The sequence below is a fragment of the Chitinophaga silvatica genome, assembly GCF_003419895.1.
GTDB classification, from domain to species: Bacteria; Bacteroidota; Bacteroidia; order Chitinophagales; family Chitinophagaceae; genus Chitinophaga; species Chitinophaga silvatica.
The window spans coordinates 1-57,671 of record NZ_QPMM01000015.1; the positions used below are offsets into that span (position 1 = coordinate 1).

Sequence of the window (57,671 nt, forward strand, 5' to 3'; positions counted from 1 at the left end):
ATATATTACTATCTTTGAAAACAGATGTCGAATTTGATCAGTTGATTATCTGTTTACACAATTTATTTTATAGTCTCATAAAAGTATTGAAAGGAGGAATGTTTCTGTTGTGAAGCATTCCTCCTTTTAGTTAATGCTATTTCAGTTTGCGGATCAAATCTTCCGACATGTCTTCTGAATAAACTCCAAATCCATACATCAAAACTCCTTTTTCTCCGTTTATAGTTTCAATACCATATACAACTGCTTCATCTCCCGGATCAGTCTCTCCTTCAAATCTGTAGGTTTCCTTTACTTCAAAATCTTCTGGCCGGACTTTGGTGTTATTTTTTGATTGTATTGAATCGAAGAGCAGGTTAAAGTCTTCAGTATATCCCCGTTTCCGAAGGTCATTTATTGCTTCTGTAACTGTCTCGTAAACTTTCATATGGAGAAGTGTTTGTTTTACTAAGATAATAAAATGCGTAATTCTTTTGAGGAGCTTCCTGTTCAATTTCTCTTAATGATAACCAACCAGTAATGCTCTTTTTGTTACGAATATTTATGACCATAGATTATCCTCTGTTAATAAAGATTCACCTCCGTTTTTTAAGAGTTGTTTTTTCTCATAGTAGTTGGGCTTTAAGTGAAGATAAGTTACAAAAAAAAGGTGCCTCTACGAAGTAGAGACACCTTTTTGCGTTATAAAATAGATCCGATTATCTGATTACGGTTACTTCTCCTTTCAGTACATTGGTTGGTCCACCTGGTACTTTCTTGTAAGTCAGCCACCATACATAAGCGCCAACGTCTACCGGAGTTCCCTTGTATTTACCATCCCATCCTTTCTTATTATCGGAAGTGATGAAGATCATTTCACCCCAACGGTTGAAGATGCGTAATTCGTAGTCGTACATCTGGCCTCTAACCACTGGTCTGAATACATCGTTGCGTCCATCGCCATTTGGAGAGAAGGCATTAGGTACTACTGGTTTAGGTTCACATTCTATAAAGGCAACTGTGATGGCATCGGTAGCAGAACCACAATCGTTGAACACTGTTACGGTGTAAGTACCGCCATTAGTTACAGTGAGGCTAGGAGAGGTTGATCCATTATCCCAGCGTACTGCACTAATTCCGCCACCTTCAGCGCGTAAGAGCAGTGTTTCACCTTTACAAAGCGTAGTATCATTTCCTAAATTGATCTTCGGCAATCCGGTTACATTTACATTTATACTATCCATGTAAACACGCTGACAATATTTATCCATAACTGCCAGTTTGTATTTACCTGGAGTAGTGATGGTTTTGATCGGATTAGGATCTCCATCATTCCAGAGATAGGATAAGGCATCCGGATTAGTAGCATCTATAGTTACGCTACCGCCAGGGCAGATATTTCTATCCGGACCTAAATCTAGTGCCAGTATCGGTTTCATACGAACATTTACGGTGTCTCTAACCACACAATTATCTCTGCTTACTGCAACCCAATAGTTTCCTGGTTTATTTACCACAATTGAATTGCTGTTTTCGCCGGTCTGCCACTGAATACGGCCTCCATTTGAATTAACTGTCAGCATGATAGATTGATCAGGACAAATTGAAGTATCACGGCTTAAGCTGATATCTGGTGGTGGATTCACACTCACTTTCACAGTATCGATAGTGATACATCCGGCTTTCATTACCTTAACCCAGAACTCTTCCTGTGTTCCAACCAGAATTGATGATGCTGTAGAACCTGTGCTCCAGAGATAAGAAGCTCCATTTACATAGGCATCCAGCTTAACGGTCTGGCCACGGCAAATTGTTGTATCAGGGATAGTTACCAACGGAGTAGGAATCAATCCAACATGAATGGTGTCGGTAGTTTCACATTGTCCGTTGCTTACATTTACCCAGTAAGTTCCTGCTTTATTGATCTTGATACGCTGAGTAGTTTCACCGGTAGACCATTTGATGCTGTATGCAAAGTTTGCAGCACCTGCATCAAGTACCAGGCTATTGCCACCGCAGATAGTAGTATCTCTACCCAGGTTTACTTCTGGTTTTGGTATGTAAGTCAGGTTATAGGTTACAGTATCTGAAGAGCAACCAGTTCTGCCATCGGTAATAATGAAGGAAGCAGAAGTAGCACCATTCAAATTGAACACATTATTGCTTTGAGTGATTGGTAAACCGCTCACCACATTGGAAGGAGTTACGCTAACCAGTGTGAAGGTTGGCATATAAACATTACCAATTCTGCGTAGCGCAATTCTACCATTGTCAGAGCAATTAGAAGGTAAGGTTGCTTCCAGTTGTGGTTTTTCACAAGGTTTAACAACTACTCGTTGAATTACCTCATTGGCCTTATTACCGCATGCATCCGTGATATTCCATCTTCTGATTATAGTGTATCCTTTACAGATATCCGCTACATAAGGATCTTCTGTGTAGATGGCACGTTTAGGGAACGATGCATCACAATTATCAGTTGCAGTAAGTACCGGTGGTGTTGGTACTTTATCCTGACAATAGAGTTCTATATCAGCAGGAGCGGCCATGATTACCGGACGGGTAGTATCTTTTACAGTTACTATCTGAGTCATAGTGGTAGTGTTACCACAGGCATCTTTGGCAATCCATGTGCGGATGATACGGTAATTGCTGGCACAGGCACCTGGAATCGGTTCTGTAGTGATTCTGCGGCTTAAAGTTAAGCCGTTACCTATGCTGCTGCAATTATCAGTTACCTGAATATCAGTAGCCGGAGGCGGAATGTTATCACAACTTACTGTAGTATCTGCAGGAGGTTTCACTGTAAATACTGGTTTAGTAGTGTCCTGAACTGTAATCACCTGCTTCATACTTGATATATTACCACAGTCGTCAGTTACAGTCCATGTGCGGATTTCCTGATAGTTACCGGCACAGTTGCCAGGAGTTTTAATTGTTTGTGATTTAGTAATCACCTGAACATTGGCAGAACAGTTGTCAGTAGCTGTAATTGCAGGCCATGCCGGAACTTTATCACAATCTACTACTGTGTCTTTAGGAGCAGGCATGCTAAATACTGGTTTCGTTGTATCCTGAACGGTTACACGTTGTAAGTATGTAGCCTGGTTATTACAATCATCTGAAGCAATCCAAGTTCTGGTGAATTTGTAACCGTTAGCACAACCTGGAGTTGGAGTTTTAGGTCCATCCTGGAAGGTGATTTTAATGTTTACAGTAGGTGTACAGTTATCAGTTGCTGTAATAGCTGCCTTGTCAAGTCCTGCTATCTTATCACAATCAATAGTTGTGTCGGCTGCAGGTTTTACAACGAATACCGGAGCTGTTCTGTCTACTACTGTTACATTTTGTCTGATTGTGGTAGTGTTACCACAACCATCTGCTGCTACCCATGTTCTGGTGAAGGTGTATCCATTTACACAACCAGGTGTAGGTATTTTAGGCGACTCAGAATAAGTAACCTTAATCTGATCAGCAGGTGTACAGTTGTCAGAAACCTGGTACTTAACATCAGCAGGAGTTGGTACTCTATCACAATCTACCGTTGTATCGGCGGCTGGTTTCAGTGTGAATACCGGAGCTGTTCTGTCTACAACCGTTACTCGTTGTGTCATGGTAGTGCTGTTTCCACAACCATCGTACGCAATCCATGTTCTGGTGAAAGTATAGGCATTGGCACAACCCGGAGTTGGTAGCTTGGCTGATTCACTGTAATCTACTTTGATATCCGGAGTAGGAGTACAATTATCTGTTACTGAGTATCCGATATCATTCTTCGTTGGTACTTTATCGCAATCTACAGTTGTATCGGCAGCAGGTTTCCAGGTGAATACCGGTGCTGTTCTGTCAACTACAGTTACATTTTGTTTAATCACCGTGCTGTTACCACAACCATCATATGCTGTCCATGTTCTGGTGAAGGTATAGGCATTGTTACAACCCGGAGTTGGTATTTTAGGTGATTCGCTGTAATCCACTTTAATATTCTGAGAAGGAGTACAGTTATCAGTTACACTATAATGTATATCATCCTTAGAAGGAACCTTATCACAATCTACCGTTGTATCGGCAGCTGGTTTCCAGGTAAATACCGGAGCAGTTCTGTCTATCACCGTTACATTTTGAGTGATTGTAGCGTCGTTACCACAGCCATCAGTAGCAACCCATGTTCTTACAAAGGTGTAAGCATTATTACAACCCGGAGTTTGGAATTTAGGAGATTCGCTATAAGTAACTTTAATGTTGGCAGATGGAGTACAATTATCCGTAACTGTATATTTCAGGGTAGATGGATCCGGTACTTTATCGCAATCTACTGTTGTATCAGCAGCTGGCTTGAAAGTAAATACCGGAGCTGTTCTGTCTACCACGGTTACATTTTGTTTGATAGTAGTACTGTTACCGCAACCATCACTGGCAACCCATGTTCTTACAAAAGTGTAAGCATTGGTACAACCGGCAGTAGGTACTTTAGGCGACTCACTGTAAATCACTTTAATGTTACCGGTAGGAGTACAGTTATCAGTTACTGCAAATTTCACATCTGAAGGAGCCGGCACCTTATCGCAATCTACTGTTGTATCAGCGGCTGGTTTCAGCGTGAATTCCGGAGCTGTTCTGTCAACTACTGTTACATTTTGTTTGATAGTAGTACTGTTACCACAACCATCGGTAGCTACCCATGTTCTCACGAATGTGTAAGAGTTCGCACAAGCAGCATTTTGAACTTTCGGCGACTCACTATAAGTCACTTTAATGTTAGCGGTTGGAGTACAATTGTCAGTAACTGTATATTTCACATCGGCAGGAGCAGGCACCTTATCACAATCCACTGTCGTATCTGCCGCTGGTTTCAGTGTAAATACCGGAGCTGTTCTGTCTACTACGGTTACGTTTTGCTTCATGGTAGCAGTATTACCACAACCATCACTTGCAACCCAGATACGGGTGAAAGTATAAGCATTGGCACAACCCGGAGTAGGTACTTTAGGTGTTTCACTGTAATCTACTTTGATCTTATCAGAAGGAGTACAGTTGTCTGTTACAGAGTAGGTAATATCCTCTTTCGCTGGTACTTTATCACAATCAACAGTTGTATCTGCCTGTGGTTTCCAGGTAAACACCGGAGCTGTTCTGTCTACTACTGTTACATTTTGTTTAATGGTAGTTTGATTACCGCATCCATCTTCCGCAACCCAAATTCTGGTGAAAGTATAAGCATTTGCACAACCAGCGGTAGGCATTTTGCTGGTTTCACTATAAGTAACCTTAATATCGGCAGATGGAGTACAATTATCAGTTACAGTGTATTTCAGCGTAGATGGATCTGGTACTTTATCACAATCAACAGTTGTATCAGCTGCTGGTTTGGAGGTGAATACCGGAGCAGTTCTATCTACTACATTCACTTTCTGACTGGTAGATGTTGAATTACCGCAACCATCCGTAGCTGTCCATGTACGGGTGAAGCTATAAGCATTTGCACAACCCGGTGTTGGCACTGTCTGACTATCTGTAATTTTTACAATAATGCTACTAACAGGAGAGCAGTTGTCTGTTACAGCATATTTTACATCTCCAGGTTTAGGTACTGCGCTACATTCAACTGTTGTATCGGCCGCTGGTTTCCATGTAAATACCGGAGCTGTTCTGTCTACCACTGTCACATTTTGCTTGATAGTGGTGCTGTTACCACAACCATCTGATGCAACCCATGTACGGGTAAATGTATAACCGTTAGCACAACCCGGAGTAGGTACTTTAGGAGATTCACTGTATATCACCTTAATGTTATTAGCAGGGGTACAGTTATCTGTAACCTGGTATTTAACATCACTTGCCGCCGGAACCTTGTCACAGTCTACAGTTGTATCAGCAGCTGGTTTAAGAGTAAACACCGGAGCAGTTCTGTCTACAACGGTAACTTTCTGACTGGTGCTGCTGCTATTACCGCATTCGTCGGTAGCTGTCCATGTACGGATGAATATATAGGCGTTTGCACAATTTGGATCAAAAGTTTTATTACCGTCGGTAATTACAACTTTGATTTTGCTTAACGGACTACAATTATCCGAAACTGAATAAGGAACGTCTGCCGGTTTTGGTACTGCATTACATTCTACTGTAGTGTCGGCGGCTGGCTTCCAGGTAAATACTGGTGCTGTTCTGTCTACTACAGTAACGTTTTGAGTGATAGATGTTTTGTTACCACAAGCATCCATTGCTAACCAGGTACGGGTAAAGGTGTAGTTATTATCACAGGTACCGGTTTGGATTCTTGGTGTTTCACTATACACAACTTTGATGTCTGATGCCGGAGTACAATTATCTGTAACGGTATACTTAACATCTTCAGGTTTCGGTACTTTATCACAATCTACGGTCGTATCAGCCGCTGGTTTGAATGTAAATACCGGAGCTGTTCTGTCTACAACTGTAACTTTCTGACTGGTTGAAGCTGAGTTACCACAACCATCAGTAGCGGTCCATGTACGGGTAAAGGTATAACCATTAGCACAGCCAGGTGTTGGAACAGATGGGCCATCGGTAATAACTACCTTAATATCAGTAGCTGGAGAACAGTTGTCTGTTACCGCAAACTTCACATCATTCTTGTTTGGAACCTTATCACAATCCACTGTCGTATCAGCCGCTGGTTTGAATGTAAACACAGGAGCTGTATTATCTATTACGGTGACTTTCTGACTGGTGCTGCTGCTATTGCCGCAATCATCTGTCGCTGTCCAGGTACGAGTGAAGGTATAACCATTTGTACAACCCGGAGTAGCGGTATGAGGACCATCAACAATAACTACTTTAATATTACCTACTGGAGAACAGTTATCAGTAACAGCGTACTTAACATCTGTTTTAGCCGGAACCTTATCGCAACTTACTGTTGTGTCAGCAGCAGGTTTCCATGTAAATACCGGAGCAGTTCTGTCTACTACAGTAACTTTCTGACTGGTAGAGGTTGAGTTACCACAACCATCAGTAGCGGTCCATGTACGGGTAAAGGTATAACCATTGGCACAACCTGGTGTAGGTGTAGATGCACCATCAGTAATAACTACCTTAATATCACTAACCGGAGAGCAGTTGTCAGTTACTGCAAATTTCACATCATTTTTGTTTGGAACCTTATCACAATCTACCGTTGTATCAGCGGCAGGTTTCCATGTAAATACCGGTGCGGTATTATCGATCACGGTGACTTTCTGACTGGTAGAAGCTGAATTACCACAACCGTCAGTAGCGGTCCATGTACGGGTGAAGGTATAGCCATTGCTACAACCTGGAGTAGGGGTAGATGTACCATCTGTAATCACTACTTTAATATCACTAGCCGGAGAACAGTTGTCTGTTACTGCAAATTTCACATCCCCTTTCGCAGGTACTTTATCACAACTTACAGTGGTATCAGCCGCTGGTTTCCAGGTGAATACCGGAGCAGTGTTATCGATCACGGTGACTTTCTGACTGGTCGAAGCTGAATTACCGCAACCATCAGTAGCGGTCCATGTACGGGTGAAGGTATAACCATTGGTACATCCAGGAGTAGGAGTAGAAGGACCGTCAGTAACAACGACCTTAATATCACTGGCCGGAGAACAGTTGTCTGTTACTGCAAACTTCACATCCCCTTTCGCAGGTACTTTATCACAACTTACAGTTGTATCAGCCGCTGGCTTCCAGGTAAATACCGGTGCAGTATTATCAATTACTGTTACCTTCTGGCTGGTAGAAGCTGAATTACCGCAACCATCAGTAGCTGTCCATGTACGGGTGAAGGTATAACCATTGGTACAACCTGGGGTAGCTACAGGATTACTGTCAGTAATCGTTACTTTAATATCACTGGCCGGAGAACAGTTGTCTGTTACCGCAAATTTCACATCAGTTTTCGCAGGTACTTTATCACAGCTCACAGTTGTATCAGCCGCTGGTTTCCAGGTGAATACCGGTGCGGTGTTATCGATCACGGTTACTTTCTGGCTGGTAGAAGTAGAGTTACCACAACCATCGGTAGCGGTCCATGTACGAGTGAAGGTATAACCATTGGTACAACCTGGAGTTGGTGTTGATGCACCATCAGTAATCACTACTTTAATATCACTGGCTGGAGAACAGTTGTCTGTTACTGCATATTTCACATCGGTTTTCGCAGGTACTTTATCACAACTTACAGTCGTATCAGCCGCTGGCTTCCATGTAAATACCGGTGCAGTGTTATCGATCACGGTGACTTTCTGACTGGTAGAGGTAGAATTACCACAACCATCAGTAGCGGTCCATGTACGGGTGAAGGTATAACCATTGCTACAACCTGGAGTTGGTGTTGATGTACCATCAGTAATCACCACTTTAATATCACTGGTTGGAGAACAGTTGTCTGTTACTGCATATTTCACATCCCCTTTAGCCGGAACTTTATCACAGCTCACAGTGGTATCAGCCGCTGGTTTCCAGGTGAATACCGGAGCAGTGTTATCAATTACTGTAACTTTCTGAGTAGTGGTAGCAGAGTTACCACATCCGTCAGTAGCGGTCCATGTACGGGTGAAGGTATAACCATTAGCACAACCCGGAGTAGCTACCGGATTACTATCAGTAATTACTATTTTAATATCACTGGCCGGAGAACAGTTGTCTGTTACTGCAAATTTCACATCATTCTGATTCGGCACCTTTTCACAACTTACAGTTGTATCAGCCGCTGGTTTCCAGGTAAATACCGGTGCAGAGTTATCGATCACCGTTACTTTCTGAGAAGTAGAAGCAGCGTTACCGCAACCGTCGGTAGCGGTCCATGTACGGGTGAAGGTATAACCATTGCTACAACCCGGAGTAGGTGTTTTTGCACCATCTGTAATCACTACTTTAATATCCGCAGCTGGTGAACAGTTGTCTGTAACAGCATACTTTACATCTGCCTGAGCAGGTACTTTATCACAGCTTACAGTTGTGTCAGCCGCCGGCTTCCAGGTGAATACCGGAGCTTTATCATCAATCACTGTTACTTTCTGAGAAGTAGAAGCAGAGTTACCACATCCGTCGGTAGCGGTCCATGTACGGGTGAAAGTATAACCATTGGTACAACCCGGAGTAGGTGTTTTTGCACCATCAGTAATCACCACTTTAATATCCGCAGCCGGTGAACAGTTGTCTGTAACAGCATACTTTACATCTGCCTGAGCAGGTACTTTATCACAACTTACAGTTGTGTCAGCTGCCGGCTTCCATGTGAATACCGGAGCAGCATTATCGATCACTGTTACATTCTGAGAAGTAGAAGCAGAGTTACCGCAACCGTCCGTAGCGGTCCATGTACGGGTGAAAGTATAACCATTGGTACAACCCGGAGTAGGTGTTTTTGTACCGTCTGTAATCACCACTTTAATATCCGCAGCCGGTGAACAGTTGTCTGTAACAGCATACTTCACATCTGCCTGAGCAGGTACTTTATCACAGCTTACAGTTGTATCAGCCGCCGGCTTCCATGTGAATACCGGAGCTTTATCATCAATTACAGTTACTTTCTGGCTGGTAGAAGCAGAATTACCACAACCATCCGTAGCGGTCCATGTACGGGTGAAAGTATAACCATTGGTACAACCCGGAGTAGGTGTTTTCGAACCATCAGTAATCACCACTTTAATATCCGCAGCCGGTGAACAGTTGTCTGTAACAGCATACTTCACATCTGCCTGTGCAGGTACTTTATCACAGCTTACAGTTGTGTCAGCTGCCGGTTTCCATGTGAATACCGGAGCTTTATCATCAATCACTGTAACTTTCTGACTGGTAGAGGCAGAATTACCACAACCATCCGTAGCGGTCCATGTACGGGTGAAAGTATAACCATTGGTACAACCCGGAGTAGGGGTTTTTGTACCATCTGTAATCACCACTTTAATATCCGCAGCCGGTGAACAGTTGTCTGTAACAGCATACTTTACATCTGCCTGAGCAGGTACTTTATCACAACTTACCGTTGTGTCAGCCGCTGGTTTCCATGTAAATACCGGAGCAGTATTATCGATCACGGTTACTTTCTGACTGGTAGAGGCTGAATTACCACAACCATCAGTTGCAGTCCATGTACGGGTGAAAGTATAACCATTGGTACAACCCGGAGTAGGGTTTTTTGTACCATCTGTAATCACCACTTTAATATCCGTAGCTGGCGAACAGTTGTCTGTAACAGCATATTTCACATCTGCCTGAGCTGGCACTTTATCACAACTTACGGTTGTATCAGCCGCTGGTTTCCATGTGAATACCGGTGCTGTATTATCGATCACTGTTACTTTCTGGCTGGTAGAAGCAGAGTTGCCACAACCATCAGTAGCGGTCCATGTACGGGTGAAAGTATAACCGTTGCTACATCCAGGAGTAGGAGTAGATGGTCCGTCAGTAATCACCACTTTAATATCAGCCGCTGGAGAACAATTATCAGTTACTGAATATTTAACAGCTGCCTGAGCAGGCACTTTATCACAACTTACAGTTGTATCAGCTGCTGGCTTCCAGGTGAATACCGGAGCAGCATTATCGATCACGGTTACTTTCTGGCTGGTAGAAGCAGAGTTGCCGCAACCATCAGTAGCGGTCCATGTACGGGTGAAAGTATAACCGTTGCTACAACCAGGAGTAGGTGTAGATGTTCCATCTGTAATCACTACTTTAATATCGCTGGCCGGAGAACAGTTGTCTGTTACAGCATACTTCACATCACCTTTCGCAGGTACTTTATCACAAGTGACAGTCGTATCGGCTGCTGGCTTCCATGTGAATACCGGAGCAGTTCTGTCAACCACTGTAACATTCTGACTGGTGTTTGCAGTATTACCGCAGGCATCAGTAGCGATCCATGTACGGGTAAATGTATAGCCGTTTGGACAGTTCGCTGTTGGAGTAGGAGCTCCGTCAATAATCTTTATAGTGATTTTATCACGAGGAGAACAGTTGTCTTTAACCTCAAATGGTACATCAGTAGTTTTAGGCACAGCACTACATTCTACAGTCGTATCGGCTGCTGGTTTCCATGTAAATACCGGAGCAGTTTTATCTACAACTGTGTAATGTTGACTGGTAGTGCTGCTATTACCACATGCATCAGTTGCAGTCCATGTACGGGTGAAAGTATAACCATTAGGGCAGGTAGGAGAAACTGTGGATGCTCCGTCATTTATCACTACTGTAATGGCACCTGACGGAGAACAGTTGTCTGTTACCGTATAAGGAACATCAGTTTTGGCTGGTACTTTATCACATTCTACAGTGGTATCGGCCGCTGGTTTCCAGGTAAACACCGGAGCAGTTCTATCTACTACAGTGATATTCTGACTGATAGTAGTTGAATTGCCGCAACCATCTGAAGCGGTCCATGTACGGGTGAAGGTATAACCATTCGCACAACCCGGAGTAGGAGTATGTGGGCCATCAACTTCATTGATGGTAATACTACCGGTTGTTGTACAATTATCAGTTACTGCCACCTTCACATCACCTTTCTTAGGTACAGCACTACATTCTACAGTAGTATCCTTAGCTGGTTTCCAGGTGAACACCGGAGCTGTTCTGTCTACTACTGTTACATTTTGTGAGATAGTTGCACTGTTACCGCAAGCATCTTTAGCTACCCATGTACGGGTGAATGTATAAGCATTAGCGCAACCTGCAGTTGGCACTTTTGGTGTTTCGCTGTAGGTAACTTTAATATCACTTTCCGGAGTACAGTTATCGGTTACTCTGTATTTAACATCAGCTTGAGTAGGTACTTTATCACAATCTACTGTTGTATCGGCAGCTGGTATCAATACAAATACCGGTTTGGTATTATCTACCACCGTTACAACCTGAGTTATAATATCAGAGTTACCGCATTCGTCAGTAGCTTTCCAGGTACGTGTGAAAGTATAACCATTAGGGCATCCTGGAGTATATGACTTAGTCGATTCTGAATAATCTATTATGATTTTGTCCTTAGGCGAACAATTGTCTGTAGCTTCTACATTAATGGTACTCTGATCAGGAACGGCATCACAATTTACGGTTACTGCTGCAGGAGGTTTAACCGTAAATACCGGTTTGGTATTATCTACCACTGTTACAACCTGAGATACAGTTTCAAAATTGCCACACTCGTCTGTTGCTGTCCAGGTACGGGTAAAGGTATAACCATTCGCACAACCTGGTGTTGGTGTTTTAGTAGATTCAGCGTAAGTAATTTTTATAGCAGCAGCTGCAGTACAGTTATCAGTAGCTTTAACCGTAATGGTGCTCTGATCAGGAACAGCATCACAATTTACTGTTACTGCGGCTGGAGGTTTAACAGTAAATACTGGTTTGGTTACATCCTGTACTTTTACGTGTTGTACAAAAGTAGCAATATTACCACAGGCATCTTTAGCGGTCCAGGTAATATCATAGGTATAACCATTCTTACAGTTTGGATCGTAAACCTTAGCCGATTCAACAGAAGTAAGGCTGATAGAAGCGGTTGGAGTACAATTATCGGTTACTATAGGCTTAGCTTGCGCTGGAGTGAAGGTCTTATCACAATCTACAGTAGTATCTGCATTTGGTTTATAGGTAAAGGTAGGAGGAGTTTTATCTTCTACATTTACTTTCATTACCGTACTAACCGTATTACCGCAAGCATCTTTAGCCGTCCAGGTAATTGTATATGAATAGGTACTTGCACAAGCCGGGTTAGGAGTGGTTCTCGCAGATTCTACCGGAGTACTCATGGTTACTGCGGAACAATCATCTTTTGCAATTGGACCAGGAACTTGAGCGGCAGTAAATATATTTTCACAACTAACCGTAGTATCGGCAGATGGTTTATATACAAATACAGGAGCTTTAGTATCGGTTACAGTAATAGTCTGAACAACTGTTTTGGAATTATTACACTGATCTTTAATAATCCAGGTGCGTGTAAATTTCTGCGTACATGCATTAGGGGTAGTAGATGCATCTGTAGTGCTAGTAATTGTAGCATTCAGACCACTGTAAACAGGTGTTCCAAACAGTGTAGTATAATCAGTACCGGCAACGCATTCAACAGTTTTATCTGCAGGAGCGGTGGCTGTCAGCGTTTGGCTATTTACACTGATGGATATTACATTACTAGTAGATGTACATGCTCCGGAAGTAATGATCAGCCGGTATTTATCTACGTTAGCAGCAGCACCTGGTGCAGGAGGAGCATATGTTGTTCCGGTTCCTACATTTGTATAGGCCGCACCGTTATTGCTTCTTTGCCATTGATAGGTATAAGTTCCACTACCACCCGCTAAAGGCCCCTGAATTGTTAGTAGGCTTCTGGCATCAGTGATTTTACATAATACCTGATCAGACAGAATGATATTCCCGCTAATGGCGGCCTGATTTATTAAATTAATAATAGTATCATGCGTACAATCCGTTTTACCGGCATTCACAACCGACCATCTCACCTGGGTAGTTGCACCGGCAGGTACACCTGTAATGGTTGTAGTAGCGGCATTCGGATTTGCTATGGTGATAGCCGGATTTGGAACCACCAGAGACCAGGTTCCCTGTTCTGTTGATTTTAAGGTAGCCGTCAGGTTAAACGTATCATTATTACAATTGGTGGCTGGGGCTGTGGCCTTCGGAATCGGAATCTCATAAACCTTTACTTTAAAGGTATCAGCAGCCACACACTTACCATTGGTTACAGTTACATAATATTTATTAGTATCCAGTTTGTTTGGAACATCAGTGAAATTAATGGTCTTAGGAGTTCCTTTTCCAACAGGCGTCCACACGATATTAAATATGCTGTTGGCAGGTTGGATACCTAAAGTAATGGAAGCACCCTGACAAATTTCTTTAGGTCCACCGGTAATGTTGACTTTAGGCATGGTATCTACGACAATGGTACCATAACCGGTATCGGAACATTGACGAGGGGCACCAGTCTCGGGATCTTTACCATAATCGGCAATACCCAGCGCAGAATAAGTAGTAGTGGTATCAGGATATACCGTCATGGAAGGACCCAAAATCCTTGGATCAACCAGCCATTCATATTTCGTATAACCACCACTGGCGGTTAATATTACCTGATCACCTTTACATATGCGACCAGTGGATACAGTTACTTTAGGTTTAGGTAGAATTGTGATTTTAGTATACTCAGAAGGGGCCGCACAGTTACTGGAGTTCCCTTTTTCAAGAATGTTTACCCGATAATACAAGTCAATAGGCTTATCCGGATCTCCTACCAATGCACCTGGTCTAAATTCGAGGGTAGGAGTCTGACTACCAACTCTAAGATTTAATGAATCAGATAATTTGAACCAGTTTACATTATTATAACTGTATTCCCATTGATATAAAGGAATTTTAAAGTAATCGTCTTCTGGTTTATAAACATTGCCTGTCCATCCGTTAGGGCTATAAATTGCTTTAATAGTTACCGGAGCGCCTTCGCAAAGAGCCGCTGATTTAAGCTGTGGACGATCCTGCCCATCTATAAATGAATAGATATTCGGACTACAATACTTAAAGGAAATATCATCAATTGCAATATCATTACCACAATCACCATAACGATCGTTCACAATAGCAAGGGTCACTTTGGTTACACCACCTGGCGTTTTGAAACCACCACCATACTGTTGCCATTGAGGACTGGCAAGGTTCATGGATACATCATAAGTTTTGAACCGTGCTAAAGTATCGGGAGTGCCACCTTTGCTTTCATCCAGAATCAAAAAGGTTACACCGGCATAGTGATAACCATCGGCATTACCATCGGCACAGGTTTTATTGAATACTTCTAATGTATTTAAGTTGAGGAACCATGCACTGAAATTATAGGAAGAACCCGGACAAACCGGTACATCTTTTCTCACAAAGAAGGTTTTCTTTGCAATCGCAGAGTTGGCAATCAGCATAGCACCAACCTTAGTAGGATCGGAGCTTCCGGTATGGTCTGTTGTATAAATCCATTCACTTCTGATTTGTGTATGCCAGAATACAGTGTAACTGTCATCGACAAAGTTACCGTCTCTAACGGTAGGGAATTCTTTATAATTGTACCCGCCGGTTGTAGGGCTGGTAGATGGTGGCACATTGTCATCGGGTCTACTCGTTTTCGCATTTACCGGGAAAGTACCAAAATCGTAAAAAAAGTCTCCTGCTCCGGTATTCTGACCTTGACAAGGCAGAATGGAACAGTCTTTTACATAAATAGTTCTGGATACATCATACCAGGTATTGTTATCACTATATAATCTGGCCTTAATGGTATATAACCCAGTGCTGGTAAATTTAATAGTCAGCGCATTTTTCTTGTAGGTACCCTCGGGCTTTTGACCAATTAAGGTTTTTGAGGCATCAGAATTATACAGAATAGTATAGGTACCTCCTGTGATAGTCCAGTCGGCCTTTGTACCACCACCGGCTTTCCAGAAGAAAACGTTGGTAGACGCAAAGCTGTTCAGACAGGCTGAGTCTGGGAGGTTCATAAAAGGATCACCTGTATTCGGATTCTGTGCCATCGCGCTCTGATTCAGGAGCAGGATGCCTAGCAACAGGTATAGAATGGTTAATAGTCGTTTCATAGGTGCAAACAGTTAAGTGAAAAAAGTATCAGGTCTGATTAGCTAAAGCTTCAGACAAGACGATTCCACAACTCTTTACGAGGATTAAAATCGGCCGGAAACACGCTCCGGTTCAGGGTTTCAATTGTGTAAAATGGTTTCATAGGCGTCAGGTGTTTATATATGGTATGGTTAAAATATATAAAATATTTGAGATTAAAATTAAGAATAATATAGAGATTTCAAAGAAGTGAATTTATTTATAATATATGTGGGTACCAGATAAGTTGACTAAATATCAAATCGAAAATTGATTGTCAATGGCTTAAGAAAGGGTAAAAAAATATTAAAAAGTTTTCCACATTGGGGGTAAACTGATATTTATTTGGCCAGGACTGTTCTTTTTTAAATTATTTCCCTACCTTTGCAGACCAAATTTGATGTAAGATGCCCAAAGTAAAGACACATTCCCGTGCCAAGAAAACTTTCAAGGTGGGTGGGAACGGACAGATTAAGCGGTTCATGGCCTTCAAAAGCCACTTACTAACCAAAAAATCTACGAAAAGAAAACGTAGCTTAAGAGGTAGTACACTGGTTCATGAAGCAAATCTTAACCTCGTTAAGAGAATGCTCGGAATGCGCTAGTCATCTGTCATTGCAAATCGAATTTTATAACCTGAGAAAAAAAGAAAACAATGCCTCGTTCAGTTAACGCCGTAGCTTCAAGAGCCCGCAGAAAAAGGATCTTAAAGCAAGCCAAAGGCTTCTACGGTAAAAGGAAGAATGTTTACACCGTAGCGAAGAACGTCCTTGAGAAAGGTCTGACTTATAGCTATGTAGGTCGTAAATTAAAGAAAAGAAACTATCGTCAGCTGTGGATCGCTCGTATCAACGCTGCAGTAAGAGCAGAAGGTCTGACTTACTCTGTATTCATGAACAAATTAGCTGGTAAAAACATCGATCTGAACAGAAAGGTGTTGGCTGATTTAGCAATGAACGAACCAGAAACCTTTAAAGCCCTGGTAGCTTCAGTAAAATAAGATTTACCTTATTGTAAATACCCGGTAGCTGGCATCCCAAAAGATGTCAGCTATTTTGTTTTTAGGAAAGATCCCGTAAACCGCCGACCCACTTCCACTCATTGCCGCATATATCGCTCCGTTTTCATACATACGCTCCTTTATTGTTCCCAAAACCGGATGCTGACCAAATACAGGCTTCTCAAAATCATTACTCAATACAGCCTTCCATTCCGCCACCGGTAACTCAATCACCTCCTTTAAGGATCTTGCAGGAACCTGCGGACTCAATTGCTGAAATGCCCAACCGGTGTTTACATGAATCCCGGGGTGTACCAACAGAAATGAATAAGCCGATAAATCAAGCTGCAGCGGTTCCATTATTTCTCCTCTGCCGGTTGCAAAACAAGGCTCATTGGAAATAAAGAACGGACAATCACTTCCTAACTGTGCCGCATACGCTATAAGTGCTGAAGCTGTGAGGTTCAGCTGATATTTGGTATTCAGTAATTGCAACATAAATGCTGCATCAGAAGATCCTCCTCCTAATCCGGCTCCAATTGGTATATGCTTGTGTAAATGAATACTAACTGATGGTAGGGTAGGGTAGTCGTGCCTAAGCAGCTGATAGGCCCGCAAACATAGGTTGTCGGCCAACTTACCTGGAACACTGATCCCACTACTTTCAAAATGTAATTCCTGGCTGCTGATTACTTCCAGGGCATCTGTTACTGGTATAGGATAAAATATGGTTTCCAGGTCGTGAAACCCGTCGGAACGCTTACGAAGTATATGTAAGCCCAGATTTATTTTACAATTTGGAAATACAATCATAGCAATATTAACTACCCACGAATGTCGATAGCCTTAAACTGATATAAGAATGGATTATTTGCTTTTGCGACTATTTATTTCATCGCGAATGGCAATTGCGCGGATATAATCTTCCTGTTCCAGAACTTCCTGTAATAAAGTATTCAAATCTTCCAGGTTCAGACTTTTCAGGTCATCATCTGCACCTTTTTCATGCTCGGAAATCACAGGAGCTGCAGGTTTTGGCTTTTTACCAGACGGATCATCCAACAAGATACCTGCACTATTCAGAATGTTCTCGAAAGTATAAATGGGGCAACCAAAACGAACCGCCAATGCTAATGCATCGGAAGTTCTGGAATCTATTTCAATAGTTTCTTCATTATTGGAACAGATAAGCTTAGAATAAAAAATGCCTTCCTGCAGATTGCTGATGATAACTTCCTGTAATTCCACATTAAATGCGTTCATAAAGTTTTTCATCAAATCATGCGTCAAAGGCCGGCTGGGTTGCATTTTCTCCAACGCCACTGCAATTGCCTGGGCTTCAAAACCACCAATTACAATGGGTAAACGCCGTAACCCATTTACCTCACCTAATACCACGGCATATGAATGGGTTTGCGTTATGCTATGTGATAAAGCAACTATTTCCAGTTCTATTTTTCTCATATCTGTCTTGCGTTGTCGCTGAATAGTTTGTAAGACCGTGAAGTTAGAAAAATATTCCTTATCTAAAAAAAAACTAATTAAAATTAAGAACAGGATTTGCGGGAACACTGCCTTTCCCGCAAATCTATATCCCTCTTATTGTTGTTTATACTTTTTAACGGCTTCTGTCAGCTTCGGAACCACATCAAATGCATCGCCAACTATACCATAATCAGCTGCCTTGAAGAAGGGTGCTTCAGGATCTTTGTTGATCACAACAATTACCTTACTACCGTTGACCCCCGCCAGATGCTGAATTGCACCGGAAATACCAATTGCAACATACAGGTTCGGACGTACCGTCAAACCAGTCTGACCCACATGCTCATGATGCGGACGCCATCCTGCATCGGCTACCGGACGGGAACTGGCTGTTGCTGCTCCCAATGCTTTGGCAAGATCTTCCAGCATTCCCCAGTTTTCTGGCCCTTTCATACCTCTACCTCCACTTACAATGATCTCAGCCTCTGTTAACGGCACTTCTCCACTAACCGTTTCCGTTCTGATTACCTTTACCTTGAAGTCTGCATCATTTATAGCCGGTGTAAACGCTTCTACAGTTGCTTTATTAGTGCCTGCACTTATTGCAAAAGTATTAGGCATAATGGCAATGATCTTTACTTCAGAAGTGATATTTACATTAGCAAATGCCTTACCTGAAAATACATTCTTCTTAACCACAAAACCATTACTGGTATCCGGATACGAAATCGCTCCCGCAACCAATCCTGCCTTCAAACGGGCTGATAGTCGTGGCGCCAGCGCTTTCCCATCAAAGTTGGATGGAAATATAATCACTTTGCTACCTTCTTTCCCCGCAGCTTCTGCTATTATCTTCGTATATACGGTTGTTTCTACTTCATGTAAACGGGCATCTGATGCATGCAATACCTTTTGCGCTCCATAATAACCCAATGTTTCCAACTCTGCTGATTCTACCGGACCTAATACCAGTGCAGTCGCAGTTGTTCCCAGCTGCTCAGCTACTTTAGCTCCATATTGTACTGCTTCTAATGCTGATTTCTTTATCTTTCCCTGAGCCTGATCGGCGAATATTAAAATTGACATTGATTCAAATAATTAGTTGTTAAGAGATCGGTTTACCTTAAATAACCTTGGCTTCTTCATGCAGCAACTTTACCAGTTCATCTACATTGTCAGCACTGATTAGTTTTACCCCTGCTTTTGCCGGCGGTAATTCAAAGCTTACCACACTGGTCAGCGTTTCTGTAGCTACCGGTTCTACAACTGTTAATGGCTTGGTTCTGGCAGCCATAATGCCACGCATATTCGGAATACGTGCTTCCGCCATTCCTTTCTGGCAGGAAACAACTACCGGCAACGATACCTCACAAATCTCTTCACCCCCCTCTATCTCCCTGTTGATAGTTGCAACGGTTCCGCTTAAATCAAATTTTGCGGCTATAGATACAAATGGAAGTGCTAACAGCTCGGCAACCATACCACCTATTACTGAGCCGTTATAATCAATTGTTTCCTTACCGGTAAATATGATGTCATATTGTTTGTCTTTTGCAAATGCTGCTATCTGTGAGGCCACATAAAAACTATCTGCACTTTCTGCATTAATCCTGAATGATTCATCTCCTCCCAATGCCAGCGCTTTACGGATAATAGGGTCGCAATCAGCTCCTCCAACCGTAACCAGGTGTACATCTGCTCCAACGGTTTCTTTCAGCTCCAATGCTCTGACTAAGGCATACCATTCGTCATAGGGATTAATAATAAACTGTACGCCAGCCTCATTGAATTTCGTGTTGTTGTCCGTGAAAGCTATTTTTGCAGTCGTGTCCGGAGTTTTGCTGATACATACTAATATCTTCATGGCCTTTAACTGTTTTGGTTTATAAATGCGGTATGAGCAAATATATTTAATTAATATAAGCTAACCGCAGGCCTTAATATGATTTTGATCAGTTTTAACTACAATTTTGATGATATATATTAATATTTTATAATAAATAATTGCATGGATAGAATAGCACAGATAAAACAACTCTTACTGGCAACTCCCAATGATAGTTTCCTCAAACACGCATTGGCATTGGAATACATGAAATTAAATGATGATGTAACTGCACAGCAATTATTTGAAGAATTACTGGCGTATGAACCTTCTTACGTAGGCTCTTATTATCAGTTGGGAAAACTCTTCGAAAGAAAGAATGATAAGGAGGCGGCTATACGAACTTATGAAAAAGGCATGGAAATGGCCAAAGCAGCCAACGAACGCCATGCGCTCAATGAGCTCAGATCTGCCTACGAAGAACTAGTATATTAATCACCATATCCAAACAGAATGCCTCAGCAACTACTCAATAATTTTACTTCTTATATTCAACGTCAGCAATTGTTTGACCCTTCCCAAAAAATACTGCTGGCAGTAAGTGGGGGTGTCGACTCTGTTGTAATGGCATGGCTGTTTAAACTGGCCGGCTATCACGTAGCCATTGCTCACTGCAACTTCCAACTCAGAGGCGAAGAATCGGTACGCGACGAAAACTTTGTCAAATCATTGGCCGCGCAACTGGAAATTCCATTTTTCCATACCCGCTTTGAAACACTCGAATATACCAGCACTCAACACATAAGTATTCAGGTGGCCGCAAGAGAATTGAGATACAATTGGCTCGAAACTGTCAGAATAAAGGAAGGCTGCCATTATATTGCTACTGCCCATCATATGCAGGACAGCGTAGAAACTGCCCTGATGAATTTTGCTAAAGGTACCGGTATTTCCGGCCTGCATGGTATCCTGCCAAAACAGGATAAAATCATCAGACCTCTGCTCTTCGCTGAAAAAGATACTTTAATCGCTTACGCTGCCTGGAAGAATATCAGTTTCGTAGAAGATAGTTCCAATGTAACGGATAAGTATACACGTAATTTTTTCAGACATCAGATTATTCCGAAATTCCAGGAAATTACTCCTGCCGCTGTTAAAAATATGGCTGCAACCACCGACCGGATCAAGGAAGCTGAATATTTATATCTGGAAGCTGTGGAACGTAAGAAGAAGCAATTATTGATTCAGCAGCAAGACAACTGGCTTATTCCTGTCAGAAAGCTGGCTAAAACAATTCCACTGGGTACCATTGCCTGGGAAATTTTCAAAACTTTTGGCTGCTCTGTTGCTCAAACCCAACAGGTGCTGGCACTACTCGACAGCGAGTCTGGCAGGTATGTTGAAACCAGCTCTCACCGGATTATCAGAAACAGAAACTGGCTGCTCATTACTCCTTTAACCGCTATCGCTGCTCCGTTGCAGGTAATAGATAAAGAGCAACAGCATATTCATTTTGCAGGCGGACAACTACAAATTAAAGCCGCACCAAGGGATCATACTGCAATTCCTACTGCTTCACATATTGCCTGGCTGGATGCTGCCCAGGTAACTTTTCCGCTAATCCTCAGAAAATGGAAACAGGGCGATTATTTCTACCCGTTAGGAATGCCCAAGAAGAAAAAGATAAGTCGTTTATTGATTGATCAGAAGTTGTCGTTGCCGGAAAAAGAACAGGTATGGGTATTGGAATCCGGAAAGAGAATCATCTGGGTACTGGGTATTCGTATCGATGACAGAACGAAAATTACACCCAATACCCAAACAGTTGTGCAGTTCGAATGGAAAAAGGATTAATGATGCGTAATCTGATATATGAAATCAGATGCCAGGTCGGGGTGGAAGATCAATGGAAATACAATTCCAAATACAGCTCCCCATAAGTGAGCGTCATGATTGATATTTCCACCTCCTTTTCTCGACAAATAAGCAGAAATCACAAGGAATAATACCCCATAAAGTACTGCCGGCATTCTAATAGCAAAGAATAAGGAAATGGTAGCCCATGGATGTAATAAAATTGCAGTAAATACTATTGCAGAAATAGCTCCTGATGCTCCCAATGAGATATAATTAGGATCATTCCTATGTTTGAAAAAGGATGGCATATTGGCTACAATTATTGCCAGCACATAATACAGGATATATAGAAACTTACTGTTGAAATACATTAAGAAAAAGCCTTCCGCCACATCTCCGAAGAAATAGAGCGTAAGCATATTAAAAAATAAATGTCCATAATCGGCATGCACAAACCCAGAGGTTAAAAAACGGTAATACTCCCTGTTATTCTTTACCAGATAAGGCTGCAGACTTAATTTATATAATTGATTATGATTACTGAAGGCCGGAATTGAAACCAGGCAGGTAAAAATAATAATGATAATACTGATGGATAACGACATAATCTCAGTTTTGATTCTGACTATTGATGATGATACTTTTCTCTGTTTATTACTGTGTATGCCCTGTATAACTGCTCCGTAAGAAGTAGCCTGACTAATTGATGAGGGAAGGTAAGGGCAGATAATGACAACTGCATTTGCGCCCTTTGCAATACAGTACTATCAATACCAAAAGCGCCTCCAATCAAAATGATTAATTGCCTGGTACCTGCATTGGTGCGTTGTTGAAGAAAGTCGGCAAACTGTATGGTAGTCATCATTTTTCCTCTTTCATCTAAAGCTAGCAAATAATCCGTAGGCTGTAACAAATCTAAAATAATTTTTGCTTCCTGCTTCTTTAATTCCGGAACAGATAAACTGGCTGCCTGCTTTACTGTAGGGATTAATTTTACATCAAAATCCACATAATGCTGCAATCGTTTCTGAAAAACAGCCATCCCATCACGTATATATGGGTCATGTTCCTTTCCTATGCTCCAGAGTTGTATTTTCACGGCTTTTAATAATTAGCGACCTTTGTAAAAGTACGTGTAAATCAGTAGATTGAAGAAAATTTTTTAATAAATATTTGGCAGTTTCGAAAAAAGCACTACCTTTGCAATCCCATCAAAATAAAGATGGCTGCGTAGCTCAACTGAATAGAGCATCTGACTACGGATCAGAAGGTTTCAGGTTTGAATCCTGACGCGGTCACAAGAAAAGAGGTTATCTGGAAAGATAACCTCTTGTTTTTTCTATCTCTAAAGAATCAATTCTTAAATACAAAATTCTTCTTCTTAGGTAATACTGTTGTTGTCATTAAAGTTGAATCCTGTCGGTTATAGACAAAAATAAATTGCCCTACCCGGTCTACCGACGAAAGTTCTACATTCCCAATGGCCCGCTTCGCATCTTCATTGAATGTAAAATTGAGTACTAAAGAATCAAGATACAGGTAGTCTATCTTTAAATCCTTAAATCCTTCATCTTTCATACTACGGATGGCATTTCTCGACTTATCATTGTAGTTTTCAAATGCCCATAAATCCTGAGGAAATGAACCGATAGTTGTTCGGTATCCTTTCATTGATTCAACAAATACAATGGATGGATGAATAGCACTATGTTTTTTTCTGCGCTTGTTATATCTCGGAGGCTCCTGATCCTGACGCACTAAAGCCCCGGTATACGGATCCCGTTTCCAGGTATAATTATGCTTCTCTTTCTTTGGTCCGCTAACTCCATATCCACAACCAACGAATATAAAAAGCAAAATAACATTGTAAAACTTCTTATTCATAGATAGCTGCTACATTAAAAATATCTGTGCCGAAAAGTATAACTATTTTTCGTTGCAGCAAGCCCGTTAGTACTATATAAACTGTTAAAATTGGTTACCGGATTTTTGTTTCTAAGTACTTCTACTTAGAAACAATTGGCGCACATATCAGCTGTTTAACTCCATTTGCAATATCCTTGCATTTGTCTAATGCCGGAGTGTTGGAGCCCGATTTAAGAACGATGAGGGATAAACGTCCTTTTGCTGCACTGATATTAAACTTCGTTTCAGGATCCATCATTATCTCCCTGTTTATCTTATGTGTGCCTTCAAACAATTTAACCGGCTGGAAACAACTATCTAAATAATGTTCTACCAATGGTGTTTTATCACTATTATAAGAAATCTGCATTTTATATCTCTCGCTGTTTTCCTCTATGGACATAGTAAATCCATTATTTGGGAAAAAGATATGAATAAAGTTTACAAACATTATTATTGATGCAATAAAGCAGATGCTGCATAAAACATAAATCGTTTTCATACTTGTTATATTATATATTCAGAATTACTTACTGATTTTTTGAGACCAGAAATAATAACCTAATAGTCCGGTTGCAATACAAAATCCCATAATAGCTGCTGAATGCAGGCCAAGCGGAGGAAAGAAGGATATCAGCAGCAGCCCCACACAAATAGCTGTGAGAATACAGAAATATTTTGCTGTAGAGGTAAGCTCACTTTTCTTAGGGAGCATATTGGCAATTACTTCCACTGGTACACCTTTTTCAATCATTTTATTCTTAAGCCTGTTGTCCAGGATCATCCGCATCAATGAAAGTATAAGGCTGGATATCATGAATAAAAAGACAAGCAAAATGATACTTCTTTCAAGTTCTACCATCATCTCTTTATTCAACCCCTCTAATGGTTGTGAGTAAGCAGAAAGACTTAGTATTCCAAATATTGATGTGATAATTATTCTTTTCATTTTTAATATTTTTTATTACTTCTTAGTTAGATAGAGTAAGTTGATTTTTGTTGCAATTCACTTAATAAAAATTTAGTGATTGCATTTTTGCCCTGTATGTATTCAGCAACTCGCTGCTTAAATACGTTACAATTCCAAGCGTTGATGATAAAATAATGCTTAGCAGCGTTAGGGAAATATTGTCGAGCAATTGTCCGAATACCTCATTCATCAACATTAATATTCCTGTAACAACAGTAATCACGGTTATTACAAGCAATAATGTTTTGATTATAAATTGCCTTGATGGTAAGGTAACCGATTTAGGAAGTTGAGATAATACCAGTTGTTCTACATCAAAGTCAAATACCGGTTGTTCTATCGATTTTATTGAAGAAAAAATGGCCTGGTAGTTTTCAACTGCCATTTGGCAGGCCAGACATTCATGCATATGAGCTTCCAATTTAGGATCAGCAGGTAGCTGGCCCAGTGCAAAATTTTGCAGTTCTTCTTCTGTCGGATGCTTTGTCATAATTCTTCTCTTTGATAAGTCGATAATAAATTCTTTTTAAGTACATTTCTCGCACGAAACAGGTAGTTCTTTATTGTTCCTTCCGGAAGGGAAGTGATTTCAGCTATTTCTGCATAACTCAGCTCTTCCTGATGATAAAGCGTAATTAATGTTTGGTAAATAGGAGGAGAGAGGTTTTTAATAGCTGCTTTCAGAATAGCCGACAATTCATTTCCTGAAATCCTTTTTTCTACTTCATTGCTGGTATCCGGATGCTTATTATAGGCCCAGCTTTCCAGGATTTCTTCCTGTGCAATATCATCTGAATGTGATGGCACAAATACCAGCTTCTTTTTTTCCAGAAAACTTAAACAGGTATTATAAGTTATTTTTCCGATCCAGGTACTGAGTTTGGAATTAAAACGAAAGGTCGAAAGATTTTTATAGGTCTTGAGATAAATATCCTGTACAATATCACGCCGGTCCGACGGTGTAGGAACCATTTTAAATACCATTTGTGCAACCAGGCCTTCCGTTTGCCTGATGATACGGGCAAAGGCCTGCTGATCTCCCGCTAATACTTTTTCAACTAGTTGCTGATCGGTTAGGGTATGTGCTGCTGGATTATTCATTAGCCTATTAGACTGGTTGCCCGGATTTATGTTGCAAAAAAATTAAATTTTTTTAGGTTGATTTATAATATAATAGATAGATGTTTTTTTGTTATAAGTAGTTTGATGATTTATGATTTTATAACATTTCTGCTGGTTGTACTGTAATATAGATGAATATTATTATTGTATGGAACCATTTCAAATTATTATTAAAGGACAGGAATATACAATAACACCCTATCTGAAAGATGGGATTATTGTTTACAAAGCCCAGGTAGGGGAGCATGAGGTTTCTTTCGAAAAGAATAATGAAGGAAAGTTATCAGCTTCCCACGATCATATTCCCAATGAGTTTTTATCTGAACTGGCACAAAAAATTGAGTCCTATTTTTTTTGATATATATTTTAAACAGTTAACCCATGTGTTATGCACTTTCTTTTTCTACCGAACTGAATGCATTATTCAATGTCTTACCAGCGCTAAAGGAAGCACCGGAAAACGATGTTGGTTTTTCTAAAATCTATTTACAAACTCCCGATTCATTTCCATCCTGGCCTGTTGTTTATAATGAAAATGGTGTAACTAAAATAACTATGATGGAATGGTCGGTTTTACCAGCTTATTTAGAATCGCCGGTTGAAGGAGACAGGGAACGCCGACGCAATGCTTTTGTAAGAACTACAGAATTGCAGGACCCAAAGAATTATTGGCATAGAATGTCGGCCAATCGCTGCCTGATTCCGGTTACCGGCTATTTCGAACACCATGCGCTAGACAGGCAGCAGGGCGAGATACCATATTTTATAAGGGTAAAGGATACAACCGTATTTTTTATCGCCGGTATCTACGCGTATGCTCCCTTTGCTGATATGGAAACAGGTACGTTAAACGGAACTTTCGCCGTAATTACGCATGAAGCAAATGAACTCCTGGCACTGATTAATAATACCGGACCTCTGGCCGGAAGAATGCCGCTTATCTTAACCCCCGCTTTGGCCGAAGAATGGATTGATCCTGATCTTATTGATATAGATATCTACGATATCCTGACTTTTACTTTCAGATCAGATGCCATGGAATACTGGTCAGTGAATGATCTAAAGACTTCTCAAAACAACGAAATAGCAATTGCCAAAAAGGAATATCCCGGTCTTCCTTCAATAAGGTAACTTCAAAAAACAGAGATAGTTAATAATCTTAGTTTAATGGAAAGTCTTGTGTGATAAGGGTTATAGACCTAATCATTTATTTTACGTATAGCCTTTACCGGTAGAAAGAAGAAAAAAACCTGATATTTTTTTTGTTTAATTTAAAACATGTTCTACATTTGCAATCCCAATCGGGAAATGGCTGCGTAGCTCAACTGAATAGAGCATCTGACTACGGATCAGAAGGTTTCAGGTTTGAATCCTGACGCGGTCACTAAAAACAAAAAAATGCTGCATTTATTGCAGCATTTTTTTTCTAAGTTCTTAAAATCTGAAAAATTATTATTAATTATAAATAATTGATAAATAATTTGTTAGAAAGAAAAAAGTTATTATATTTGCAATCCCAACAGGGAACGGCTTCGTAGCTCAACTGAATAGAGCATCTGACTACGGATCAGAAGGTTTCAGGTTTGAATCCTGACGAGGTCACAAAAATACAAATAGGTCATCTTACCAAAGATGGCCTATTTTTTTTCTTTAGCATCATAAAGAATTTGCATCTGTTTTTCAGGCAACCTCCAAGTTTGATTGCCTTTATCCAGCCACCAGGAATTTTTACAATTATCCTAAATTTCCTTACTTTTCCTCAATGAAACTGTTGTCATTCCTGTTCGTAATATGCCTATACACCAGCACTACAACTGCTCAGCTGAATGCAGATAGTCTTAATCAGTCGCTTTCGAATAAAAACATGACAAGTGTGGAGAGAATCAATACCCTCAACACTCTTGCTGCATATTATAATAAAGACTCTACAAACCTGGCCCTCGTTATGGCCAATGAAGCATACCTGCTTTCCCTGAAAGAAAACAACAGGAAACTTCAGGCTGCTTCTCTGCTCAATTTATCAGAAGGATACCTCTATAACGATCATTACGACCAGGCACTCAACTACGGCTATTCAGCCCTGGATATCTGCCAGGCGTTAGGTGACGATAGCGCCACTGCCCGTGCTCTCACAAACCTGGGCTGGATTTTCTATGACACAGAAAACAGCTACTTCTCCCTGCAATACCATCAACAGGCACATAATATCTATAAGAAACTGGGTAACGCTCACCGGATTGCTCTTTCCATGAACGCATTGGGACTGGTATATCTCATGAAAGACGAATTCGAAACTGCCCGAAAATATTTCGATAGCACCATCACTATCGCAAAGCAATACCACAGCGAAGGTATGGTTGCCAGCGCCCTGGGTAACAGGGGGATCTGCGAAAACGAATTCGGTAAATACCAGGAAGCCCTGGCTGATTTTGAAAAAGCCCTTGCTATTCTTGGTACTGCTGATGTTCTTGCTCATGCTGAAGTACTCAACCAAATGGCTTTTTCAAGAATCAAGCTAAAAGAGTACGCTGTGGCTGAGAAACTACTCTCAGACGCCAGAAATCTGATCAATCAATCCAACTCTAACACCAGAAAAGAGAAACTCCTCGATAATCTTACTAATTCAGTTCAACTCTATCAGGATCTCGGTGAATACAAAAAAGCCTTTACTGCTCTCCAGGAATATACGGAAGTGCGTAATGAGATACTCTCTAAAAGCAAAAGTGAAGCAATTTCTGCTCTCAAAATACAGCGGGAAGCTAAAGAGAACGAACGCCATATTATTACCCTCGAAGCCCAGAAAGAACTACGGGCATTCCAAAGAAATGCCCTGGCAGCTGGTGTACTACTCCTTATTATAATAGGTGTACTCTATATCAGTAAAATGAATCAAAAACGGAGAAAGGAAAAGGAGCTGGAAGATATGCGGCAGGCCCTCATTAAAAGAGAGCTCGAAGCGGCCATTCATGAAAAGGAATCCCTTAATAATAAACTGGAGTTCCGCGACAATGACCTTAAAAATTATGCGCTCTTCATCTCCCAACGAAATGATATGATCCGTAATTTCATAGACGAACTTACCGTTCTCGATATTCATGGCGACGCCAAAGCCGAAAATATTGCCCGATTCAATCGCCTCATTCATAAATTCCAATACGACCTCGATAGCAATAAAGACACCCAGGACTTTAACCTGTCTGTTAATGAAATCCACAAAGATTTCTTCTTTAACCTCCTTCAAAAATTCCCCGACCTTACCGAAAATGAACGCCGTTTATGCGCTCAAATCAGATTGAATCTTTCGATGAAAGACATCGCATCCCTCAATAATATTTCCGTAAAATCCGTCGAAATGGCCCGTTACCGACTCCGTAAAGCCTTCAATCTCGAACACAAAGAGAACCTCTCGGATTTCCTGAGACAATTTTAAAATATTGATTATTAAATAGTTAACTCCCTTGTAGAGGTCGTGTAGAGGTCTCTGTAATGCCTGTATAGAGGTAGTAAATCCGCTTACCCTTGATTTTCCTGTCTACTTTACTTCAAGTTCCGGCGCTCAAGAAATCACGTGTGAAAAACTTCAACCTATGTTGTAGTGCCGGGAAAAACAGTCCATGTTCAATTATCAAAAAGCAGACTTTAAAACCAAAATGCGTATGTGGAAACAACTACGGAGAAATGGAATTCTATTATTCCTATTGTTTACCGGGCTAACAGTCTTTGCCCAAACTCCCACCCTAAACCTGACAGGTAAGGTAACGGATGCCAAAGGCAACCCAATTCCAGGAGCCAGCATTGCTGTAAAAAATACCAGTAAAGGCACCTCTACCAATGCCACGGGAGAATTCGCCCTCGCTGCAGTTCCTGAAAATGCAACCCTCATGGTATCGGCCATGGGATTCACCGCTAAAGAAGTAAAACCAACCAGTAAACATTTGGTGATTTCCCTGGACGAAAATGTAAAAGGCCTGGAAGAAGTACTCGTAATCGGGTATGGTACCCAGAAAAAAGGTGACGTAACCGCTGCCATCTCTTCCGTAAACACTAAAAATCTCGCTAAACAGCCTTCCGCCAATATCGGAACCATGCTGCAAGGCCAGGCTCCCGGCGTTGTAGTAAGCTCCGGTACTGGTAACCCTTCCGGTCAGCCTGTGGTTCTGATCAGGGGTATGAACAGTATCAACAATGCCAGCCCGTTGTATGTGGTAGATGGTATCCCGCTGGAATATGCATACGATATCAACCCTAATGATGTAGAGTCAATCAGTGTTTTGAAAGATGCATCTGCTGCTACTATTTATGGTGCGCGTGCTGCCGGTGGAGTAATTATCATCACCACCAAAAAAGGAAAATCTGGGGAACCACGTGTAAACTTTAGTTCTTACTACGCATCACAACAGCTGAATAATAACCTGCCGCTGTTAGATAAAGTAAACATGAACAAAGTAGTACGCGAAGCTTTCGGCAATGATAATTTGCCCGCTCCAAGCTATGTGCAGGACGACAGCAAATATGCAAACTCCGACTGGGTTGGTGCCTTCACTAAAAAAGGTATTGAGCAGAAGTACGATGTTGATGTATCCGGCGCTTCCGAAAAACTCTCTTACCGCCTTTCTTACGGCCACTGGGAAAACTCCGGTACTATTATCAACTCTGGTGCGAAAAGAGACAATGTTCGTCTGAATAGCGAGATCAAAATGCTCGATAGCCGCCTGAAAATTATGCCTATCGTTGCCTATACCCGCTTTAACAACCAGAACTACAGCGATGTGGATGGCGATGGTAATGCTGGTTGGTCTCCATTTATGGAAGTCTATAAAACTTTACCGCACAAACGTATTTATGATCCTAATTCCTTCAACGGTTATGCTAAACCTGAAATAGAATTGGGCTCTGGAAACCCAATCGGCGAAAGAATGCTCTGGAATGGCAGATCAGTTGATGATTACCTGCAACTTAATGTGGCTGCTGATCTTAAACTCTGGTATGGCTTCTCTTACAACTTCACTATCGGTAAGAATATTGTAAATACCTATTCGTTTAGCCAAACCAGCCCTTACGATTTCGGGGCGCTGTCGCTGGTGGAAAATCCATCCCGCTCAGAAAGCCGGGGAAGAAAAGAGAACTCACTGTATACCCACCTCTTGAACTATGAAAAACAGCTTGGCAAGCATAACATTAAAGCCATGTACGGTTTTTCCCGTGAAAAGAATGTATACCAGGGAACTACCGGTGCAGGTAATCACCTCAGCAGTCCATTGATCGAGGCTTTATCCGGCCTGATCATGGAAGGTAAGAACGACTATATTCGTGTCAACGGATGGAACTACGGTAACAATCTTCAGTCGTATTTCGGACGTGCAAGCTATAACTACGACGATAAATACTTCCTTCAGGGAAGCCTGCGTCGTGATGGCTCTTCACGCTTTGGTCCTGCAAACCGTTACGGTACTTTCTACTCTGTTTCTGGTGGATGGAATGTGCACAAGGAAAACTTCTTCAATGTTCCATGGATCTCCGAACTGAAACCTCGCTTTAGCTACGGTACAGTAGGAAATCAGAATATTAGTAACTTCCAGTATCTGGCTAAAATATATTTAGCGAATTCTGATCCATTCCTGAACTATCCGTTTGGTTCTCTACCTAGCCAGCAGGTTTATGTTGGCGCCATCGCTGCAACTTTAGCCAACAACAATATTAAGTGGGAGCAGACTGCTACCTTCAACGGGGGTGTAAACTTCAGCCTTCTCAACGGTTCTGTGAGTGGAAGCTTCGACTACTTTAAATCAAAAACCAGCGACATGCTGGCTGAAACACCAATTCCTACTTCTTCAGGTATTACAACCATGCCGCTCACAAACATAGCTGACATGGAAAATAAAGGCTGGGAATTCACTGCAACTTACCGCAGCCCTGCCAGCAAAGATTTCCGCTGGGATATCACTGCCAACCTTTCTCATAGCCGCAACAAAATCATTCGCCTGGGATATGATGGTGGTGTGATAGCTGATGGCTTTGTAGATTATAATAACCGCGGAACTACACTAACCAAAAAAGGAGAAGCATTAGCTTCATTCTATCTCTACAAAACTGATGGTATCTTCCAATCACAGGCTGAAATTGATGCTTATAAAAATAAAGCAGGTGAACTGATCCAGCCAAATGCAAAACCCGGCGATCTCCGCTTCGTAGATACCAACGGTGACGGACAGCTCGACGAAAGCGATAAGCAACTGATGGGCAACGGGCTACCAACCATCGACTATGGTATTACTTTCAATGCCAGCTACAAGAATTTTGACCTGATGATTTTCCTGAATGGTAAACAAGGTCAGAAAATGTATAACGGTGCTAAAATGTTCCTGTACCGTTATTATCGCTCTACAGATCTGCTGAATGCATGGACTCCATCAAACACCAATACAAATATTTACCGTTTAAGCAACACAGATGAGAATGAAAACATGCGGGTGTCTGATTACTACCTCGAAGACGCATCTTTCCTCCGCCTCAGAAACCTGCAATTGGGTTACACCCTTCCTCAGAGATTAGCCACTGCAATGCATTTGGAGCGCCTGAGAATTTATGCCGGTGCTTATAACCTGCTAACTTTTACTAAATACACTGGCTTCGATCCGGATTTGTCTAACACCGGTATTTTCAGCCGCGGCGTAGACAGGGGTTATTACCCGATGAGCCGCTCTTATGTGTTCGGCCTCAACCTTGGATTCTAATCTGAAAAATTAAACTGACAATTATGAAACTAAAAATAACAGGTCTGTTTTTCTCTGCTGTGATGCTGTTTTCCGGGTGCTCCGACAAGTTCCTCGATTTGCAGGATAAACAAAACCTTACAGAAACTACTTTCTGGTCTACCCGTCAGCATGCCCTACAGGGTATCACTGCTACCTATGGTGCATTGCAGGGATATGATGGCGATAAATGGACCTTCTTTGAACAAGTATATGTAACCCTTGCTTTTAAAGGGGATGATATAGATAATAACAAAAATGAACCATATGGGAAAAACCTCGCTGCTTTTGTAAATAGTTCGGATGAATCAGGGCCATGGAGCCTCTGGGCTACCTGCTATACTGGCATTGGAAGAGCCAACCAGGTAATAGAAAAGGTACCAGGTATCAGCGTTATGACAGAAAAGGAACGTAACGAAATTGTTGCAGAAGCTAAATTCCTTCGCGCATATAATTACTTCGTACTGGTTAATGGTTTTGAAAATGTACCGCTGGTGCTGAAATTCGTAAAAGACCTTGATAAATTACAGGTTCCACAAGCGCCGGCAGCTGATGTTTGGGCGCAAATAGAAAAAGATCTGGCTGAAGCTGAAGCCGTATTGCCGGATAGTTATTCCAATGAATATAAAGGCCGCGCTACCAAAGGGGCTGCAAAAGCCTTGCTGGCTAAAACATACCTGTATCAGGAAAAATGGGCCCAGGCAGAAACCAAATTCAGAGAAATCTATGGTAAATATTCTCTGAACACCAACTACGTAGATAACTTCAACGGTACAAAAGAAAATGGCCCTGAATCTGTCTTTGAAATACAATTCAGTGGCGATCGTACGGTATCGGATGAAAGACATCCTTTCAACTTTGAAGGACGTCCCTATGCCTTGGATGGTTGGGAAATTTACTATCCTTCTGATTGGGTAGTTGAAGAAATGAAGAAAGATAAAACTGCCGGCGGTGAGTATAGCGACAGAGTTTACGGAAATATTTTCTTCGATGATCCAAAGTCATCCATGTGGGATCTGAATACACCTGCCAGCCAAATTCCTTATTCAGAGGTAGCAGCCGATTTGTCGCGCCCGGCTTACTATAACAAGTATGCCTATCCAAACGATAGAAGTGGTTCTTATGTAGGTTATAATATTTCCCTGATCCGCTATGCAGATGTATTGTTGATGCTGGCAGAAGCTGCCAACGAAAATGGAAAAACTGATGAAGCTATAGGCTTTGTGAATGAAGTTCGTACACGCAGCCATGCGAAAGCTATTTTAGCAGGCAGCCTCAGCAAAGACCAGTTGAGAGATCAAATCCGCAACCACGAACGTCCGGTAGAATTAGCCATGGAATTCGGTATCCGTTGGTTCGATCTGGTTCGCTGGGGTCGTGGTGCTACTGCAAAACAAGCCATCAAATCAGTACTGCAAAATCACGGAAAACCTTTCTATAACAACTTCGTAGAAGATAAGCACATTCGCTATCCTATACCTCTTAAAGAGATAAACACTAATCCGCTCCTGAAGCAGAACAATTTGTATTAAAATCTTTGCCGGCAGGCAACTGCCTGCCGGCAAAATATTTTTCATAAGCACGGATATTGAGATGATGAAATACAGTATTGGATGGATAATAGCTTTGTTGTTCTTTTTAAACACAAATGCTCAGCAAAACCAGCAACCTTGGAGTAACCCGAAAATTCAAACAGAAAATGCCCTGACTCCTCATGCCTGGTTTATTCCCGCAGTTTCGGAAACTGCTGCATTGCAAAATGCTCCGTCACCATTCATGCAATCGTTGGACGGTATTTGGAAATTTCGACTGGATTCTGCTCCTGCAGCACGCCCGCAAAACTTTTTTTCGGATAATTATGATGTTGGCAACTGGAAAGATATTAAGGTGCCTGCCCACTGGCAAACAGAAGGTTTCGACAGTTTTATTTTCACTGATGTAGAATACCCTATCCCTGTAAATCCGCCATACCCGCCGGAGAACAACAACCCTATCGGTTCCTATCGCAGAAATTTTACTATTCCCGATAACTGGAAAGAAAGGAATGTTATTCTCCATTTTGGTGCAGTGAATTCATTTTTCTTCTGCTGGGTAAACGGAAAATATGTTGGACTGGGAAAAGATAGTAAAACGGCTACTGAATTTGATATCACCCGTTTCCTTCGCAAAGGCCAGAACTCAGTATCTGTGCAGGTATTTCGTTTTAGTGATGCTACCTACCTGGAAGGACAGGATATGTGGAAACTCAGTGGTATTGAACGAAGCGTTCAGCTCATTGCCAGACCAAAAATTGCAGTGCAGGACTTCTTTGTAAAAGCAGGCCTGGATCATTCATATACTAATGGCCTCCTTAATCTCGATGTAGTATTTAATACAGCCGTGAAGGGTGGTTATCTGCAAGCAAAACTTCTGGATGAGAAAAATTCAGTGATCATGAAACAGCAACTACCACTAAATGGTAATACAAAATATCAGTTTAGTGCCGCTGTTGGCAAAGTGAAAACATGGAATGCAGAAAATCCATCTCTCTATAATCTGCTAATATCATACTACGATAAAAATGGCAAGCTGGTGGAGGTTATCAGCCACCGTACTGGTTTCAGAACCGTTGAAATTCTTAACGGTCTGCTATTGGTGAATGGGGTAGCAGTGAAGATAAAGGGTGTCAACCGCCATGAACATAATATGTACACTGGTAAGGTGATCAACAAAGAAGAAATGCTGGAGGATATCAAGCTACTGAAGCAGTACAACATCAATGCCGTTCGTAGCAGTCACTATCCGAATAGCCCCGACTGGTATGCCCTCTGTGATGAATACGGTTTGTATGTCGTGGACGAAGCAAATATAGAATGTGATGGTATGTCATTCTCTCCACTTAAAACGCTTTCTGATAAGCCTGAATGGAAGGATGCATATATGCACCGCACCCGCAGGATGTTTGAAACAGATAAGAATCATTGCTCAATCATCACCTGGTCTCTGGGTAATGAAAGTGAGTTCGGTGAAAACTTCATAGCAACTTACCGTTACCTAAAAGCGATGGATAGTACACGTCCTGTACAATATGAAGGTGCTGGCAGAAACGAATATACTGATATCGTTTGCCCGATGTATAAATCCCCAAGTGTAATGCTGGAATATGTGAGAAGATGGAATCCGCGTCCATTTATTCAATGCGAATACGCTCACATGATGGGAAATGGTGGAGGTAACCTGAAAGACTATTGGGATTTGATTTATCAGCATCAGCAACTTCAGGGTGGCTTCATCTGGGACTTCTCGGATCAGACCTTTAAGAAAAAAGATAAGAATGGCCACGATATTTGGGCTTATGGCCGCGACATGGGACAGGTTGGACTTACCAGTGATACAAGTTATTGTGCAGACGGATTGTTTGCGGCAGACAGAACGCCACATCCACAGGCTTTCGAACTGAAGAAAGTAATTCAACCAGTAACATTTACAACTGTTCCTTTATCACCTAACCAATTACGCATCATCAACAGGTTGGATTTTACCAATCTCAATCAATTCGAATTCTCCTGGTATATCCGCTCTAATGGAGAATCAGTAGCAAAAGGCCCATTGCAGGTTGGTGATGTATTACCACATGCAGAAAAAACAATCACACTTTCATTACCTGCTCTTAAAGCCAAACCTGGTACGGAGTATTTCCTGACTGTTGAAATGCGAACAAGGAAAGAAACTGCATCAATTCCGGCCGATCATCTTCTTGCCTGGGAGCAATTTGAATTACCGGCAACATTGCAGGAAACTACTGCTCAGGTAATTGAGAAAAAAGTAAATATCAGTAGAACCTCTGAGCAGATCAACGTTTCAGGTGATGATTTTGAAATATCATTTAGCAATAAAACCGGCTGGTTAAGTGCTTACAGCTGGCAACATCAGTCAATTATGCAATCGCCGCTGGAACCACATTTCTGGAGAGCCCCAACAGATAACGATATTGGAAACAGTCAGCAGATGCGTTGTGAAGTCTGGAAAGACGTACTAAAAACTGCCCGCCTCGATTCCATTACAGCAACCCCAAATGGCCAGTACAGTGTTATAATTCGCACCTGGCATTCATTACCAGCTGTAAATGCCACTTATATAGCTGTGTATACTATTACAGGTGATGGCTCTGTTCAGGTGAATGTAGCTATGAAAACGGGTAAGGATGCTATGCCTGAATTACCGCGCTTCGGTATGCGCACTATCCTGCGTGGAGAATTTGACAACGTTGCCTGGTTGGGCCGTGGGCCTTTCGATAACTATGCAGACAGACATACTGCTGCAGCTGTAGACTTATACCGTATGAAAGCAGATAAGTTATTCCATCCTTATCCTCGTGCCCAGGAAAGTGGTTACAGAACCGGAGTTCGTTGGATGTCGCTCACTAACCCACAAGGTGTGGGTCTCATAGCTAAAGGCTCACCTCAGATTTGCGCAGGAGTGCTGCATTTTAATATGGATCGTATGGAGTTTGACCGTGATGCCGCCGAAAATAACCATGGAGGAAGTATGACCAATGAAGATCTTGTTTGGTGGAATATTGATTACAAACAATCTGGTGTTGGAGGTGATAACAGTTGGGGGGCCACTCCGCACTCAGAATTTATGTTGCCCTACCAGGATTATAGTTATTCATTTATACTAAGTGCCTCAATAAAATAAAGAATATGAGAAGATGGTTGATACTACTACTAGCGCTTTCCCTGCAACAGGTATATGCCCAACGTAATAAATATCCTGATGTACTGAATCTGCATGCAGAACCACCTAAAGGAAAAAGTATCCTTACCAATGTGTTCAGCGACATGGGAGCATGGCATGCCTATGCACTACCATTGCATAAGGAGGATAACGGAGCTTTTATTGGCCCGCTAATCATGGGAATGGAAGGAGAGTGGTTGTCCGGAGCTTTCTCCAGGTTAGAGTTAAGCGAAAACAACCAGTTAGTGGATCTTTCTGTTGCTGATGCAAACATCAGGTATTTTCCGGGGATGCTGTTGCAACAACTGGAAATAAATAAACTGGGAATTACACAGCAATTGATTTTTGTATCAGGTAGAGAAGCATTGCTTCATACAACCATCACCAATAGAAGTAATAGTGTCAGAACACTAAATATTCGCTATCATGGTCAATCTCGCAAGCAGATAACAGTGAACAATGAAACATCTTCTCTTCAGTCGGCCGGGTTCGTAGCTGTTTTCCCGGCCGGCACAAGTATAACAGCCGATAGCCTTAGCTATAGCGCAAGTAATACCGGAGTTGTAATTGCTCCTGGTGCAAGTTATGAGCAAACCCAGTTGCAGGCTTATTATCCGGATACTGTTCATAAACCTGCGGTATATGAATTCAGTAAATCATTAAAGGAGAACGAGAATAGATGGAATGGATATCTTTCCCGTTATTTTTCTGCATCACCTAAATTGACTGAAATACAGAAACGATTGGCAGTGAAATGTATGGTTACATTGATTACCAATTGGCGTAGCAGTGCGGGAGATATCCATCACGATGGAGTTTTTCCGTCTGTTAACTATCAGGGCTTTTATGGTGTCTGGAGCTGGGATAGCTGGAAACAGGCAGTAGGTATTGTGACATTCAATCCTGAACTGGCAAAAAATAATATCCGCTCGATGTTCGATTATCAGGATGAACTTGGTATGGTGGCAGATTGCATCTATTTAGACAAGTCGGAGAACAACTGGCGCGATACCAAGCCGCCGCTCGCTGCATGGGGTGTTTGGGAAGTATATCTTCAAACTAAGGATACCGCTTTTGTAAAAGAGATGCTGCCTAAACTGATACGCTATCATGAGTGGTGGTATACAAACAGAGATCACGATCAGAACGGTTTATGTGAATATGGTTCTACCGATGGAACCCGTATCGCCGCTGCCTGGGAAAGCGGTATGGACAATGCTGTGCGCTTTGATAGTGCAGTAATGCTAAAAAACAACGATGGCGCATGGTCTCTCAATCAGGAAAGCATAGATCTCAATGCATACCTATATGCAGAGAAAAGATATCTGGACAAGCTACTTGCTGTTTCAGGGGAAAAAAACAGATATAACGATCAGGCAGAGAAATTACTGAATATGATTCGCACAAAATTTTTTGATGCGAAGAAGGGATATTTCTATGATCTGCAACCCGAAACAGGAAAATTGGTAACTGTAGATGGGCCTGAAGGCTGGATTCCACTATGGGCCGGAATTGCCACTAAAGTGCAGGCGGAAAAAGTGATTCAAAAAATGAATGATCCGCGAAAATTCAATACCAAAGTACCACTGCCAACACTGGCTGCCGATCATCCGGCATTTGATCCGATGAAAGGTTATTGGAGAGGCCCCGTTTGGCTCGATCAGGTGGCTTATGGAACTGAAGGTTTACGCAAGTATGGATACAAAAAACAGGCATCGAAATTTGAAAAACAACTGCTGAATAATGCAGTTGGGTTACTCACCAACGAACCAATATGCGAGAACTATCATCCGCTTACCGGTAAAGGTTTGAATGCAAAAAATTTTAGCTGGTCTGCAGCTCATTTGTTAATGATATTGAAAAATAAATAACGTCATGGAATTTACAGCGAACGAAGTAAAGCAGCTTGTTCAAAAAAACTACCTGCTGGCAGTAGAAGTAGACCCTCTGCAGGGTTACGATGAGTTTAACTACAAGATTACTGACACCTCCGGGCGGAAATTTATCCTCAAAATAACTGGGGAGGAAAAACAATATTCCTTCCTGGATGCACAACTTCGGATTTTAGACCACCTCACTGTGACCGATGTCGCCTGGAAATTTCAGCAAATTCTCCGAAATAAAAATCGACAGGAACTGACTCCGGTATTTAAAGATGGTAAACAATATTACGTTCGAATTCTTACCTGGCTGGAAGGGGAGTGTTGGGCAAAAGTTCAGGTGAAAACAAAAGAATTGTATCTCGACCTTGGCCGCTTCATGGGTAAAACTGATGAAGCAATGCGGGAATTCCAGCACGATGCGCTACACCGGCATTATACCTGGGATATCAGCACAGCTGCAGATTCCAATAGATTACTACAGCATATTCATGATCATGAAAAAAGAAGACTGGCGGGTTACTTCCTGCTGGCATTTGATACCGAGGTAGTTCCGGTATTACAGGAGTTGCGTCATGCTTGTATTCACGGCGATGCCAATGATTATAACGTATTGGTACAGGATGGTAAAATCAGCGGCCTCATCGACCTGGGCGATATGGTGTACACTGCACTCGTTAATAATGTAGCTATTGCCTGTACTTATGCCATGTTCAGAGCAGAAGACCCTTTGCAGGCAGCCGCATGGGTGATTCAAGGGTATCACGAAGCATTCCCGCTCACAGAACAGGAAGTAGATCTCATCTATTACCTGATTGCAGCGCGTATGTGCATCAGTGTTACTCAATCTGCCTTCCAGGCTTCCCAGGGCTCATCAAACAGTCACCACTTTGTGACTGAAGAAGATGCCTGGGATCTGCTAAATACACTCATTCGTATTAATCCACTTCGTGCGGCAGATACTTTCCGTAAAGCCTGCGGCATGCCATCTTTGATCAATAGGGAAGAAGAGTACAGCGTACTACTGGAAGAAAGGAAATCAGTAATTGGCCGTAATCTCAGCATTAGCTATCGTAAGCCTCTGAAGATTGTAAAAGGTGCTTTGCAATATTTATACGATGATAAGGGAGATACCTATATCGACTGTGTAAATAACCCAAGCCATGTTGGCCACTGCCATCCGGTTGTTGTGAAAGCCATGCAACGCCAGATTGCTACACTCAATACCAATAGCCGTTACCTGAACGACCACCTGGTAGAATATGCAAAGGAACTGCTAAGTACATTACCTTCTAATTTAGCTGTAGTATACTTTACAAATTCCGGTAGTGAAGCCAATGATCTGGCTATTCGCATGAGCCGACATTTTACCGGTCGTAAAGATGTGATGGTACTGGATCATGCCTACCATGGAACATCCACCGTGGCCATGGAAATGAGCCCTTATAAATTTGATGGTAAAGGCGGTTTCGGGCAAAAGCCTTATATCCATAAAGCCGTTTCACCAGACCTCTACCGTGGAGAGTTTCGCTATGATGATCCATTGGCTGGAGAGAAATACGCAGAAGATGTACTACAAATCCTTGAGAAGAATCCCGGAAAAATTGCTGCATTTATCTGTGAAACACTATTAGGGGTAGGCGGACAAATTCCTTTACCAGACCATTACCTGGAGAATGTCTACAAACATATCCGAGCTGCCGGTGGTGTATGTATCGCAGATGAAGTACAGGTAGGATTCGGAAGAGTGGGTGAGAAATTCTGGGGCTTTGAACTGCAGAATGTACAACCAGACATAGTTGTACTGGGTAAACCTATCGGCAATGGTCATCCGCTGGCTGCAGTAGTAGTTACCAGGGAAATAGCGGATGCCTTTAATAACGGGATGGAATACTTCAACACTTTCGGAGGAAACCCTGTATCCATGGTTACCGGCCGAACAGTGTTGAACGTAATTAAATCTGAACAAATGCAGCAGCATGCTCTCGAAACAGGCAACTTCCTGATGGATGGACTTCGTGAGGTGATGAGCAAACATCCTGTGATCAGTGATGTACGCGGCTTCGGACTATTTGTTGGAGCGGAAATGGTGAAAGACAGAACTAGCATGGAACCAGCTGTAGAGGAAATCAATGCAGTTGTAGAGAAAATGAAAGAAAGAGGTTTTCTGCTCTCAACCGACGGACCACTTTACAATGTATTGAAAATAAAGCCGCCGATGGTGTTTAACAAGCAAAATGCAACCGATATGGTGCGCCATCTCGACGAAGTATTAACTGAACTTAACTTCTAATAAATCATTGTCATGAATAATTTGGAATTGATCCTGGATGGCCTGATGCGCCGCTATAAGGAGCGGGTGCCAGATGTGAACCGGGTAATAACAGCCATGATAGCAGAAGGGCTAATCAAAGAAGAACAGGAAATAGAAAACGATCATATTGCATTTCGTACAATCGGAGTTCCGCACTTAGGAATTCAATCACTGGAGAAAATCTTTATCTATCACGGCTATACGAAAAAAGATTATTACTATTTTGAAGAAAAGAAGCTGGATGCATACTGGTATGCACCGCCTGATCCTAAATTGCCCCGCATTTTTATCAGCGAACTAAGGGTAAAAGACTTATCTGCCGAAGCACAGCAAATCATTCACAGTTATACGGATGAAGTTACTTCTGATCCGGTTGATGCCTTAAACCTGGATAATCCGGAGCAAGTGGATAAATTTCTGCATAGTGGTTTATGGCGGCTCCCGACATATGCCGACTTCTCTGCTCTGGCGGCAGAAAGCGAATACGCTTCCTGGACCATCTATAATCGTTACTATCTCAACCATTTTACGATCAGTGTACACAACCTGAAAGATGAATATAATCACATTGAACAGTATAATCAGTTCCTGGAAAAGCATGGCCTGAAACTGAACGATGCCGGTGGTAAATTCAAGAAAAGTCCAGATGGTTTGCTATTGCAAAGTTCAACTGTGGCCAGTATGATTGAAGCAACATTTGCTGTTAATGATACGCACCGAATTGCTGGCTCCTATGTAGAATTTGCTGAGCGCAGATTACTTCCTGAATTTGAGCAATTGCAATCAGCTGAGGTAAACAGAACTCACCGCAGGGAAGGTTTTGAAGCCGCCAACGCAAATAAGATCTTTGAAAGTACGTATTCATCACAAACCAACAAGTAGCAATGAAATTTTTAGAAGAACTGGGATTAAAAGCAGTAAATCCAGGAGTGAGCACCGGCACAAAATGGATGCAGGGCAATGCAGGAAGTATTACTTCCTGGTCACCGGTGGATGGTCGGCAGATTGGTCAGGTAGGGATAGCTGGCGAACAGGATTACGCACAGGTAATTGAAGTTGCCACAAAAGCTTTTGAACAATGGCGTACGGTGCCAGCCCCTCGCAGAGGTGAAATAGTTCGGCAGATAGGTGAGGCATTGCGTGCGAGGAAACAGGCGCTGGGTAGTCTGGTTAGTTATGAAATGGGAAAGAGCCTACAGGAAGGATTAGGCGAAGTGCAGGAGATGATAGATATATGTGACTTTGCAGTGGGATTAAGTCGCCAGCTCTATGGCTTGAGTATGCATAGTGAACGACCTTCACACAGAATGTATGAGCAATGGCATCCGCTTGGTATAGTTGGGATTATTTCCGCATTTAACTTTCCGGTAGCTGTATGGAGCTGGAATGCTATGCTGGCTATGGTTTGTGGCGATGTTTGCGTTTGGAAACCGAGTGAAAAAACACCTTTGTCGGCTATTGCTTGTCAGCATATCATCGCAGAAGTACTGGAACGTAACAACGTACCTGAAGGAGTACTCTGTGTAATTAACGGAGGGCGTGAAACAGGAGAAATGTTAGCATCGGATCAAAGAGTTCCATTGGTATCTGCCACCGGCTCCACGCGTATGGGTAAAGCTGTGGCAACTACTGTAGCCGCAAGATTAGGTCGTTGCCTGTTGGAATTGGGAGGTAACAATGCCATTATTATTTCCCGCGATGCAGATCTGGATATGGCACTTATTGGTAGTTTATTCGGGGCAGTAGGAACAGCGGGTCAACGTTGTACTACCACGCGTCGCCTGATTATTCACGAATCGGTATACGATTCCTTCAAGGAAAAACTGACTAAAGCATACGGGCAACTCCGCATTGGTAATCCGTTGGATGAAACAAATCACGTTGGTCCATTGATCGATAAAGATGCCGTAAATGCTTACCTGAAAGCTATTGATGCCTGTAAAAAAGAAGGCGGAAATTTTGTTGTGGAAGGTGGAGTTGTGAGTGGTGAAGGCTTTGAGAGTGGTTGTTATGTGAAACCATGTATTGCTGAAGCCCGGGCGGATTTTGAAATTGTGCAGACAGAAACTTTTGCTCCAATACTTTACCTGATGAAATACAACACACTGGAAGAGGCAATAGCTATGCAGAATAATGTGCCACAGGGGCTTTCTTCTGCTATTATGACTATGAATCTGAGAGAGGCGGAGCTTTTCCTTTCAGCAGCGGGTAGCGATTGTGGTATTGCCAATGTAAATATAGGTACTTCCGGAGCTGAAATCGGTGGTGCTTTTGGCGGAGAAAAAGAAACAGGTGGCGGCCGGGAAAGTGGGAGTGATGCCTGGAAGAATTATATGCGCAGACAAACAAATACAATTAATTACGGAACTCAGTTGCCGTTGGCACAAGGCATTAAGTTTGATCTGTGATAGAATGATTAATGCATGAGTTGCTCTTTTGCGTTGTAACAGCTCATGCATTTTATTCATATCAACATATCTAAAAATTATTTTTATAAAAAATTGATAAATAATTTGTTAGAAAAGTAACTTTTACTACATTTGCACTCCCAATCGGGAATGGCTGCGTAGCTCAACTGAATAGAGCATCTGACTACGGATCAGAAGGTTTCAGGTTTGAATCCTGACGCGGTCACTACAAAAAAGCAAGTTGTTTATTAAAGCAACTTGCTTTTTTTTTCTCTGGAGCGATTGATGAAATTGAAGATTGATGGAGAATAATAATGTTTATGTGGCCTTCTATTGGATTGTATCCTTTTTCCCAGTGTTACTTTCAAACAGGTGTATCTCTAATTCTTTATGCAGATTATTAAGATGGAAATCTTCAAGTATTAATAGCCTTAGTCCATTTTTGTGTGCAAATACTCTTTTTATTCTATCATTTGTTAATACCTCTTCCAATGCTTTAATACCACCGAACTTATTAACTTTTCTATAATGTTGATCGCCATTAAATTCAATCAACAATTTTAATTTATCAATATAAAAGTCATAAAACAATTTGCCTTTATTTTTTAGGCCTTCAAATGATTTTTGGTATTCATATATGATATTATTTTGGTCGAGATATTCTGCTATTTTTCTCTCTCCCAAATACTTTATTTCACATTTCCGGCAATGTCTTTTTTCTGAAATATGCTCATAAAAAGATCGGGTAAATGTTCCATGAATTTTACAAATGAGTTCAAGCTTCGTATTGATATTTTTTATTACCTGTCCTCGCGGATAAATATATTTTTGGCCGAATAATTCCTTACTCTTTGAAATGAAATCATCGTAGGTGTATTTACGGTATCTTTTACTGGCTTCTTCATTTCTGCAATGTATACATCCCTTATGTTTAAAAACATTACTGATATGTTGTTTGAAAATAGTTCCCGGGTGCTGGCAGCATTCTGAAATAATGAACCTGTTTTTGTTTATCCTTTCAATTCGTAGGAATTTTTTCTTTCCTTCCTGAAATATGTTGTCGAAGAATTGTTGTATATTTTGATCATTATATTTTTCTCTATGTTTACCCCGGTGTTCAAACTCACATTCTTTACAGGCATAATGCCCCTTGGAAAAATTGTTTTTTCTTTGGATAAATAATTTCCCGTGTTTGCTGCAAAAAACATTGATTAATCCATTATTTAATACTTGTTCTGGTATAATAAATTTACCTGGTCCAAATATTTCATCTGCTCTCTGTTGCCAGGTCAGGATACTCATTGTTTTGTAATGCTGTACCTTTTTGCAATCTTCACAGGCAAATCCTTTGAATTTCCTGATATTACTACCTGTTACATAAAACTCATTATTGTGTTGTAAGCAGATAATTTTGTATTTTTTCTTATTGTTGGTATGCTCCAGACTTTTTATCGAATATTTATTCCTCCCAAATCTTAAGTCAATTTTTTCCTGAAAATGGGAGACAGGTTTTTCTCTGGCATTTCTTCGTTTATCGAACTGGCACTGGATACAAGGTTTAGAATTTCTGAATATTGAAGTTGCAACAACAGGCTTGCAGACATAATTGTGTTTTAAACATTTTACCTGGATTTTCGGGCTGCCACTGGCTCCATTCTTTCTTTTTCTGAATAAACCTCCGATAACCCTAAATGATTCGAGCCCCCTTTCGTCCAGTTTATCCTGGTACCTTTTTATGTCTGCGAAACTGAATTTACCTTCCATACTGTAATTATGTAAATGGTAAACCTAAATCTACCTTTAAACAAGTTATGAAGTGTTAATCCACCGTTAAGATACACTCCTGGAGGCTGGAATTGCATTTGCTGGAATCTGGCAGAAACTGTATAATTTTTGTCATTGCAGACGAGGCGAACAGGTTGTATTTTTGTATTACAAAACACTACAGGATATGCCAGAGCATCGTAAATTAGTTGCCATCGTAGTACTTCCACAAAGTCGACTGCTTACTCTTGCTGGCCCTGCCGATGTCTTCTCCTTTGCGGCCTCTATGCTTCAAGAGCAATTTGGCCCTGATAATCAGTCCTATGAGGTAATATTAGCGGGGGCACTGCCAGGGAAGGCTGTTGAACTGCGAAGTCCGGCCGATTTGCTGGTTACTGGCAGTATCTATGACATTAAACAGCCTATAGATACCCTGATCCTTATTGGAATGCATTTACCCCAGGATAATCCTGAAACAGAAAGATTTTATACCTGGCTTCAGCAAAAAAGCACGGAAATCAGACGAATAGCAGGTGTTTGCGTGGCTTCCTTTGTTTTGGCAAAAGCTGGCTTATTAGATCATAAAAAAGCCACAACACATTGGGAGAGATACGACGATTTCCGCAGCCAATTCCCAAAGGTAGTGGTCGACACAACTCCTTTCTTTATTAAGGATGGAAATATCTATACTGCCGGGGGTGTCACCTCCGGTATGGATTTAGCACTGGCAATGGTGGAAGAAGATTATGGCCGGGAGCTGGCTGTGCGGATCGCCCGAAAACTGGTAATTCACCTCAAACGCCCCGGAAATCAGAAACAATTTGGTGGCCTTCTGCCAGATTATGAGCTCAGCAGTACTATACTAATACAATTACGCCCATGGCTACTTCAACATATCCATGAAAATCTGGGGGTTGACATAATGGCTAAGCAGACAAACATGAGTGCCCGCAATTTCGCCAGGGTTTTCCTGAAAGAAACAGGACTTACCCCAGCTAAATTCATCGAAAAAATGCGCGTGGAATTAGCTCGTACTTACCTGGAAAATAGTGCTCTTTCCCTGGAAGAAATTGCATTAAAATGCGGCCTCGGTGGACTGGTATCCATGCGCCGGGTGTTTCTTCGTCATCTCGAAATCTCTCCGGGTACCTATCGTAGTACTTTCCGTTCTGCGTTACAGGCTCCCTGATTTACTCATCTACATAAATTTAAGATTATGAAAATTGCAATCAACGGTTTCGGAAGAATCGGTAGAATGACTATGCGTGTACTGCTCAATCAACCCTCAGTTGAAGTAGTAGCTATCAACGATCTGGCAGATGTTAATACCCTGGCTCATCTTTTTAAATTCGACTCTGCCCACGGTAAATTTAATGGCACCGTTAGCACTGATGGAAACAACCTTGTTATCAATGGTAAGAATATAAAACTCCTGAACGAAAGAAGCCCTGAAAACCTTCCATGGAAAGATCTTGACGTCTATGCTGTGATTGAATCTACCGGCCGGTTTACTGCCCGTGACCAGGCATCTGCACATCTGAAAGCAGGCGCTAAAAAAGTTCTGATTACTGCTCCCGCTTCCGGAAACGTAAAAACAATTGTAGATGGAGTTAACAACCATCTTATCTCTCCGGATGATGATATTATTTCCTCTGCTTCCTGCACTACCAATTGCATTGCCCCGGTACTTTATGTTTTAGAAAACGCCTATGGTATTGAGTCTGGTTTCATGACCACCATTCATGCCTACACAATGGACCAAATGCTGCAGGATGGTCCGCATAAAGATCTGCGCAGAGCAAGGGCCGCTGCATACTCTATTATCCCTACCACCACTGGTGCCGCCAAAGCGATAGGTGAGGTGCTGCCCAACCTCAAAGGCCGACTAAATGGATTTTCATATAGAGTACCGGTTATTGATGGCTCGGTTGCTGAACTAACCTTGAATCTTCGTACAACTCCTACAGCCGATGAAATTAATAAGTTACTACAACACCATGCATCCACCGATCTGCAAGGTATTCTCGAATATGCCACAGAACCTGTTGTATCTGCTGATATTCTCGGGAATACTCATTCTTCCATCGTTGATAGTTTACTTACCAGAACAATCGGTAATACTGTGAAAGTAGTAGCCTGGTATGATAATGAAATTGGTATTTCAAATAGATTGGCAAATATGGTAACAACATTGTAACAGCAGGTAAATAAAAAAGTCAGCCCGGTGGGTTTCATAAAAATGAAATCCACCGTCGACTGACTTCTGTGTTTTAAGAGATAACACTGGCTGCTATCTGCACAGGTACCGGCTGATAGTTTTCAAATGTCATGCTGGCACTGGCCCTTCCAGACGATAAGGTTCTCAACACTGTAATATATCCGAACAGTTCTGATAGCGGAACTGCCGCGCTGATATACTGCATATTTCCATCCATCCTCATTTGCCTGATGACTCCTCTACGTTTGTTTAAATCACCTGTTACTACACCTGTATATTCTTCAGGTAAGTTTACATCTACCTTCATCCATGGCTCAAGTAACCTTGGCTGGGCTTTAGCAGCTATGTTTTTGAATCCTGATATTGCAGCTAATTCGAAGTCAAATGCATGAGAATCTTTCTCGTGTACTTTACCATCCAACAAGCGTACTTTCATCGAGGCAACCGGATAACCTGCCAATACTCCATTTAGCATGGCCTTTTCAAAGCCTTTACTAACCGATGGGATAAACTCCTTAGGAATTGCTCCACCTTTGATTTCATTGACAAATTCAAGTCCATTGCTTTCATTATTTCCAGGCGATAGTTCGAAGGTAATATCGGCAAAGCTGCCCGAACCACCATTTTGTTTCTTATAGGTTTCCCTATGAGTAACGGTATCCGTAAATATTTCCTTGTACTCAATCTGCGGCGCACCTTTATTTACTTCAAGCTGGTACTGAGATGCAAGTTTTTCCAGCTTTACTTCGAGGTGTAACTCTCCCATACCTTTCAAAATTGTCTGTCCTGTTAATTCATTGACAGATACCTGCAACGTTGGATCTTCCTCTGTTAATCTGGCTAATGCTTCTCCAAGTTTATCATTGTCTTTCGCCGATTTAGCTTCAATTGCATAGCCTATCATCGGTTCAGGGAAGTTAATTTCTTCCAGTAATACGGGATGTTTCGGATCAGCGAGGGTATCGCCGGTTTTTACATCTTTCAGGCCTATGGCTGCGCCTATATCACCTGCTCCGATTGCATCAACATTTTCAAACTTATCAGATAAAATCCGCATCAATCTGCTTACTCTTACCTGTTTACCTGTTCTGCTATTCCAAAGCACATCACCATTCTTTAATTGCCCGCTGTATACTCTTACTAACGTTAACTGGCCTACGTAATCATCAACCAAAACCTTAAAAGCAAGGGCAGCAGAAGGACGGTCTAACGACGGTACCAATTCTATAGCTTCATTACTATCAGGCTGTATAGCATTAATTACCTCTATATCGGCAGGGGATGGAAGGTAGTCAACAACTGCATCCAGCAAAGGTTGTACTGCCTTATTTTTATAAGCCGCACCTGCGAGTACTGGTACCAAGGCCAGACTTAATACAGCCCTGCGAATGGCCGCACGTATATCCGACACCGCTATATTTCCGGCATCCCTGAGATATTGTTCCAGGAATATTTCATCCACGAGAGCTAATTCTTCCAGTAACTGCTGTCTGGCCTGTTGGGCTTCTTGCCGCAATTGATCTGGTATTGAATCGGTATTCCATGTTTTACCATCACTGGCTTCCCATATTCTGCCTTCCATGGAAATCAGATCAATGATTCCCGTAAAATCACTTTCAGCACCAATTGGTAACTGAACCGCAACCGCATTTCCGTTTAGTCGTTCACGTATATTCTGCACCACCTGCTGGAAGTTAGCTCCTTCACGATCCATTTTATTTACAAAGGCTATCCTTGGAACTCTGTACTTATTGGCCTGATGCCATACTGTTTCAGTTTGAGGCTGAACGCCAGACCTTGCATCAAATACCGCAACAGCACCATCCAATACACGCAGAGATCGTTCTACTTCAGCTGTAAAATCTACGTGGCCTGGTGTATCTATTATATTAATCGTCCAGTTACGACCATTGGCCAGCCATTGTGTAGTAATAGCTGCAGATGAAATTGTAATACCTCTTTTCTCTTCCTGAGGATCACTATCCATAATGGTATTACCATCGTCTACATTTCCCAGTTTATGAGTAAAGCCTGTAAAGTACAGCATTCGTTCTGTCAGGGTAGTTTTACCTGCATCAACGTGTGCCATTATACCTATATTTCTAAAGTCTGTTAATTGTTTCATATAAAAAATGGGATTAAAAAAGGCCTCACATCGGTAGATGAGAGGCCTTGCGAAAAAGCAATAGCATACTGCATCACCGGACTTGCCGTGAAGTAATCAATGCTTTAAAACTTAATTTTAATTGCTTTTTCATGTGAGAATAAGTTGAATAATAATAGAGTCGTTAGGGTAGGGGAAGCAAATAAAAAAGGCCTCTCCGAAACGAAGAGGCCCCTAAATAAAGTAGGAGTTATATATTAACCTCTCATATCGGGCATAGATCTGCCTCCCCGTCCTGAATAAAGACGATGCGTGTACTTGCAATTACCGCTCTGATAACGGTTGAAGCATGTTCGCATTTTGCTGATATGAGATATGTTTTCATAAATTTATTTTGCGATGCAAAGGTACGTGTTTTTATTAAAATAAACAAGAGTGCACGAAACGATTTAAACTATCAGGGGCCAGCCTTTTAGACTAGCCCTGATGAGTTGGTGCAATGACAATTATGCAGGTTTATTTTTTTGATATAGTATGCTGATTTTTCAATGCATCTTCAAGAAATAATCTTACTTCTTCTGCTGGAATTGCCAATGAACTGGTTCTCGAAACACGGGCAATGTTTATACCCATAAAATTTCCTTCTGTATCGTAAACCGGACTTCCACATTCATTAGGATATAGTCTTGCATCATGAATAAAAACTTTCCTGAATCCATATCTTCTGCTATTATACCCGCCTTCAAATTTCTCTGCCGGATGCTCCTGAATTACGGTCATTAAACCTTTGCTTTGTACGGTGATATTCTTTTTAAAGCTTTCTCCACTATTTCGTTTCCCTTTAAGACGAAGTATTGTTTTAGGAGGGCAATTGGCTACTGCCCAATCAAAATCTTCTTTAGTGTTTACATTAAGTCCGTTTACACTAATAATCCTGTCTCCTGCTTTCATGCCTAAGGTTTCTGCCTCACTGCCTGCATCTACTTTGTCTATGTATAGTGATTGATCTTTCTCTTCTGCTCTTATACCGATGTAAGAACCCAGTCGGGGAGGAATAAAACTTACGGTTGGAGTACCCAGAACACTGAATAATGCCGGGCCATCCGCAACTGGTGATAACAGAAATTTACCGGCTCCGGTAAATAATTTTTTGTCGGTTGATTCCTGTGTTAATTTGATACTGTTGTCAATCCTTACAGCCACTTCAAGTAATACAAGATCTCTCTGGGGATCTCTTGCAATAACCTTTGCCGCATATGATTTATGCTTATAGGAAACAAAAACAGAATCGTTTCCTACTATCGAGCTTTTGCTAATGATATAACTGTTGCCGGAAGTACTGTTATCCAAAGATACCAATGTTCCCAGGGCACTGCTTTCCTGGCCGGCAAGTGAACTGCTTAGTTCAAGGCAGGTTGGTTCGAGTGTTGATATGAGTGAAGAAAAGTTATTGGCCATATTTTCCAATGCTGGTATTGGCGCTACCTTGTAGGATGCCGGCATTGGATCTATTTCCTGGGGCTGTACCTGGGCTGCCATAGAATAACTTCTGTTATCCATCAGGTAATTCCAGTATAAACGGAATTTATCTACCGGCACTTCAAAATTCTCATCTAAGGAAAAGTCAATACGGCTGTGGATCCCTATTACCCGTCCATTAATATCGAATAGAGGTCCGCCCGAATCGCCTGGTTCCATTAATGCGGTATTGCTGATGAAACCTTTGTGAAGTTTACTCTCTGTGATATAGCCAAATCTTAAGATCGGAAGTTTGTTTTGCGGCATATTTCCCGGGTATCCCAAGCTAAAGCATGGTTGAAATGGAGTGAGAGCAGACGACCAGCCCATTTCTGCATGCGGCCAGTTACCAGGCTCCAAAATCTTAATTACAGCAGCGTCTACAGAAAAATCCTTAATGCTGCCTAAACCTGTTGCATAAACTATTTTTCCATCCGGAAATGCCACCTGATAGCGGCGGTTAGCAACAGCAGCATGTGCTGCAGTTAGTATATAACCATCAGCACTGATTACTACGGCGCTGAATGTTGGCCCTTCTGTGGTGTTATGTAGCGTATCATATTCAGTAACACCAACGGTAGCGACAGATACTTTTTTAACGGCCTGTTGAAGAGATGATTCCAGTGATTTATAATCCAGTTGCTGGCTAAATGAGAAGTTTGCCTTCAGCATTAGTGCCACTCCAATAATTAAAGAGTTGTAATTAATCCTCATTTTCTGATTTTGAAAGTTGATAACCCGGGATGTTGTGTTGGATTAATGGCAACAAAATGTACTGAGAGGGTGAAGAGGCACAATTAAAATATTTAAAAAGAGACATTTATGGCCTTTTTAATAGCGATAAAATTCGTACCTTTTCTTATCGAAATCTGCTTATGATCCGGATAATAAAACATGGAATCCTACTGGAACCCACTAAACTGGATTTTGAGAATGAGGGTGTCCTGAATCCAGCAACGGTTCAACATGGTAACAGCATCTTTCTTTACTATAGAGCTGTTCGTCAGGGGAATTTTTCTACTATCGGTTATTGTGATCTGACAGCTCCCACAAAGGTTGGTACCAGACTAAACAAGCCTTTGCTTGCTCCCGAATTTAAATATGAATCTAAAGGGTTGGAAGATCCAAGAGTAGTTGTCATCGAGGGAGAATATTACCTTACCTATACTGCATTCGATGGAGTTTGCGCCAAGGGAGCATTAGCCACTTCCTCTGATGGGATCAACTTTGATAAGAAAGGAGTGATCGTGGCTGAAATCGATTTTTATACTTTCAGAGAACTTGCACAAAAAAATGGCCCGTTAGACGAGCAGTATATTCTTTTTAATATGATGAATCCCAGACTTTGGGATAAAGACCTGATCTTCTTTCCAAGAAGAATAAATGGAAAACTGGTTATTCTCCATAGAATTAAGCCGGATATCCAGATTGTAATGGTGAATGACTTATCTGAGCTCACTCTGGATTTCTGGCACGACTACTTTGCACATTTTCAGGAACATATTTTATTAAGACCAAAATACCCGCATGAAAAAAGCTATGTGGGTGGTGGATGTCCGCCTATTGAAACACCGCATGGCTGGCTTTTGATCTATCACGGTGTTTATGAAACATCACATGGTTACGTCTATTCCGGATGTGCAGCCCTGCTCGATCTGAATGATCCAAGAAAGGAAATTGCCAGATTGCCTTATCCGCTTATTGTACCCCAAAAAATTTGGGAAATAAGGGGAGATGTTGATAATGTTTGCTTTCCTACTGGTTCAGTCGTGGAAGGAGATACCTTATATATTTATTACGGGGCTGGCGATGAAGTTATCGCCGCAGGCACAATAGGGCTTGCAGAACTAACAGACGAATTACTTGCTCATAGGAAGCATTAACTAGATTTTTAATAATGCCAATGCCCTTTCGCATATATTATCTACCGTAAATCCAAACTCCCGCATTACTACCGGGCCCGGAGCAGATGCTCCGAAATGCTCAATGGAAATATTAACACCGTATTGACCGGTATACTTCTCCCATCCCTGTGCTATACCGGCTTCAATAGAAATTCGTGCAGGTATATCTGGTGGCAATACCATATCCCTGTATTCCTGTGTCTGGGCATCAAATAATTCCCAGCTTGGCATAGAAACAACCCTGGTAGGTATGTTAAATGAAGTGAGCCTTTCTTGTGCATTTACTGCCAGGTCTACTTCTGAACCTGTAGCTATTAATATAAGCTGTGGTTTTCCTTTTGGAGCATCCGAAAGTATATAGCCTCCATAATTAAGTCCTTCCGCACTGGCATACTTAGTTCGGTCTAATGTTGGTACATGCTGTCTGGTGAATATTAAGGCAACAGGCTTGTCTGGTATTTCTATAGCCATTTTCCAGGCAACAGCGGTTTCATTGGCATCGCCCGGCCGAATTACTACCAGATTGGGAATCGCTCTTAATGACGCTAGTATTTCGACTGGTTGATGGGTAGGTCCGTCTTCTCCCAGTGCAACGCTATCATGTGTGTAAACAAAAATTACTTTTAGCTTGCTTAAAGCGGCCAGCCGGATAGGAGGGCGCATGTAATCCGCAAAATTCAGAAATGTAGCAGTAAACGGTATGATTCCGCCATGTGCTGCTAAACCATTGGAAATGGCTCCCATTGCATGTTCTCTGACGCCATATTGTATGTTTCGCCCGTCGTAGCCCCATACTCCCGCTGCCGCTCCTTGTAAATCGCCCTTCTTCATGACAATACTTTCGAAATTCCCTGCATCTTTCATTTCAGTATTGGTGCTGGTATTCAGATCGGCTGACCCCCCGATAAATCCGGGCAGGTGATGAAAGAATTGCTGGATCACTTTTCCGGAGGCGGCACGAGTGGCCATGCCTTTACTATCTGCTTCGAATGATTGAATTTTTTCATCCCAGTTTTTAGGCAACCTGTTGTGAATTAATCCTCTTAACTCATGTGCAAGTTCTGGGTATTTTTGAGAATAGATAACCATATGATCTTCCCATTTTGCCGCTTGTTGCTTCCCTTTTTCAACGGCTTCCCTAAAATGTTGCAATGCTTCATCAGGAACTAAAAAATCAGGAGAAAGTGGCCATCCCAGTTTTTCTTTTGTTGCTTTAACCGCTTCTGGCCCTAATGGAGAACCATGTGCTGCACAGGTGTCTTGTTTGGGAGATCCATATCCGATATGGGTACGAACCAGGATAAGTGATGGCCTGTCTTTTTCTTCCTGTGCAGTTCTGATGGCCACTTCAATCGCAGCCAGGTCATTCCCATCTTCTACCTGTTGTGTATGCCAGCCGTAGGATTGAAAGCGCATGGCATGGTCTTCAGTAAATGTTACATTAGTGGAGGATGCTAAAGTGATTTTATTATCATCATATAAATAAATTAGCTTTCCTAATCTCAGATGACCAGCTAAAGATGCTGCTTCTGAAGCTACACCTTCCATCAGATCTCCATCACTCACAATGGCATACGTATAATGGTCAACTACATGATCACCCGGACGGTTATACTTTGCTGCCAGATAGGCTTCTGCCATTGCCAGGCCAACACCGTTGGCAAATCCTTGCCCCAATGGGCCGGTAGTAACTTCTACTCCTGGTGTATGTCCTCTTTCCGGATGACCGGGGGTTTTACTGCCCCATTGTCTGAACTGTTGTATATCTTCTAACGATAAGTCATACCCTGTTAGATACAATAGACTGTATAACAGCATGGAACCATGGCCTGCCGATAATACAAAACGGTCTCTGTTGAACCAATGTGGATCTTCAGGGGCATGCCTGAGAAATTTTGTCCATAATACATAAGCCATCGGTGCGGCTCCCAATGGCATACCCGGATGCCCGCTGTCGGCTTTCTCAACAGCGTCTACTGAAAGGAAACGTATAGTATTAATGCAAAGTTGGTCTAATGCAGTGATGTTTGGTGTTATAGCAGTGGTGGCCATGATTTTTTATTTTGAAATGAGCAATCTCATGACCTTCAACAAACTTCATGCTCATAAGGTTGGCGAATATTTTTTAATTAGTCTACTAAAATTATAGACTTTTAGAAAATTATTGTAATATTGTAATCGCATAAAATACATTTCGCTTGTTGCGATCACTCGACCGAAGAAAATTTAAATCGCATGAATACATCAATACTTATCATGAGCGTTCCTTGCTATCAACGATGTTGGTAAGTTCCTGACTATTTTATTAAAAAAAGAAAACCGGAACTGTTGGCGCAGTTCCGGCAGGTAAACAAGGCTGTTTGGACAATTATCAGTGACCTGCCTATGCAGGACACCGGCCTCATTTTTTTCATACCAAAGTAAAGATAATGAAAATTGCTATTGCATGCAGCTATGGGCTGCTGCTGTCGGCTACTGCCATGGCACAAAATCTCCATTCAGCCAGGCAATCAGACACTATTTCTCCGGCCAAAAAATCTGTCGTACAAAATAATATCTCCTTATCCGGAAGAATTATTGACGCTAAAACTCAACAACCAATTAATGGAGCTTTAGTACATATCAAAGGTACTACCCATGAAGTACTAACGGGAAACAATGGAGAATTCGCATTACTTACTGGTCAGAAAGTTCCGGTTATTTATCAGATTTCAGCTTTGGGCTATAAGTTAAAAGAGCTTTATGCCGATAAAGCCCATTTCGGAAATATTGGTCTGGAAGAATTAAGTACACAGTTAAATGATGTGGTAGTAGTTGGATATGGAACACAGAAACGTAAGGATTTAACCAGTGCTATTGCATCCATAAAAGGTAGTGAAGTTGTAACAGTTCCCGTTGCCAGCTTCGATGCTCAATTACAGGGCCGGGCTGCCGGTGTTCAGATCAATTCAAATACCGGGGTACCCGGTGATGGCGTATTTGTGAGGGTACGTGGCACCAGTTCTATTAATGCAGATAACAATCCTCTCTATATTATCGATGGCGTTTTTATTAATAATTCAAGTCTGCAAACCGTAAATACTGGTGGAAGACAAACCTCTCCACTGGCCGACTTAAACCCTTCAGATATCGAAAATATTGAGGTCTTAAAGGATGCAAGTGCTACAGCCATTTATGGTTCAAGAGGGGCAAATGGAGTAGTTATCGTAACTACTAAAAGAGGAAAGTATAATGCAAAGGCAAAACTCAATCTCGATATTTCTTCCGGTGCTTCCTGGGCCCCCAAATTATGGGATTTAACCACCGGACCGGAACATGCTACTCTAATAAATGAGTTTTATGCCAATTCACTGGCAGATGCAACGGCAGCAGGAGACCAGGCCGGTATTAAGAAATATGCTTTGCCTCCTTTTCGTTCTTTAACGGATCAACCTGGTACTCAACCTGCGCCTCGCGGATTACCTTCCGAGCAAAAAACATATGATCGCCTACACGAAATCTTCAGAACTGCTGAGCTTCAAAACTATAATTTATCTCTTGCCGGTGGTAACCGCGATACCCGTTATTATTTCGGTGGAGGGTACTCAAAACAGGATGCGATTCTAAGACCAATTGGTTTTGAAAGGGCAAGTTTTAAACTGAATATTGATCAGCGCATCAACGACCGTATAACCTTAGGAAGTAGTAATAGTTTTTCAAGAAGCTTGAGAAGCCAGGGCAGATCTGGCGATGGCCCGCAGGGTGGATTATTACAGGCTGCTTTACATACTCCAACCTATCTTCCCGAAAATAATGCAGATGGCACTCCAGCCAGATGGGCAGGGTTCGACAATGTTCGGGTACTGATCGATAACTATGATGTACATACGACCAGTTTGCGTTATATCGGAAATCTCTTCCTGGATGCGGAAATACTTCCCGACCTTAAGTTTCATAGTCAGATCAGTATTGACTATAACAATTACAATGAATCAGAATACTGGAATAATCTGACTCAGCTGGGTGGTGGTACAACCAATGGATTAGCCACTTCTGCCATTACTCAGAATACCTCCTGGATTAATGAACAAACCTTAACCTGGAGAAAACAGATAGCTACAAAGCATTCCCTGGGAATTTTGGTAGGAAATACCTTACAAAGTAATACTGAAACCCTCACCTCGGCGCAAGGATCAGGATTTCCCAATAATGCCTATAAACTAATTTCTTCGGCTGCTACCCGCACTTCTTCACAAACCTGGACCAGGAACAATCTGGCTTCCTTTTTTTCCAGGATTGATTATAACTATGATGGTAAGTATTATTTGGGTGCCAGTGTAAGGGCAG

At 41.7% G+C, this 57,671-nt stretch carries 35 protein-coding genes and 4 tRNA genes (1 of these 39 running past the window's edge); 22 read left to right on the top strand and 17 right to left on the bottom strand.

Annotation, left to right across the window (positions count from 1 at the left end):
• Window positions 1-136: 136 nt before the first annotated feature.
• A complete protein-coding gene (locus DVR12_RS24495; RefSeq protein ID WP_116978454.1) occupies window positions 137-427 on the bottom strand; it encodes a phosphoribosylpyrophosphate synthetase in 291 nt (96 codons plus the stop codon).
• Between the two features lie 271 nt (window positions 428-698).
• The gene (locus DVR12_RS24500) at window positions 699-15,581 is read right to left on the bottom strand and encodes a gliding motility-associated C-terminal domain-containing protein (protein WP_116978455.1); all 14,883 of its coding nucleotides are present in this window, start codon (window positions 15,579-15,581) and stop codon (window positions 699-701) included.
• 426 nt (window positions 15,582-16,007) lie between these two features.
• On the opposite strand from DVR12_RS24500, the gene rpmI reads away from it, so the two are divergent.
• Window positions 16,008-16,205 carry a 50S ribosomal protein L35 gene (gene rpmI, locus DVR12_RS24505; protein WP_079471802.1) on the top strand — a complete coding sequence of 66 codons (198 nt, stop codon included), beginning with the start codon at window positions 16,008-16,010 and terminating at the stop codon, window positions 16,203-16,205.
• Window positions 16,206-16,255: 50 nt separating this feature from the next.
• Window positions 16,256-16,600 carry a 50S ribosomal protein L20 gene (rplT, locus tag DVR12_RS24510; protein ID WP_078673350.1) on the top strand — a complete coding sequence of 115 codons (345 nt, stop codon included), beginning with the start codon at window positions 16,256-16,258 and terminating at the stop codon, window positions 16,598-16,600.
• 3 nt (window positions 16,601-16,603) lie between these two features.
• Here the strand turns inward: rplT and ispE are convergent, their stop codons facing one another.
• The 4 genes from ispE to DVR12_RS24530 all read right to left on the bottom strand — a co-directional run bounded on the left by ispE (window position 16,604) and on the right by DVR12_RS24530 (window position 19,949).
• Entirely contained in the window at window positions 16,604-17,413 is an 810-nt protein-coding gene (gene ispE, locus DVR12_RS24515) for a 4-(cytidine 5'-diphospho)-2-C-methyl-D-erythritol kinase (RefSeq protein WP_116978456.1), read from the bottom strand.
• A gap of 54 nt (window positions 17,414-17,467) precedes the next feature.
• Complete coding sequence (locus DVR12_RS24520; RefSeq protein WP_116978457.1) at window positions 17,468-18,064, bottom strand: bifunctional nuclease domain-containing protein; 597 nt, start codon at window positions 18,062-18,064, stop codon at window positions 17,468-17,470.
• A 135-nt stretch (window positions 18,065-18,199) separates the two neighbouring features.
• The gene (locus DVR12_RS24525) at window positions 18,200-19,171 is read right to left on the bottom strand and encodes an electron transfer flavoprotein subunit alpha/FixB family protein (RefSeq protein WP_116978458.1); all 972 of its coding nucleotides are present in this window, start codon (window positions 19,169-19,171) and stop codon (window positions 18,200-18,202) included.
• Window positions 19,172-19,208: 37 nt separating this feature from the next.
• Window positions 19,209-19,949, bottom strand: a complete 741-nt coding sequence (locus DVR12_RS24530; RefSeq protein ID WP_116978459.1) for an electron transfer flavoprotein subunit beta/FixA family protein — start codon at window positions 19,947-19,949, stop codon at window positions 19,209-19,211.
• A 144-nt stretch (window positions 19,950-20,093) separates the two neighbouring features.
• On the opposite strand from DVR12_RS24530, the gene DVR12_RS24535 reads away from it, so the two are divergent.
• Complete coding sequence (locus tag DVR12_RS24535; protein ID WP_116978460.1) at window positions 20,094-20,405, top strand: tetratricopeptide repeat protein; 312 nt, start codon at window positions 20,094-20,096, stop codon at window positions 20,403-20,405.
• Between the two features lie 18 nt (window positions 20,406-20,423).
• A complete protein-coding gene (tilS, locus tag DVR12_RS24540; protein ID WP_116978461.1) occupies window positions 20,424-21,764 on the top strand; it encodes a tRNA lysidine(34) synthetase TilS in 1,341 nt (446 codons plus the stop codon).
• Here the strand turns inward: tilS and DVR12_RS24545 are convergent.
• Together DVR12_RS24545 and DVR12_RS24550 are read right to left on the bottom strand one after the other, a co-directional pair.
• A complete protein-coding gene (locus DVR12_RS24545) occupies window positions 21,761-22,372 on the bottom strand; it encodes a rhomboid family intramembrane serine protease (protein ID WP_116978462.1) in 612 nt (203 codons plus the stop codon). The two genes, tilS and DVR12_RS24545, sit on opposite strands and share 4 nt — an antisense overlap.
• 20 nt (window positions 22,373-22,392) lie before the next feature.
• Window positions 22,393-22,866 carry a 23S rRNA (pseudouridine(1915)-N(3))-methyltransferase RlmH gene (locus DVR12_RS24550; protein ID WP_116978463.1) on the bottom strand — a complete coding sequence of 158 codons (474 nt, stop codon included), beginning with the start codon at window positions 22,864-22,866 and terminating at the stop codon, window positions 22,393-22,395.
• Between the two features lie 125 nt (window positions 22,867-22,991).
• Between DVR12_RS24550 and DVR12_RS24555 the strand changes: the two genes are divergently transcribed.
• Window positions 22,992-23,065: transfer RNA gene (locus DVR12_RS24555), tRNA-Arg, on the top strand.
• Window positions 23,066-23,120: 55 nt separating this feature from the next.
• Here DVR12_RS24555 and DVR12_RS24560 read toward each other — a convergent pair.
• From DVR12_RS24560 to DVR12_RS24580, 5 genes are all read right to left on the bottom strand, one after another.
• Window positions 23,121-23,651 carry a hypothetical protein gene (locus tag DVR12_RS24560; RefSeq protein ID WP_116978464.1) on the bottom strand — a complete coding sequence of 177 codons (531 nt, stop codon included), beginning with the start codon at window positions 23,649-23,651 and terminating at the stop codon, window positions 23,121-23,123.
• A 121-nt stretch (window positions 23,652-23,772) separates the two neighbouring features.
• The gene (locus tag DVR12_RS24565) at window positions 23,773-24,075 is read right to left on the bottom strand and encodes a hypothetical protein (protein WP_147323536.1); all 303 of its coding nucleotides are present in this window, start codon (window positions 24,073-24,075) and stop codon (window positions 23,773-23,775) included.
• A gap of 123 nt (window positions 24,076-24,198) precedes the next feature.
• Window positions 24,199-24,621 carry a hypothetical protein gene (locus DVR12_RS24570; protein WP_116978466.1) on the bottom strand — a complete coding sequence of 141 codons (423 nt, stop codon included), beginning with the start codon at window positions 24,619-24,621 and terminating at the stop codon, window positions 24,199-24,201.
• A gap of 61 nt (window positions 24,622-24,682) precedes the next feature.
• Window positions 24,683-25,132 (bottom strand): anti-sigma factor family protein, encoded by a 450-nt coding sequence (locus DVR12_RS24575; protein ID WP_116978467.1) that lies wholly within the window; start codon window positions 25,130-25,132, stop codon window positions 24,683-24,685.
• Window positions 25,129-25,743: an RNA polymerase sigma factor gene (locus DVR12_RS24580; RefSeq protein WP_116978468.1), complete on the bottom strand. Its 615-nt coding sequence runs from the start codon at window positions 25,741-25,743 to the stop codon at window positions 25,129-25,131. The genes DVR12_RS24575 and DVR12_RS24580 overlap by 4 nt, the downstream gene beginning before the upstream one ends.
• 169 nt (window positions 25,744-25,912) lie before the next feature.
• Between DVR12_RS24580 and DVR12_RS24585 the strand changes: the two genes are divergently transcribed.
• From DVR12_RS24585 to DVR12_RS24645, 13 genes are all read left to right on the top strand, one after another.
• Complete coding sequence (locus tag DVR12_RS24585) at window positions 25,913-26,122, top strand: hypothetical protein (RefSeq protein ID WP_116978469.1); 210 nt, start codon at window positions 25,913-25,915, stop codon at window positions 26,120-26,122.
• 23 nt (window positions 26,123-26,145) lie between these two features.
• Window positions 26,146-26,895, top strand: coding sequence for an SOS response-associated peptidase family protein (locus tag DVR12_RS24590; protein ID WP_116978470.1), 750 nt, complete (start codon window positions 26,146-26,148; stop codon window positions 26,893-26,895).
• Window positions 26,896-27,074: 179 nt separating this feature from the next.
• Window positions 27,075-27,148, top strand: a tRNA-Arg gene (locus DVR12_RS24595).
• 144 nt (window positions 27,149-27,292) lie between these two features.
• Window positions 27,293-27,366 (top strand) — tRNA-Arg (locus DVR12_RS24600).
• A 160-nt stretch (window positions 27,367-27,526) separates the two neighbouring features.
• Entirely contained in the window at window positions 27,527-29,194 is a 1,668-nt protein-coding gene (locus DVR12_RS24605) for a tetratricopeptide repeat protein (protein WP_116978471.1), read from the top strand.
• A gap of 226 nt (window positions 29,195-29,420) precedes the next feature.
• A complete protein-coding gene (locus DVR12_RS24610) occupies window positions 29,421-32,498 on the top strand; it encodes a SusC/RagA family TonB-linked outer membrane protein (protein ID WP_158563364.1) in 3,078 nt (1,025 codons plus the stop codon).
• Between the two features lie 23 nt (window positions 32,499-32,521).
• On the top strand, window positions 32,522-34,048 hold the full coding sequence (locus DVR12_RS24615) for a RagB/SusD family nutrient uptake outer membrane protein (RefSeq protein WP_116978473.1): 1,527 nt from the start codon (window positions 32,522-32,524) through the stop codon (window positions 34,046-34,048).
• Between the two features lie 61 nt (window positions 34,049-34,109).
• Window positions 34,110-37,196 (top strand): glycoside hydrolase family 2 TIM barrel-domain containing protein, encoded by a 3,087-nt coding sequence (locus DVR12_RS24620; RefSeq protein WP_116978474.1) that lies wholly within the window; start codon window positions 34,110-34,112, stop codon window positions 37,194-37,196.
• A 5-nt stretch (window positions 37,197-37,201) separates the two neighbouring features.
• On the top strand, window positions 37,202-39,106 hold the full coding sequence (locus tag DVR12_RS24625) for an MGH1-like glycoside hydrolase domain-containing protein (RefSeq protein ID WP_116978475.1): 1,905 nt from the start codon (window positions 37,202-37,204) through the stop codon (window positions 39,104-39,106).
• 4 nt (window positions 39,107-39,110) lie between these two features.
• Window positions 39,111-41,408, top strand: a complete 2,298-nt coding sequence (locus tag DVR12_RS24630) for an aminotransferase class III-fold pyridoxal phosphate-dependent enzyme (RefSeq protein WP_116978476.1) — start codon at window positions 39,111-39,113, stop codon at window positions 41,406-41,408.
• A gap of 12 nt (window positions 41,409-41,420) precedes the next feature.
• Entirely contained in the window at window positions 41,421-42,311 is an 891-nt protein-coding gene (locus DVR12_RS24635) for a DUF1338 domain-containing protein (RefSeq protein ID WP_116978477.1), read from the top strand.
• Window positions 42,312-42,313: 2 nt separating this feature from the next.
• Window positions 42,314-43,837, top strand: a complete 1,524-nt coding sequence (amaB, locus tag DVR12_RS24640; protein ID WP_116978478.1) for an L-piperidine-6-carboxylate dehydrogenase — start codon at window positions 42,314-42,316, stop codon at window positions 43,835-43,837.
• 152 nt (window positions 43,838-43,989) lie between these two features.
• Window positions 43,990-44,063: transfer RNA gene (locus DVR12_RS24645), tRNA-Arg, on the top strand.
• A 104-nt stretch (window positions 44,064-44,167) separates the two neighbouring features.
• Here DVR12_RS24645 and DVR12_RS24650 read toward each other — a convergent pair.
• Entirely contained in the window at window positions 44,168-45,601 is a 1,434-nt protein-coding gene (locus DVR12_RS24650) for a hypothetical protein (RefSeq protein ID WP_116978479.1), read from the bottom strand.
• 187 nt (window positions 45,602-45,788) lie between these two features.
• Between DVR12_RS24650 and DVR12_RS24655 the strand changes: the two genes are divergently transcribed.
• Together DVR12_RS24655 and gap are read left to right on the top strand one after the other, a co-directional pair.
• On the top strand, window positions 45,789-46,790 hold the full coding sequence (locus tag DVR12_RS24655; protein WP_116978480.1) for a GlxA family transcriptional regulator: 1,002 nt from the start codon (window positions 45,789-45,791) through the stop codon (window positions 46,788-46,790).
• Between the two features lie 27 nt (window positions 46,791-46,817).
• Window positions 46,818-47,798 carry a type I glyceraldehyde-3-phosphate dehydrogenase gene (gene gap / locus DVR12_RS24660; RefSeq protein WP_116978481.1) on the top strand — a complete coding sequence of 327 codons (981 nt, stop codon included), beginning with the start codon at window positions 46,818-46,820 and terminating at the stop codon, window positions 47,796-47,798.
• Between the two features lie 73 nt (window positions 47,799-47,871).
• Here the strand turns inward: gap and fusA are convergent, their stop codons facing one another.
• On the bottom strand, window positions 47,872-49,944 hold the full coding sequence (gene fusA, locus DVR12_RS24665) for an elongation factor G (protein WP_116978482.1): 2,073 nt from the start codon (window positions 49,942-49,944) through the stop codon (window positions 47,872-47,874).
• Window positions 49,945-50,439: 495 nt separating this feature from the next.
• The gene (locus DVR12_RS24670) at window positions 50,440-52,155 is read right to left on the bottom strand and encodes a trypsin-like peptidase domain-containing protein (protein ID WP_116978483.1); all 1,716 of its coding nucleotides are present in this window, start codon (window positions 52,153-52,155) and stop codon (window positions 50,440-50,442) included.
• A 161-nt stretch (window positions 52,156-52,316) separates the two neighbouring features.
• Here DVR12_RS24670 and DVR12_RS24675 point away from each other — a divergent pair, with 161 nt between their 5' ends.
• The gene (locus DVR12_RS24675) at window positions 52,317-53,324 is read left to right on the top strand and encodes a glycoside hydrolase family 130 protein (RefSeq protein ID WP_116978484.1); all 1,008 of its coding nucleotides are present in this window, start codon (window positions 52,317-52,319) and stop codon (window positions 53,322-53,324) included.
• On the opposite strand, the gene tkt is transcribed toward DVR12_RS24675, so the two are convergent.
• The gene (gene tkt / locus DVR12_RS24680) at window positions 53,325-55,397 is read right to left on the bottom strand and encodes a transketolase (protein ID WP_116978485.1); all 2,073 of its coding nucleotides are present in this window, start codon (window positions 55,395-55,397) and stop codon (window positions 53,325-53,327) included. It lies immediately after the preceding gene.
• A 377-nt stretch (window positions 55,398-55,774) separates the two neighbouring features.
• On the opposite strand from tkt, the gene DVR12_RS24685 reads away from it, so the two are divergent.
• Window positions 55,775-57,671 carry the 5' portion of a SusC/RagA family TonB-linked outer membrane protein gene (locus DVR12_RS24685; RefSeq protein ID WP_199417199.1) on the top strand. Its footprint extends 1,238 nt past the window's final position, so only the first 1,897 of its 3,135 coding nucleotides appear in the window; the start codon lies at window positions 55,775-55,777; its stop codon lies beyond the right edge, outside the window.

Excerpts from the sequence above, each read along its gene's own strand:
- DVR12_RS24610 (WP_158563364.1), top strand. The coding sequence starts at position 29,421 with ATGTGGAAACAACTACGGAGAAATGGAATTCTATTATTCCTATTGTTT.
- DVR12_RS24580 (WP_116978468.1), bottom strand. The coding sequence starts at position 25,743 with ATGAATAATCCAGCAGCACATACCCTAACCGATCAGCAACTAGTTGAA.
- DVR12_RS24570 (WP_116978466.1), bottom strand. The coding sequence starts at position 24,621 with ATGAAAAGAATAATTATCACATCAATATTTGGAATACTAAGTCTTTCT.
- DVR12_RS24675 (WP_116978484.1), top strand. The coding sequence starts at position 52,317 with ATGATCCGGATAATAAAACATGGAATCCTACTGGAACCCACTAAACTG.
- DVR12_RS24615 (WP_116978473.1), top strand. The coding sequence starts at position 32,522 with ATGAAACTAAAAATAACAGGTCTGTTTTTCTCTGCTGTGATGCTGTTT.
- DVR12_RS24585 (WP_116978469.1), top strand. The coding sequence starts at position 25,913 with ATGGAACCATTTCAAATTATTATTAAAGGACAGGAATATACAATAACA.
- fusA (WP_116978482.1), bottom strand. The coding sequence starts at position 49,944 with ATGAAACAATTAACAGACTTTAGAAATATAGGTATAATGGCACACGTT.
- DVR12_RS24635 (WP_116978477.1), top strand. The coding sequence starts at position 41,421 with ATGAATAATTTGGAATTGATCCTGGATGGCCTGATGCGCCGCTATAAG.
- rplT (WP_078673350.1), top strand. The coding sequence starts at position 16,256 with ATGCCTCGTTCAGTTAACGCCGTAGCTTCAAGAGCCCGCAGAAAAAGG.
- DVR12_RS24655 (WP_116978480.1), top strand. The coding sequence starts at position 45,789 with ATGCCAGAGCATCGTAAATTAGTTGCCATCGTAGTACTTCCACAAAGT.
- gap (WP_116978481.1), top strand. The coding sequence starts at position 46,818 with ATGAAAATTGCAATCAACGGTTTCGGAAGAATCGGTAGAATGACTATG.
- DVR12_RS24605 (WP_116978471.1), top strand. The coding sequence starts at position 27,527 with ATGAAACTGTTGTCATTCCTGTTCGTAATATGCCTATACACCAGCACT.
- ispE (WP_116978456.1), bottom strand. The coding sequence starts at position 17,413 with ATGATTGTATTTCCAAATTGTAAAATAAATCTGGGCTTACATATACTT.
- DVR12_RS24525 (WP_116978458.1), bottom strand. The coding sequence starts at position 19,171 with ATGTCAATTTTAATATTCGCCGATCAGGCTCAGGGAAAGATAAAGAAA.
- DVR12_RS24575 (WP_116978467.1), bottom strand. The coding sequence starts at position 25,132 with ATGACAAAGCATCCGACAGAAGAAGAACTGCAAAATTTTGCACTGGGC.
- DVR12_RS24650 (WP_116978479.1), bottom strand. The coding sequence starts at position 45,601 with ATGGAAGGTAAATTCAGTTTCGCAGACATAAAAAGGTACCAGGATAAA.
- amaB (WP_116978478.1), top strand. The coding sequence starts at position 42,314 with ATGAAATTTTTAGAAGAACTGGGATTAAAAGCAGTAAATCCAGGAGTG.
- DVR12_RS24560 (WP_116978464.1), bottom strand. The coding sequence starts at position 23,651 with ATGAATAAGAAGTTTTACAATGTTATTTTGCTTTTTATATTCGTTGGT.
- DVR12_RS24535 (WP_116978460.1), top strand. The coding sequence starts at position 20,094 with ATGGATAGAATAGCACAGATAAAACAACTCTTACTGGCAACTCCCAAT.
- DVR12_RS24670 (WP_116978483.1), bottom strand. The coding sequence starts at position 52,155 with ATGAGGATTAATTACAACTCTTTAATTATTGGAGTGGCACTAATGCTG.
- tkt (WP_116978485.1), bottom strand. The coding sequence starts at position 55,397 with ATGGCCACCACTGCTATAACACCAAACATCACTGCATTAGACCAACTT.
- DVR12_RS24625 (WP_116978475.1), top strand. The coding sequence starts at position 37,202 with ATGAGAAGATGGTTGATACTACTACTAGCGCTTTCCCTGCAACAGGTA.
- DVR12_RS24500 (WP_116978455.1), bottom strand. The coding sequence starts at position 15,581 with ATGAAACGACTATTAACCATTCTATACCTGTTGCTAGGCATCCTGCTC.
- DVR12_RS24630 (WP_116978476.1), top strand. The coding sequence starts at position 39,111 with ATGGAATTTACAGCGAACGAAGTAAAGCAGCTTGTTCAAAAAAACTAC.
- tilS (WP_116978461.1), top strand. The coding sequence starts at position 20,424 with ATGCCTCAGCAACTACTCAATAATTTTACTTCTTATATTCAACGTCAG.
- DVR12_RS24565 (WP_147323536.1), bottom strand. The coding sequence starts at position 24,075 with ATGTCCATAGAGGAAAACAGCGAGAGATATAAAATGCAGATTTCTTAT.
- rpmI (WP_079471802.1), top strand. The coding sequence starts at position 16,008 with ATGCCCAAAGTAAAGACACATTCCCGTGCCAAGAAAACTTTCAAGGTG.
- DVR12_RS24530 (WP_116978459.1), bottom strand. The coding sequence starts at position 19,949 with ATGAAGATATTAGTATGTATCAGCAAAACTCCGGACACGACTGCAAAA.
- DVR12_RS24495 (WP_116978454.1), bottom strand. The coding sequence starts at position 427 with ATGAAAGTTTACGAGACAGTTACAGAAGCAATAAATGACCTTCGGAAA.
- DVR12_RS24520 (WP_116978457.1), bottom strand. The coding sequence starts at position 18,064 with ATGAGAAAAATAGAACTGGAAATAGTTGCTTTATCACATAGCATAACG.
- DVR12_RS24590 (WP_116978470.1), top strand. The coding sequence starts at position 26,146 with ATGTGTTATGCACTTTCTTTTTCTACCGAACTGAATGCATTATTCAAT.
- DVR12_RS24545 (WP_116978462.1), bottom strand. The coding sequence starts at position 22,372 with ATGTCGTTATCCATCAGTATTATCATTATTATTTTTACCTGCCTGGTT.
- DVR12_RS24620 (WP_116978474.1), top strand. The coding sequence starts at position 34,110 with ATGATGAAATACAGTATTGGATGGATAATAGCTTTGTTGTTCTTTTTA.